This window comes from Dietzia sp. WMMA184 (assembly GCF_002441635.1).
Classification (GTDB): domain Bacteria; phylum Actinomycetota; class Actinomycetes; order Mycobacteriales; family Mycobacteriaceae; genus Dietzia; species Dietzia kunjamensis.
Map to the genome: position 1 here is coordinate 3318951 of NZ_NXEI01000001.1, position 55290 is coordinate 3374240.

Consider the following 55290-nt stretch of genomic DNA (forward strand, 5'->3'; position numbering starts at 1 on the left):
GTCCCCATCTCGGGAGCGTTCGAAGATCGCCCACAAGGTGAGGTCGTCCCCGTGTCGGGAGGTGAATTCGATTCCGTCGAGTGGGACGTCGTCTACGTCCGTGACCCCGTGGAGCCAGGAGGCGATTCTGGAGCCTCCGGGGTCGTCCCACCGTCCATCGAATCGGCCGTCCTCGGCGTAAGCCCAATCGGTCCACTGCCACGGTGTGGCAGCGAATCCCACGCGGTGAACTGTTATGGCGGTGTGTCTCCGGACGACTATGTCGCCGGCGTCGGTACGGACTACCGTCTCGCGGCTCATCCGACCGATACGAATTGACGCGCGGCGGCGAGCACCATCGGGCCGGTTTCTCCGACGTCACCATCGCGGAGCAGCAGAGCCGGGGCCCTGTCATCGAGAAGCGGATTGAGTCCTTGCATCCACGCCTGGGCGACCGCCGGGGAATCGCGCTCGCAGATCATTCGAGCGATCCGGTAGGCGATTCGAAGCCGTTCCACGGTTTCCGGCCCGGCGATCTGTCGGGTGCCGTCGGCCCATCCCCGTACCGCACGGGTTTCTTTGACCTGCCCCAAGTAGGCGACCAACCGATCACCTAGGAGTGGCCGGAGTGCACCGACGAGCTCGGCGTTCGTCATCCGGTTCGCCTCTTCGAACGCGGCGAGATCCGGCCGCCGATGAAGTATCGCCATCGTGATGCTCCCTGACGTGTGGGCTGTCACTGCTGAATCCCACCTTGTTTCCCACATCGTATCCCCAGCAGGTCCCAGTGACCATCCCCATTCTGGCGTCGGGCACCCCGCACTGGCCGGTGGTTCGACCGGGAGCGCGGGCGTACCGTGCGGGCATGACCAACCCGGACGCGACCACCCCGATGCCCGACGAGAACCAGAACCGCGCGGAGGAGACCCTCGGTTCGCCCGTCCCCGAGGGCCGGACCGCCGACGGCAGCTCGGTGCAGCGTGACCCCGACGACTGGGTCACCGGCGACGAGCCCATGACGGAGGCGCAGAAGAGCTACCTCGATACCCTCGCCCGCGAGGCCGGCGAGGAACTCCCGGCGACGCTGACCAAGGCCGAGGCCTCCGAGCACATCGACCGCCTGCAGAAGAACAGCCCGCGCACCGGCCACGCCTAGACGCACCGATGCCATGACCGCCCCCGACCTCCGGACGCTGACGCCGCAGGTCATCGGCATCCTCATCCGCCGCGGCGCCGACTTCGCCACGGCCGAGGACGCCGTCCAGGAGGCGCTCATCGAGGCACTGCGCGTCTGGCCTGACGACCCACCGCGCGACCCCTGCGCCTGGCTGACGGCCGTGGCCTGGCGCAGGTTCCTCGACATCGTCCGTTCCGAGGGCGCCCGTCGTCGCCGGGAGCAGCGGGCGGCCGAGGAACAGGGGCTGGGCTCGTCGTCGCTGTCGTCGTCGTTGCTCGTGCCTCCGGGCCCCGGTGACCGGACCACGGCCCCGGGGCCCGCGACAGCACCCACCGACGACACCCTCTGGCTCTACTTCCTGTGCGCCCACCCGTCGCTGCCGATGCCGTCGGCGATCGCGCTGACCCTCCGCGCGGTGGGTGGGCTGACCACCCGCCAGATCGCGCGGGCGTTCCTCGTGCCCGAGGCGACCATGGCGCAGCGAATCAGCCGCGCCAAACGCACCATCGCCGGCGAGCGCCTCGACCGGCCCGGCGACGTGGCCACCGTGCTGCGGGTGCTGTACCTGGTGTTCAACGAGGGCTACACCGGCGAGGTCGACCTGGCCGCCGAGGCCCTGCGCCTGACCCGGCAGCTGTCGGCGGCCATCGACCACCCCGAGGTGCGGGGTCTGCTCGCGTTGATGCTGCTGCACCACGCGCGCCGCGCCGCGCGGTTCAGGAGCGGCGGGGCCGGGGGTGACGCCGGTGCTGGCGAGGACGCCGACGACGGCGACGACGACGAGCTGATCCCCCTCGCCGAGCAGGACCGCACCCGATGGGACGCGCGGGCGATCGCGGACGGTGTCGCGATCCTGCAGGCAGCGCTCGCACGCGACCAGCTGGGGGAGTACCAGGCGCAGGCCGCGATCGCCGCTCTGCACGCCGACGCCGCGCGCACCGCCGAGACCGACTGGGTCCAGATCGTCGAGTGGTACGACGAGCTACTCGCCCTGCGCGACAACCCCGTGGCGCGGCTCGGGCGGGCCGTCGCGGTGGGCCACGCCGTCGGCCCGCACGCCGGCCTGGCGGCGCTGGTCGACCTGCCGGAGTCGCTGCCCCGGCGCACCGCCGCGCAGGCGTACCTCCACGAACTGGCGGGGGACACCGGCGGGGCCGCCGGGCTGTACGGCCGCGCCGCCACCGAGGCGACGTCGGTGGCCGAGCGCCGGTACCTGGCCCGCAAGGCAGCCAAGCTGCGGCGGGCGGAGTCCTGAGAGTCGTACCGGCGGCCACGTTTCCAGCATGTTTCGAGTCGGCCCAGCCCCTCGCTGCGGGCGACCGCGCGGCCTAGAATTCGCTGGAGAAGGCGAGGTGCCCGCGATGACTCTTCAGAACCGGACGGCGTCACGGAGAAGCGTGTCCGAGGACACCGCGGAGCGTGCGCTGCGGGACCTCGACGACCGCCACTTCACCGAGGTCATGCTGCGCGAACTCCGGCGACGCCGGACGTTCCTCAGGGTGGCCGACCAGGTCGACGGCGCCCTGCGGACAGCGCGGTTCCCGATCGGGGATCCGTTCCGCCCGCCCGCGGACCCCGCCGCCGCTGCCCGTCGCGCGATGATCGCCTCCGCCGTCCACAGCGCTGTCCTGCAGGTGCCCCACGCCTGCTCGTCCGAGGCGTGCGAGATCCTCGTCCAGCGGGGCGTGGTGTCCAGCTCCACGCCTGCCGATGCGCTGCGGACGTTCGCGCGGGACGGCCGACTCATCGTGCTCCGCGGCGACCGACGGTGGGTGTACCCGCGCTTCCAGCTCGGCCACTTCGACCCGCGCGACCCGGACAACATCGTCGCCGTGATCAACCGGATGCTCGACGCCGGCCACTACCCGGAGGCCGCCACCGCATGGTGGACCGCGCCGGCCGACTCCCTGCCCGATCGTCGCTCGCCAATGGGGTTGCTCGGACGCGACCACGACACACTCCGCCAGCTCGCCGGGGCGTACGCGGCCGCGGCCGACCTCTGAGCGGTTCGACCGAGCGTGGAGTAGTCCGCGGCGGGGGTGACTCCGAATCCCTTCCGGCCGCCCCGACCGGGCGCCACGACCCCGACATCGCCCGCTGCCGCGGCGTACGTTGGGCCACACCTGCACGCCCCCCACCCGAGGAGATCCTGAATGTCCGATGCGCTGTACACCGTCGAAGCCCTCTCCACCGGCGGCGGCCGGGACGGGCACGTCGCCACCGCCGACAAGGCCGTGGACCTGGAGATGGCCCCGCCCAAGGAGCTCGGCGGCTCGGGCGAGGGAAACAACCCCGAGCAGCTGTTCGCCGCCGGGTACGCCGCCTGCTTCCACTCCGCCCTGCAGAGCGCGGCGCGGGCGAAGAAGGTCACGATCAACGGCTCGTCCGTGGGCGCGCGGGTGTCACTGGTGCGCTCGGGCGAGGAGAGCATCGACATCGCCGTGGACCTCGAGGTCATCATCCCCGGCGTCGAGGCCGAGAAGGCCGACGAACTCGCGAAGCTGGCCCACGAGCTGTGCCCGTACTCCCGGGCCACGCGGGGCAACATCGAGGTCACCGTCTCGGTCGGCGAGGACTGAGGCCCGGCCCCGTCAGTGGGCCGCTCGGGGCGTGGGCTAGGTGAACGGGCTACGAGAGCGTGCGATCCGTCAGCCACCAGGTCACGGCGCGGTTCACCGGCTCGCGCGTGGACCCGTCGCCCAGGCGGGGCACGTCGAACCACACCCGTAGGGGCGGCCCACCGATCGCGGGCACGTCCACGAACTCCAGCGAACGCTGCCTCGAGTCGAAGCCCCACCTGTTGATGGTCGAACACGAGATGACCGGCACGAAACCCGTCGCACAGATCACCTCGGCGCGCGGCTCGAGCGGGGTCAGGACCCTCGTCCCCGGGATCGCCGGGTTCCAGAACGCCGGGTCCTCCGGCCCGAGCACGTCGCTGACGACCTGCGGCATCCCGCGGGGCACCGGAGGCGCCGCGGCGGGCAGTCCCGCGGCGTCCGGATCGGCGGCAGCGGTGGCGGTGCCGAGCGCACTCACCGCGCCGGCCAGGGCGACCGCGAGGCCGAGACTCCGACACGCGAAATGGGGCAGGGGCACGGCAACTCCTGGGTGGGTGAGAGAGGCCCCACGCTAGCAGCGGGGTCGCGCGACCGGTTCGGCCTTCCGCGAGGCGGCGGCGCTTCGATGAGGGGTTGCCCTCGTCGTCGTCCCCGTCGTCGTCGTCCCTCCACAGGCCGGCATGGTCAGCGCCGCGCCGGACACACACGGCAGAAGAACGATGGAGCGCCGAATCTCGATGCCGTTCGCTGATAACGTTCAGGTAGCCGACCGGAGCCCCCTTCGGTCCGAGCAGACTCAGGGATCAGTAGGTATGCCCCACAGACTGACCAGATCGTCCATCTCGGTACTCGCCGGTGTCTGCGTCCTCGCCACGGCCGCGTGCAGTCCCGACGACCCGACGGCGGAGACGCCCGAGGTGAGGACCGTGAACCCGACCGAGCCGCTCCCGCCCGCCTCGACGATCGCGGGGTCGCAGCCCTTCCTGGCCGTCGACATCGTGCAGGGCCGACAGGCCCGCCCCGTCGACCTACAGGTCGACGGCGGCGAGGACGGCGTCTCGGTGACCTTCCGCGAGATCACGATCGAGCCCGGGGCGAGCACCGGCGAACACTGCCACCACGGATCCCTGATCGCCGTCGTCAAGCAAGGCGAACTCACGCACTACTCCGATCGCCACCCCGGCGGCTCCCGCATCTACCGCGTCGGGGACTCGAACATCGAGGAAGCGGGCTCGATCTATGAAAGCCGGAATCACGGTACGGAGGACGTGGTTCTGATGGCGACCTACGTGACCCCGGTCGGCAAGGAGCTCCTCGAGACGGACCTGACGAAGTGTGAGGCGTGAGCGGCCTGCTCGTCGGCTGAGGGGTCAGCGGGGGTCAGCGGGGGAGCTGCCCGTCGTCGATCGACTCAGGGATCAGTAGGTATGCCCCACAGACTGACCAGATCGTCCATCTCGGTACTCGCCGGTGTCTGCGTCCTCGCCACGGCCGCGTGCAGTCCCGACGACCCGACGGCGGAGACGCCCGAGGTGAGGACCGTGAACCCGACCGAGCCGCTCCCGCCCGCCTCGACGATCGCGGGGTCGCAGCCCTTCCTGGCCGTCGACATCGTGCAGGGCCGACAGGCCCGCCCCGTCGACCTACAGGTCGACGGCGGCGAGGACGGCGTCTCGGTGACCTTCCGCGAGATCACGATCGAGCCCGGGGCGAGCACCGGCGAACACTGCCACCACGGATCCCTGATCGCCGTCGTCAAGCAAGGCGAACTCACGCACTACTCCGATCGCCACCCCGGCGGCTCCCGCATCTACCGCGTCGGGGACTCGAACATCGAGGAAGCGGGCTCGATCTATGAAAGCCGGAATCACGGTACGGAGGACGTGGTTCTGATGGCGACCTACGTGACCCCGGTCGGCAAGGAGCTCCTCGAGACGGACCTGACGAAGTGTGAGGCGTGAGCGGCCTGCTCGTCGGCTGAGGGGTCAGCGGGGTCAGCGGGGGAGCTGCCCGTCGTCGATCTTGATGACGGTCCCGGTGACCGCCTCCGACGCGTCGGACACCAGGTAGAGCAGCGTCGAATCGATCTGCTCGGGCTGGCCGAGGCGCTGACGGGGGAGCCCGGGCGCGATGTCGCCGACGCGGGCGAGCATGCCGTCGGTCATCTCCGAGGCGAAGACCCCCGGGGCGATCGCGTTGACGTTGATGAACTTGCGCGACCACTCCACGGCCAGGGCCTCCGTCATCCGACTGACCGCGGCCTTGGTGGTGGAGTAGAGCGCTGCTCCGTTGCCGTCGTACTGGTAGGCGCTCATCGACGTGATGTTGACGATCCGCCCCGGCACCCCGGCCTCGATCAGGCGGCGGGCGACGCCGGTCGCCATGAGCCACGGGCCGCGGACATTGGTGTCCAGCACGGCGTCCACCAGCTCCAACGTCATCTTGTGCGCACGCTGCGCGTCCGGAATGCCGGCGTTGTTGACGAGGATCTGCGGGAGGCCGATCTGCTCGGTGACTTCGGTGAGGCAGTCCTCGATGGAGGCGGGGTCGGTGACGTCGAGCCGGACGCCGTGCGCCTTGCCGCCGCTCCGGCCGATGGACTCGACGACCTCCCGGATCCGCTCGGTGCGCCGCCCGGTGACGACGACAGTCGCGCCCGCGCCTGCGAGCACGTGGGCGAACCTGGCGCCCAGTCCGGCGGTCGATCCGGTGACGATCGCGACGCGACCCGTGAGGTCATCAGCAGGCATGGGGGGTCCTATCGGTTGTGGGGCCCGAGAGCGGCCGGGGTCAGGAGAAGAGGTCGGGCAGGCCGTCGGACACGCGGTCCGGGAACTCCGGCTCCTTCTTGGCGAGGAACGCGGTGACGCCGGCGCGCACGTCCGCCGACTTACCACGGGTGTAGATGCCGATCGACTCGGCGCGGTGGGCCACCTCGGGATCGGACGCGCCGAGCATGCGCCACAGCAGCTGGCGGGTCAGCGCGGTCGACACGGGCGACGTCCCCCGTGTCATCTCGCGTGCGACCTCGATGGCGCGCGGTAGAACCTCATCGGCCGGGAGCACCTCGCTCACCAGCCCTCGCTCCAGGGCCTCGGCGGCGAGGATCGTCTTGCCGCCCACAGCCCATTCGATCGCGGTGGAGATGCCCACGATGCGGGGCAGAAACCACGTCGAGCACGCCTCCGGCACCAGACCCCGGCGCGTGAACACGAACCCGAACTTGGCGGTGTCCGCGGCGATGCGCACGTCCGTCGGCAGGGTCATGGTCACCCCGACCCCCGCGGCCGACCCGTTGATCGCCGAGATGACCGGCTTGGTCATGCGGAAGATGCGCAGCGCGACCTGACCGCCGGTGTCCGGCGGGGCCTCGCCGGTGTCGACATCGGGGTCAGCCGCGAACGTGTCGCCCCCGCCCGAGATATCGGCCCCCGCGCAGAACGCCCGGCCCGTGCCGGTGAGGACCACAGCACGCACATCGTCGTCCGCATCGCAGTTGTCCAACGCGGTGATGATGTCCGTCAGGTTCTCGTAGGTCGCCGCGTTGAGCCTGGCCGGGCGGTTGAGTCGGATCACGGCGATCTCGCCGTGGCGATCGAGGATGACCTCGGGCTGGTCGGGCGGGTTCTCGGAAGCCTGATCCGGCGAGGGCTGCATGGTGTCGGACGTTACCTGCCTTGCCGGGGGGTCTGCGACGTTCCGTCGAACCCGCACTTGAGTCCAGCCGAGCAGAGATCACACCTGTGGGAAGGCGACCATCTTTCTCGTCCTCATAATGTGAGATGTACCCGTGTAAATACTGAGCAATTCGAAGTGATCGGGTGTAAGATCCTTCGAGTACGTTCCAGCGCCGCGTCGAACTGCACTAACGGCGACCCGAGCTCGGCCCCTATTCCAAAGGTTCTCTCATGTCTGACCCGTCATCCCTTACTTCCGCCGGTTCGGAAGGCCTCGACGACGCGGGCGTGCGCGAGAGCTCACCTCGTCGTCGTCGACACCTCGCGAGCCAACTCGCGCCTCATCGACAAGACAGTTCAGCGCACCCACCACTCGCGGAACGTGTGCGGAACGCTCTTCTCGATAAGAAGCGTGGGGCGCGGCGTCAGAGCATCTGCCGGAGCATGTACGGCAGGATGCCGCCGTGCTCGTAGTACGCCTCCTCCGCCGGGGTGTCGATGCGGACCTTCGCCGTGAACTCGACCGCCGAGTCACCCTCCCCGGCGCGGACCGTCACCTCCTCCGGAACGCTGTCCCGGCCCTCGAGCCCTGTGATGGAGAACAATTCGTCGCCCTTGAGACCGAGACTCTCGGCGGACTCGCCCTCGGGGAACTGCAAGGGCAGGACGCCCATCCCGATGAGGTTGGAGCGGTGGATCCGCTCGTACGACTGCGCGATCACCGCCCGGACCCCGAGCAGCGACGTGCCCTTGGCCGCCCAGTCCCGCGACGACCCGGACCCGTACTCGGCGCCGGCGATCACCACAACGGCACTCCCTCCTCGGCGTAGCGGTTCGAGGCGTCATAGATGCTGGTCTGCTCACCACTCGGGAAGTGGGTGGTGACCCCGCCCTCGGTGCCGGGCGCCAACAGATTCCGGAGCCGGACGTTGGCGAACGTGCCACGGATCATCACCTCGTGATTGCCGCGCCTCGACCCGTACGAATTGAAGTCCGCCGGCTCGACCCCCTGCTGCTGCAGGTACTCGCCCGCGGGCGAACTGGGCTTGATCGCCCCGGCTGGTGAGATGTGGTCCGTGGTCACGGAATCGCCCAGCAGCGCCAGGACGCGGGCGTCGGTGATGTCCCGCATCGGCTCGGGCTCGACCGCCATTCCGTCGAAGTACGGCGGCCGGCGGATGTAGGTGGAGTCCCCGGTCCAGTCGAACTTGTCACCCCCCGGCACGTCCATGCCGCGCCAGTTGTCGTCCCCGTCGAAGACGTCGGCGTAACCCTTGGTGAACATGTCGGCCTCGAGATTGGCGTCCACGACCTCCTTGATCTCCGCCGAGCTGGGCCACACATCACGGAGGTAGACCGGCTCGCCGTCCGAGCCCGTTCCGAGCGGGTCCTCGAGCAGGTTCTTGCGCATCGTCCCGGCCAGTGCGTAGGCGATGACCAGCGGCGGAGACGCCAGGAAGTTCATCTTGACCTCCGGGTGGATGCGGCCCTCGAAGTTGCGGTTGCCCGACAGGACTGCGGCGACGTTGAGGTCCTTGTCATTGACCGCCTTGCTCACCGCCGGGGTCAGCGGCCCGGAGTTGCCGATACACGTCGTGCAGCCGTAGCCGACCAGATCGAACCCGAGCTCCTCCAGGTACGGGGTGAGGCCGGACCGGTCGTAGTAGTCCGTCACGACCCTCGACCCGGGGGCCAATGTCGTCTTGACCCACGGCTTGGGCTTCAGACCCCGCTCGACGGCCTTCTTGGCCAGCAGCGCCGCACCGATCATCACCGAGGGGTTGGACGTGTTGGTGCACGAGGTGATCGCCGCGATGACCACGTCCCCGTGGTCGAAGATCACAGGCGACTCGTCGCCGTCGATCATGATCTCCGCCGGATCGCTCGGCCACCCGAGCTCGGCGTTGGCGGTCAGCTGCTCCTCGGAATAGTGGCGGGGAGGCTCGTTCTTCGCCGTAGTGGAACCGGGGGAGACCGGGTCGCTGGCGGGGAAGGAGTCCGCCGAGGCGTCATCCAGACTCCCGTCGTCCTTCTCCGACCGGTTCTTCTCCTCGTCGAGATTGCCGAGCACCACGGCCGGCGCATCGCCCAGCGCGATGCGGTCCTGCGGCCGCTTGGGCCCGGCGATCGACGGAACCACCGTCCCCAGGTCCAGCTCGATGACCTCGCTGTACTCGGCCGGGTTGTCCGGGTCGTGCCACAGGCCCTGCTCCTTGGCGTAGACCTCGACCAGCTCGATCTGCTGCTCCGATCGACCGGTCAGCCGCAGGTAGTCCAGCGTCTCGTCGTCGACGGGGAAGATGGCGCAGGTCGAACCGAATTCGGGGCTCATGTTGCCCAGCGTGGCCCTGTTGGCCAGCGGGACCGCGGCGACGCCCGGGCCGAAGAACTCCACGAACTTGCCCACCACGCCGGTCTGGCGCAACAGTTCCGCCACGGTGAGGACGAGATCGGTGGCAGTGGTGCCCTCCCGCAACTCGCCGGTCAGCTTGAGCCCGATGACCTGCGGGATCAGCATGCTCATCGGCTGGCCGAGCAACGCGGCCTCCGCCTCGATTCCGCCGACGCCCCAGCCCAGCACGCCGAGGCCGTTGACCATAGGCGTGTGGGAGTCGGTACCGACGAGGGTGTCCGGGTAGGCCTGGATCATACCGTCGGCCCCCTCGCGGGTGAAGACGACCCGCGACAGGTATTCGAGGTTGACCTGGTGGCAGATGCCGGTGTTCGGCGGGACCACCACGAAGTCGGCGAACGACTCCTGCGCCCACCTGAGCAGCTGATAGCGCTCCTGGTTACGGCCGAACTCCAGCTCGGCATTGACCTCGAACGCATCCGGGCGACCGAAGACGTCCGCGATGATCGAGTGGTCGATCACGAGCTCGCCGGGGATGAGCGGATTGATTTTCTTGGGGTCGCCGCCGAGGTCGGTGATCGCATCGCGCATCGCGACCAGATCGACCACGCACGGCACCCCGGTGAAGTCCTGCATCAGCACCCGGGCGGGCGTGTACTGGATCTCCCGCTCCGGCGGGGACTGGGGAGTCCACTCCCGCAGTGCCTCGACCTGCTCGGCCGTCACCACGCGACCGTCCTCGTTGCGCAGGAGATTCTCCAGCAGGACCTTGAGGCTGTAGGGGAGCGGGACCGCGGTGGAGACCTGATCGAGTCGGTAGACCTCGTAGTCCACGCCCCCGACTGCCAGCGAATCCCTCGAACCGAAACTGTTGACACTCATGACCGGCCCTTTCGTAGAGGTGCCGGTGTGGCCCGTGCTAGTGACGAGGATCACCGGCGTTGTTGCCGACCCTACTCCCGAAAACCGGAAGTTATAAGGCGTCACGCGTACCCGGGCTGGGGCTCGAGAGGGTCCCGGGCGGAAACGATCTGGAGGGCTCATCCGCTGACGAGGGCCGGTTCGGAATTCCCTGTTCAGGCAATCCGAACTCAGACGCTGTCTTCGTCGTCGTCGGATCCAACTGGCCCACTCGCATGGGAGGCTCGCTGATCGCGCGGGGTCAGACGCCCTGGTCGTCGTCACCCTCCGCGTCGCTGTCGCCGTCGTCGGCGGGCAGTTCGATGGCCTGCTCGGCGACGTCGGCCGGATTCGCCTCACGGAAGGGGTCCTCGACGGTCACCTCGGGCTCGTACTCCTCAGGTGCGGAGACTGAATCCGGGCCCGGGGTGTACTCGTCCGGGTCGATACGGTCCTCGGCGATCATCTCGTCCTCCTCCTGGCGCAGGGGCGTCTGTCTCCACCTCTAGCAGCCTCCCGCGGGCGGCGCCAGTGGCGGAACACACAGCGACGACCAGCCCAGCTATGTGTCGCAGCCGATCCCGTCGCCGTCCTTGTCCAGGTGGGTCGCGTAGCCCGGCTCGCCTTGGTGGATCGGATCGGCGCCTGCGGCCCGAACCTCGGTGCAGTTCTTGTAATAAGTATCGACCACCGGGGGTACGTACTCCTCGACCGGCTGCGCAGCAGGGGCCGGGGCGGGTGCGGGGACGGGCTCGGCAACCGGGGCGGTAGCCGGCGCAGGCGCGAAGTCGGCGGGCGGCGGGGGAGCTGGCTGGACGAATGGCGCCTGCGGTGGTCCGGGCTCGCCGGGCACTGGGGCCACAGGCTCGGCAAACGGGCCGGGGATAGGCTCTAACGCTGGCGGCAGGGCGTCCGCAGACTCGCCCACCGGGAATTGTGCGGCCGGCTGAGGCGGAGGGGCGGCCTCTCGAAGATCAGGGCCCTTTTCCGGCGCGCTGATCGCGGCGACCGGGGCCGAGTTCGCCTCCTCGAAACCGCCAGCGACCGCGGCTCCCGCGAGGCCGATACCCGCCACCACGGCAGCACCGATGGTCGCCGCGATCACGCGATCCCGCGTGAACGCGGACCTCAACTGACCGGCGGACGGGAACGCTGGCGACGGCGGGGCCGACTCTGTCAACTCGGTCGGGTAATCCGACGGAGCGGGGTATGGAACCGGCGGGAACGCGGGATCGGGCTTCCTCCGGAACTGGTTGCTGAACAGGGACGTGATCTCGCGCAGGGGCTGAACGGGAGCGGAGTCAGGTGTCTTATCGCGGGGGTCGTCCTTCTTGAACGGGTTGCGAAAACGGTCGAAAGTGCCCACGGATCTCCTTGACCAGCACGTCTTGCATGAGGGGGACGTCTGCCTCGGGTCCACTTCGCGTGTCTGGCTTCGGCAGCTCAGGAGAAACGTTAACTTATCTGCCGGCGTGTGGAATGGGATTCAGCCATCGGAAGAAGTTTGCTTTGCTGGTCGACCGGCCATTCCGCCCTGTGTGTCGGACCAAGCTGCTTGGATTCTGGTAGTCGACTCGAACCAGGAGGGGACATGACCCGTTTCCGAAAGATCGTTGCCGCGGCGGTCGGGGTACTCGCCCTTGGCGCTGGCGCTGTACCTATCGCGCAGGCGCAGCCGCTCCCGGGTGGTTCCGTGGAGTTGCCGCCGATCGAACCGATCGCCATCGCAGTCCCGCCCGGCTCCGTGTCACAGCAACTGCCCGCACTGCCCTTCCCGTTCTTCTGGGTGGACGGCCAACCGGCGCCCCCGCGGTATGTGGCGTCGAACTGGGTCGAGCCATTCAGCGGTTGCCCGGCCGCGAATCAGCGGGCGTATGCGCAGGATGGGACTCAGCTGTGGTGCACCTACCTTGACCGGACCGATGCACGGGTGTGGGCGCCCTACACCTCTGATGTGCCCTGGACGCCGGACTTCAAACACAAGCCCGTGACCCGTGTCGCCAATTCACTCGCCGGTGAGCCCTGCGGTCCAGTGGGCGCAACGGCGATTGATCCCTCGAACGGACAGGAAGCGTTCTGCGACTGGCGGCGCATTGATTCGGACGTCCCGGTGTGGCAGTTCAAGCCGGGGTCCTGACCGACCCATTGTCGGCGACGAGATCGGAGAGACGCGCTGGCCCTCACCCCTCCAGTCGAGTCACCACGCCGCGGTCGCCGTCCACTCGGACGCGGTCGCCGGTGCGCAGCGTTCGGGTGGCGTCGATGGTGTTGACCACGCATGGCAGGCCGTACTCGCGGGCGACCACCGCGCCGTGCGAGACGGAACTGCCGATATCGGTGACCAGCGCCGCGATCACCGTGAAAAACGGCGTCCAGCCCACATCTGTCACGGGCGCGACCAGGATCTCACCGGGCTGCACCTCCCGGGCATCGACGATCGACCGGGCCACCCGCACCACGCCCGCCACCGTTCCGCGGCTCGCCGGACGGCCCACGATCTCGCCGCCCGCAGCCTCGCGGGGCGGCCGGGCGATCAGCGGGACCGGCCGGCCCACGGACACGTCCGCGAACTCCAACGCTTCCTGGAACGACAGTGCCTTCCGGCGTTCGACGGCCCGCGCGACCAGCGTCTCCGCCGAAACCGGCGCGTCTCCGTCAGAGCCGTGGTCGCCGAGCCCGCCGGTCACCGGACCCGGCGCGCCGACGATCCGCGCCAGCTCGGGCCGGTCGAAGAAATTCACCAGATCCGCATCCGGCAGCCGGCCGGACGCCGCGAGCACCTCACCCAGATGTCGATAACCACGCTTCAGCGAATGCGCCATCAGCGCCATCTTCGACTTGGTCTCCTCGCGGCCCCGCGCCCCGCCCCGGGCCCACCGCGCAAGCTGGCGGATCACGGGTGACTCCGGCTCCGGGACCTCCGCGGTCTCGGACGCCCGCCCACCCCGCTCGAGCGTGGACCGCACCATGACCTGCATGATCGCGCCCAGCCCCTCGGGATCGTCGGCCCACGACGCGTCTCGCATACACAGCTCGCGATACCCGCGATGGCCATGGCGCAACAGGAACCGCCGCAGCGCGACGCCCCACCCGTCAGCCGAGGCGAGCACCGCCTCCACTGCCGCGCCGGGATCCGCTCCGAGAAACCGCTCGGTAGCGGCGGAGTCAGCAGCCAACGCCCGCACCACCGACTCGAGCTCGGCCAGCATGAGCGCGCTCTCCACATCCGCGGCGCCGGCCATCAACCGCGAGGCCTCGGTGCGACCGTCGTCCTCGCTGCCACCCGCGGCCACGGCCTGCCGTACGAGCGTGCTCTCGAGCACGTTCGCCGCGACGGCCGCGCGCGACGAGGACCGCACGTGCGTCAACGTCACCTCGCAGTACAGCCGCATCCCGTCCTCGAGCTGCCGCCACAACCGTAGAGGGTCACAGCCGGTGGGGACCTCGAACGCGCCGATCTGCTCGCCCAGACCCCGCACGGCCGGGCCCGCGGTGAGGGCGAACGTCGACAGTCGAACCGTATTACCGAGTCGCCGCGGGAACGGCTGCGGCGGCTTGGGCACGAGCTCGTCGACCACCCGCCCGCAGATCGACGCGGAGAACTGCTCCAGCGAATTGCCCAGCAGTCCCGAGCTCAGCGCGGTGCCCTCGGTGAGGTTGAGGAACATGTGCCCGGAGAAGTAGCCCACCTGCAGCCACGGTTGCTCATAACTCGGCTGCGCGCGGGCGACCACCTGGATCAACTGCATGGCGTGGTCGATCGCGTACCCCGACACCGACGCGGTGAGCGGGCAGTACGCCCCCGGCATCATCTCGCCGATGTTGCAGCGCGTGTACACGTGGTCGCTGCCGGCGAGTGTCGAATCCATCCCGCCGAGGTCCGCGGGCAGCGTCGTGATGGGCCGCGCCTGCAGCCACCACAGCCGCCCCTGCCGGTCGATCGCCCACTCGAGATCCATCGGCCGGTCCCAGTGCCGCTCGGCGGTCAGGGCGCCAGAGCGGATCGCCGCGATGTCCTCGGCGAGGAGCACCGGGCGCTCGCCGACGTCGCGCACCGCCACGGTGCCGGCGGCGTCGAGGACCAGGTGGTCGGGGGAGGCTGTGCCGTCGACCAGCGACTCGCCCAACCCGGCGACGGCGTCGATCACCATGAGGTCGCGCCGCCCCGTGGTGGGGTCGGCGGTGAACACCACGCCGGCCGCGCGGGCGTCCACCATCTGCTGGACCACCAGGTGCATGGTGGCGGGGGAGTCGGTGGCGGGGGAGTCGGCGGCGGGGGAGTCGGGCCCGGCGCCGCGGTAGGCCGTCGCGCGCCCCGATGCAGCCGACGCCACGCACGTCCGCACCGCCTCGGCCAGCGCCTCGGCCGAGTCCACGCCCAGCACGGTGTCGTACTGCCCGGCGAAGGACTGTTGCGCGCCGTCCTCCCCGGCCGCCGAGGACCGCACCGCGACGGGGGTCGCGCCCGCCTCGGCCATGCGGCGGTACCACCGGGCGGCGGTGTGGGCTGGGACGGTGGTGTGGGCGACGGTGGTGTGGGCTGGGACGGTGGTGTCGGACTGAGTGTCGACGACGACGAGGTCGGCTCCCGCGTCCGCGATGACGAACCCCGGCGGTACCTCCAGGCCCAGTCGGATGAGCTCGGCCAGGCCTGCGGCTTTGCCGCCGTAGCTGTCGTCGGTGACCTGTTCGAACTCGACGGTGTTCACGGCCGGCCCGCCAAATCGTCGACGATCTGCGCGAGGGCGTCGGTGGCGATCGGTCCGGTCTGGTACAGGCACACGCGGTCGCCGACGCCGTCCACGCGGTCGCGGACGTGGGCGGCGACCTCGGCCGGGGTGCCGCACGCGGCGATCGTGTGCAGGATCTCGTCGCTGATGAGCGAGGTCATCTCCTGCCACCGCCCCTGCTTGCTCATGGCGTTCAGCTCGGGCTGCAGATCGCCCCAGCCGTGGGCGTCCAACACCGGTTTGTAGGCAGGCGTCGAGCCGTAGAACGCCAACAATCTGCGGGTGGACATGTGGTCGTCGTCGTCGTTCTGTCCGTCCGCCACCGACACGATCACCTCGGGCACCACCTCGAACTCCTCCTCGCGCCGACCGGCGGCCGTGAGGCCCGCCCGAACCCTTGGCATCGTGTGTTCGTGGAGGAACCGGGTGGTGCCGAACGGCATCACGAGCAGCCCGTCGGCGACCTCGGCCGCCGCGCGCGTCAGTCGCGGGCCGAGCGCACCGAGGTAGATGGGCGGCGGGCCGTACGGGGTGGGCGGCGGCACGAACGTGGGGGTCATGAGGGTGTGGCGGTAGAACTCGCCGCGGAAGTCCAGTCGCTCGCCCGTGGCCCATGTATGGAAGATCGCCCGCAGGGCGCCCACGAGGTCCTTCATCCGCTCGACGGGCAGGTCGAATTCGGTGCCGTAGCGCTTCTCGATCTGCGCCCGGATCTGCGTGCCCAGGCCCAGGACGAACCGTCCCTCGCTGAGCGTCTGCAGGTCGTGCGCCTGGTGCGCGAGCTGGATGGGGTTGCGGGGGAAGGCGATCGCCACGTTGGACATCAGGTCCAGGCCGCCGACCTGCGAGGCCAACACGAGCGGGGCGAACACGTCGTGCGGGCCCTCGAAGGTGAACACCCCGGACGCGCCCGCCTCCCTGAGCTCCTCGGCGCGCCGGACCGCGTCGGTGGGGGAGAACAGTGCCGTCATGACCTTCACTTCGCCACATCCGTCCAGTCCGAGAACCCCGACGGGTGATGCGGGCCGATCACCCCGTGCTCGAACAGGCCCGCGCCCTCGCGTCGGGTGCCGTCGGCCTCGGTGCACACGGCGTGGCCCACGTGGTCGATGAGGCTGAACGCCGCCCCGGCCATGACCTGCGGATCCGTCAGATCGAAGGTCACGCGGTCGGTGAAGCCCTCGCCCTTCCAGCTGCCGTGGGCCCACGTGGAGTCGCCGCCATAGCCGGAGCCGAACGCGATCGGGGCGTACAGCCGGGACTCCACCTCGAGCCGGATCTGCTCGCCCGCGCGGTTCATGAACTCCACCCGCACGCCCGTCGGGATGCGGGTGCCGGGGGTGTACTCGACCGCCACGCGCACGCCGTCGAGCTGCTCGACCCGGCCGTCGGCCCAGCGGCGGGTGCAGTCGTAGAGGCTGCGGTGGCCGTCCGGGTCCTCCTGCAGGATGAGGAACAGCTGGAAATCATCGAACGCCAGCGGGAGATACAGCCACCACATGCCCCGGAACGCCGTGTCGGGCCTGCCGGCCGGTTCGGCCTCGCCCACCGGGCGGATACCCCACGAGCGGTCCCGGGCGGCGACCGACGAGGAGTGGGTGACCTCCATCTTGTCGTCGTCGACCTCGATCCACCCCTCCCACGAGCCGACCTGCGCGAACCGGCTGGCCTGGAGCGTCACCCGCCGGTCGGTGAGCATGGAGTGCGGGTCCTCCAGTGCGGCGGGGAACAGGCCGCGCCACGTGAGGTCCGCGGCGATGCCCTCCGTGCGCTCGAGGGTCAGCCGGATCTCCCGCAGCGGCTCGATCACCTCCAGCCGGTACCCGCCGACGTGGGGGTTGAGGCGGTCATCGTCGATGGCGTCGCTCATCCGCACCGCGGTCTGCGTGTCGCCGCGGCGGACCACGAAGTACGCGTCCTTCACGCCCAGGTGCGGGTAGTAGCCGATTCCGGTGAGCACCATGAAGCGGCCCTCGCGGTCCAGCACGTTGAAGTAGGAGCGGTCGTAGAAGTTGCGGTCCGAGGTGGCCGGCCACGTCAGCGGCGCGGGCGTCTGGTGGATGGGGAACTCGTCGAGCGGGCTCAGGTGCACGGGGCTCTCCCTGGGGTGCTGGGTGGCGGCGTCTCGCGGTCTCGCGTCGGCGGCGGGAATACGATGTTCGGCGTATCGGAACTAGGGTGAGACCATGACAGTAGACGGCGACACCGCGCGCGGCGGATCAGCGAAGTCCGCGCCCGGGCGGCCGCGCGACGGCCGGATCGACGCCGCGATCATCACCGCCACCCGCGAGCTCGTCCTCGAGACCGGCTACCCGGCGCTGACGCTGTCCGCCATCGCGGCGCGCGCCGGCACGACCACCGCCGCGCTGTATCGCCGCTGGTCGAGCAAGGCGCAGCTCGTCCACGAGGCGGTGCTCGAGGCGGAGGTGATCCCGGCGTTCGAGTTACCCGATGGCGTAGACGGCGGGGCGAGCAGCGCCGGCGGGGCTGGTGCCGCTGTCGGGGATCCGCAGGCCGACATCCGCGCGCTGGTCGAGACGGTCCGCGTGCTGTTCGACCGACCCGAGGTGCGCGTCGCGCTGCCCGGCCTCATCGCCGATACCGTGGCCGACGCCGACCTGCACGCCCGGATGATCGCCCGGCTCGCCGGCAACCTGCCCGCGTTCGAATCGCGCTTCGGTCGGGCTCGCCGGAGCGACGACCACCTGCCCGTGCTGGCGGAGGTCGTCGCGGGTGCGGCGATCTTCCGGCTGCTGGTGAGCCCTGCCGCCGCCCTGGACGACGAGTGGGTCGAGGAGCTGACCGCGCTCATCATCGGGCGGTGGCAGGCCGGCGGCTGAGGCGGGAGCCGGTCAGGAACCCGCGATCGCCAGGATGATCCAGACCGGTAGCCACAACCCGAAGGTCAGCAGCGTGAGGATCAGGTGCAGGGCGTGGTTGACGCGCCTGACCTGCCCGCCGTGCACGTACACCGTCTGCTGCATGGGCGGGTAGCCGAACTGCGGCGGGTAGGGGCCCTGCGGGAACTGGTGCGGCGCCACGTGCAGGTGCTGCGGGATGAATTGATCGGCGTACCCGAACTGCTGGCCGGGGCCATACGGGGCGGTCGGACCGTAGGGCGCGGCGGGCGGCATGCCGTACGGGAACCCACCCTCGTGGGCCAGCGGCTCGGGCGGTCGCGCGTACGGCTGGGCCGGCTGGTGCGGGTGGGCGAAGCGCGGGGGATCGTAGCGCTGGGGCTCATGCTGCTCGGCGGGCGGGAACTGCGCCGTGGGGAACTGCTCGGTGGGGAACTGCTCGGTGGGGTTGGCCTGCCCCGGCGTCTCGGACCGGTCGAGCCAGTCCTCGGACCACGGCCCGTCCGGTCGCCGCGCGTGCTGCTCGTTCATGCTGGCTCGATTCGAGGGGTCGCTGGCGGGATGGGACGCCCTCCAACATAACCCCCGACACCGGTCCGTTGACACCGGTCAGGGCCGATCTCAGGGTCGAATCCGGGTCACCCTGAGGGGCCGCGGTGCGGATCCGGGGGGCGGCAGTGTGAATCTCGGGAACATTCCGGTCCGCCACCCATCCGGAATGCGGGGGCCTCCGAATCCTGTGTAGACGCCCAGACAGGAGATCCATCATGAGCACGGTCCCCGTACGTCGCCGCAGCACGATCACGACGGTCGCCCTCGTCGGCCTCGGCCTCACCGCCGCGACCCTCGCGTTGGGGACGGGACTGCTGACGATCGGGTCGTCGTTGAACGCCACCGTCGCATCCGCCGAACTCGCCGCCGGAGCCGCACTGATGTCCCGCACCACCTGGATGCTGCCCGCCCTGTTCACCGTCATGGTGTTCGCGGGAATGGGCGTCGCCGTTCACCTGATCGGCGGTCGCAGACGCCCGCAGACCACCGAGGCCCGGATGCGCACCCGCGACAGCGAGCCCCACCCCGCCATCCCGTTCGAACTCCGTGCTCCGGACCGGGCCGTCGCCGAGGCCACCCGCGGACTGTTCCGCCACATCGACTCCTGAATCGGATCCCGGGGCGGGGTGACCTCGTCGTCGTCGTACCTTTGTCCGGCACACCCCGCCGGTGCCACGATGGGCGCATGGCGAAAAAGGACAAGCGGTTCGAGAAGATCCACTCCGAGTCGATGGGGTTCGGCGGGACCGCGGAGATCCTGCGCGACACCCGCACCGGCGTCTGCTACCTGTGGCGCTCGGCCGGTGGGAGCGGGGGCGGGTTCACCGTGCTCGTCGACGCCCAGGGCAAGCCGCTGATCGAGTACGGGCTCTAGTTCTCCGCAGCCGGGGGTGACGCTGCAGGTCAGCCCGCGCACGCCCCGCCGGTGCCGCCGCCGGTGCCGGAGGTCGAACCGAGATCCGCACCCAGCTTCTCCGCGAGCCTCGGCGCGAGCCCGGTCGGGGCGGGCTGTGGACACGTCGACATCGTCGGCACGGTCGCGGACGTCAGCGAGGACCCGCCCGACGGCGCGGCGGAATGCGCCGTGGTGGTCGCCGAGACGGCCCCGGGTTCAGGGGTCGGGCCGGCGGCGGGGACCCGGATGATCACGGACGCCGAATCGTCGCCGTCGCCGTCGCCGTCGCCGCCCCTGTCGTCTCCGGTGGCGCGGGCGCCCTTCGGGTCGCGATCGGCCTCGGAGTCACCGGTGTTCGGGCCCGGAACGGCGACGGTCGACGACAGGACCCAGGTCTGTGGACCGGGAGTCTGCGGGACGGGGTCGGCGGATGTGGTCGGGACGACCGCAGCCGATCGCTCCAGGCCCAGCGGCACCAGGAAGAACAGGCCGAGGAGGAGCGCCACACCCAGGACGGCCCAGCCGAGCCCCGGAGGGGAGGCCGGGCCCGGAGCGCCTTTTGTGGTGCCGTGAGCCGGGGACGGGGCCTGTCGGGTGGCGGCGTCGTCTCCGACTGGGCGGCGATCTGTGTGTCTGGGCCGCCTGAAGCCGACCATCGTGTCTCCCTCGGCAAGGCGCCGCCGCGGATCGGCTCTGTGCGACTGCGGGAGACACTCACCACCCCTTCTCCCAGCAGTATCATCGCCGGGAGTTTGGTAAGCGTTACTTCATGCGCCTCGGTGAGGTGGGCCGTGGACTGGCGGAACGGAAGTGACTGCCGGTCCAGACGGCTCGCGCGGCCGCCACCGGGGGCGCTGTTGATCGTGAGCCCGGCCGCCGCCGGAGGCTCAGCCGATCGCGGCGAGCAGGTCGGCGCAGGCCTTCTCGCAGCGGCGGCAGGCCCGGGCGCAGTGCTTGCAGTGCTCGTGCATCTCGGCGTGCTGCTCGCAGTCGTCGGCGCAGGCGGCGCAGGCCGTCCGGCACGCCGTCAGCTGCGCCTTGACGACCTCGAGGTTGCTGCCGGTGCGGCGGCTCAGCAGGGCGGCGGTGGCGGCGCAGACATCCGCGCAGTCGAGGTCGGTGCGGATGCAGTCGCGCAGGTCGGCGACGGACTCCTCGGCGAGGCACGCGTCGGCGCACGACGTGCAGGTGGTGGCGCAGGACGCGGCCGCGTCGATTGCCTCGGCGAGCAGGTGCACGTCGAGGCCGTCGGTCGGATTCGGATGGGACGTGATCATCTCGGAAGTGCTCATACCTCCACGCTACTAGTGCCGCCCGGTGGCGCAAGGCCTGAGATCAAGACGATATAACGCCTGGTGGGGGGGCTCGGAGGTGTCCTTCAGGGGCGGGGCGCAGGCCGCGCGAGCCCTCGCGCGAACCCGTCGATCAGGTCCGCCACATAGGTGCCGTGCGGGGGGCCGACCTCCGGCGGATCGCAGGCCCGCGCCGCGAGTTCGGCGGTGAGCATGACGATGAACTGGCGGACCCGGTGGCGGGCCAGGTCCGGGCCGCACGCCGCCGTCGCGGCCGCGACCAGCATCTCCAGCTGATCCTGCAGTGCGGTGTCCGCGACCGGTCCGGTGTTGACCGTCCGGCCCACCTCCGCGAGTGCTCCCAGCTGGCCGATCACCCGGAGCGTCCAGCGGCCCTCGTCGTCGTCCAACAGGTCCGCCAACGGGGACACCACCGCCCGCACGATCTCGGCGAGGTCGGGCGGCGACGACACCCACGTTCGCAGGTCCGCGCGTCGCTCGGCCTCCATCCGCAGGACGCCGCGGTCCAGGACCTCCCGGAGCAGTCCCGCGCGGCCGCCGAAGTGGTAGTTGATCGCGGAGTCGTTGCCCTGGCCGGCATCGGCGACGATGTCGCGGACCCGTGCCGTCCGCCAGCCGTCCGAGGCGAAGCGGCGCAGTCCGGCTAGGTAGAGAGCGTCGCGGGTGGCCGTGGCGCGGGGTGTGGTGGGGCGGGGGGTAGTGGAGCGCGGGGTGGTGGGGCGGGGCACGCGCTCGAGTCTAGAGGGGCCCTTCCCCTTGTTTAACAGTCCGTGTTAAATGGCGCCATGACCCAGCCCGCCATGACCCAGCAGCCGGCGACGGCCCCCACGTTCAACCCGTTCGACCCCGCGCACCTCGCCGACCCCTACCCGGGCTACCGGCTGCTGCGCGAGACCGATCCGGTGCACCATCACCGCGGCGACGGCACCACCGCCCACCCCGACTTCTGGGCGCTGTCCCGCTACGCCGACGTCGACGCCGCCGTGTGCGATCCCGGGACGTTCTCCTCCGCCAGCGGGCTGACCTTCTACCGCGACGAGATCGAGAAGCTGGGGCTGGCCCCGACCATCGTCATGATGGACCCGCCCGAGCACTCCGGGAAGCGGCGGCTGCTGGCCAAGGCGTTCTCCCCGAAGCGCGTCGCCGCCACCGAGCCGCGGATCCGCGACTTCGTCCGTGGGCGGCTGGCGGAGATGGCCGAGAGGTACGACGACGACGAGGTGGTCGATCTCCACCGCGACTTCAGTGCGCAGATCCCGACATTCGTGCTGGCCCACCTGTTCGACCTGCCGACAGCGGACCGCCCGCTGTTCGGCCCGTGGGTCAGCGCGCTGACGACCCTGCAGGAGGAGGGATTCCGCCCGGCCGGCCTCGAGGGCGGGGCGGTGGATGCGGTGGCGGAGATGTTCGCCTACTTCGGTGAACTCATCGCCGAGCGGAGAGCCCACCCGGGTGACGATCTCATCTCCGCTCTGGCTCAGGCCGAGATCGAGGGCGAGCGGCTGGACGACTGGGACATCCTCGGCTTCTGCTTCGTCATCGTCGCCGGCGGCAACGACACCACCGGCAACCTCATCTCGCACACCGTCGCGCTTCTCGACTCCCATCCGCGGCAGCGCGAGATGCTCGCGGCCGACCCCGGGCTGATCCCCGGCGCGCTCTCGGAGTGCCTGCGCTTCGAGTCGAGCGTGCAGGCGCTCGCGCGGACGACCACCCGCGAGGTGACCGTCGGCGGGACGACGATCCCGGCGGGGGAGAAGGTGATGATGCTCTACGGCTCGGCCAACCGCGACGAGCGCGAGTTCGGTCCGACCGCCGGGCAGCTCGACATCACGCGCGAGATCAGCGGGCACCTCGGGTTCGCCCGCGGCCCGCACTTCTGCATCGGCTCGCACTTCGCGCGGCTCCAGGCACGCATCGCGGTGGAGGAGCTCTACGCCGCGCACCCGACGGTCGGGGTCGACCGGGACTCGGCGGTTCGGGCGCTCTCGCCGTTCACCCGGGGGTTCGTCTCGCTCCCCGCGACGGGCCTGGCCTGACCTGCGACCGGGCATCAGTCGTGGTCGGGGCGTCTGCGGTTGCGCTTGATCTCGGCCCGGCGGCGTTCATGCTGGACACGTCGCCGCTGCGAACCGCGGGTGGGTCGGGTCGCACGCCTGGCGACCGGCGGCGCCACCGCGTCACGCAACAGCTCTCCGAGGCGCCGGCGTGCCGTCGCCCGGTTGCGCCGCTGCGACCTGTTCTCCTCGACGCTGACGGTGAGGACCGTGCCGGACAGTTTCGGGGCGAGGGTGCGCAGGGCCCGTTCGCGCTGGACCTCGTCCAACGCCGTCGTGGTGCCCAGGTCGATGCTCAGCTGCACGCGCGAATCGGCGGTATTGACGTGCTGGCCGCCGGGGCTCGACGACCTCGAGAAGCGCTCGACCAGGTCTCCCGCCGGCACCGTGAGGCCACGGGGCGCGCCGGGCCCCGGAGTCACGCGCAGGCCGTCCACGGAGCCAGTATCCCGCACCGACGAGCGCGGCCGGGAACCCGACAGCAGTCCGGACGTCAGTCGAGCTGCTCCTGCGGCAACTCGGCATCCGTGCCCGCCGCCCGGCGCTCGTCGACCAGACGGGGCTCGACCCGCTGTGAGGGATGGAACCCGGCCTTGTCCGCGTAGAAGGCACGGATCCTGTCCATGTCCGCGGCCACGTCGCCGGTCAGATCGATCGTCGGGCCGAGCCCGGTCGTCATGGTGCTGCGATCGACGTAGCCCAGCGTCACCGGCATGCCGGTTTCGCGGGCGATCCGGTAGAAACCCGACTTCCAGTGCGTGTGCCCGCCGCGGGTGCCGTCCGGGGCGACGACCAGGCCGAACGTCTCGCCCGCGTGGACCTGCCCGACCATGTCCTCGACGACCCGGGCGGGGTTCGCCCGATCGACCGGAACCCCACCGAGCGCCCGCATGATCGGCCGGCGCCACCCGGTGAAGAGGCTGGCCTTGCCGAGCCAGTGCATGTCGATGCCCAGTCGCCAGGCGATGCCGAGCATGAACACGAAATCCCAGTTGGACGTGTGCGGTGCGCCCAAGAGCACCGTGGGTCGATCCGGAGCCGGTCGGGTCGACAACTCCCAACGGCTGAAGAACCAGAAGGCGCGGGAGACGAGGCGGCGGATCACCCCGTCACCCTAGGCCACCGCCGGGTGCGGCGGAGGGGGTCGAGGCCGGACGGGAAATCGACACACAATCGACGCAGTTACACTGCGAATATAACGATATAGTCATCTTTACGACGGCATCGTCGATCCAGACGAGTGTCGTGACACCTACTCCTGAGGAACCGCTATGGGTGCTCCGCAACCCGCTCCGTCCCACTCCGATCCGAACCCCGGCTCGACGGCCCCGCCCAGATCCGGGCAGGGGACCCGTCCACTCAACTGGATCATGCTCGTCGCCGGGGTGCTGCTCACGGCGCTGGGCCTGACGCTGAGCGCTGCGGGCATCTTTCTCGCCGTCGCCGAGGCCTCGCAGCGGGACGGGCGGTATGCGTACACCGAGACCGAGCAGTTCCGCTCGGTCGGCAACGCGATCATCACGGCCCCGTTCACCCTCAACCTGGACGAGGACCAGGCTGCCTCCTCGGGTGCGTTCGATCTCGAGGACCTGATCAGCGTCCGGGTCCGCGCCACTCCTGTCGTCCCGGGACAACGGGTGTTCCTCGGCATGGCGCCCGCCGATGCCGTCGACGAGTATCTCCGGGATGTGCCCCACGCCGTGTTCGGCACCGACCCGTGGGCCGACGGCTATGGCATGGACGCCTCGGACTGGACCGGCCGATCAGGCTCGAATGACGACGTCGACGAGGTCCCCGGGACGCGAGTGCCGGGCCCTCCCGCCGACGAGCGGTTCTGGGAGCGCTCTGTTACCGGCTCCACCCAGCAGACCCTCAATGTGGATTTGCAGTCCGGGAACTGGGTGATCGTCGTGATGAACAGCGACGGCAACCGCCCGGTGTGGGTGGACGTGCAGGCGGGGGCCCACACCGAATTGTTCGGATTCGCGAACCCGGCCACGCTGATCGCCGGGATCGTCGGTCTGGTGCTGGGGATCCCGCTGATCCTGCTCGGCGCCGCCGGGCTGGGGCGCGACGTCGAACGCCGAACCGCGGGCGTCCCGGGCGCTGATGTCACGGGCCGGTTGACCGGCCCCGATCCGCTGCGGCTGACCGGCCATCTGGATCCGGGCGTCTCCCGCGCACTGTGGCTGATCAAGTGGGCGCTGGCCATTCCGCACTACATCGTGCTGGCGGTCCTGGGCTTCGCCGCGGTCGTGGTCACGGTGGCCGCGGGCCTGGCGATCCTGTTCACCGGCCGCTACCCGCGCTCGTGGTTCTCCTTCATCGTGGGCGCGATGCGGTGGCACTGGCGGGTCGGCTTCTACGCCTACGCCGCCCTGGGCACCGACCGGTACCCGCCCTTCGCGCTGGGCCGGGCGGACTACCCCGCCGATCTGGACGTCGTCTACCCCGAACGTCTGTCGCGGGGTCTCGTGCTGGTCAAGTGGTGGCTACTGGTGATCCCGCACCTGCTGATCGTCGGCATCATCACCGGCAGTGGCGCGGCGGCGGTCGACGCCTCGACCGACAACGACGGCATCAGCGTCGGCTTCACCCTGCTGGGACTCCTGGTGCTGATCGCCGCGATCGGCCTGCTGTTCACCGGGCGCTACCTGCCGGGCCTGTTCGTTCTGAACGTCGGCCTCAACCGCTGGGTCTACCGGGTCGCGTCGTACGTTCTGCTGCTGCGCGACGAGTACCCGCCGTTCCGCCTCGACCAGGGGCCGACCGAACCGGCACCCGCCGCCGAGCACGCCACACCCGCCGAGTACGCCACACCCGACGGGCCTGCCGACCGCTGAGGGGCCGGGCGGGGGCCTCAGCGGTCGCCGGTGATGACGCGGGCCAGCAGATCCGCCAGCCGCTCGTCGATGCCGTCGCGGTCGGCCTCGGGGATGTCGAGCGCGTCCAGCAGTGCCCCCCGCAGCACGGGCCAGGCGTACACGGCGGTGAAGACCAGCAGCAGCTCGACGTCGCCGGCGGGCGGGGGAGAGGTCATCCGCCGCAACGCGGCCGCCGGACGCTGCGACGGGTCGAGCATCGGCGGGAACGCCGCCTCCCGGTCCAGGGCCAGCCACGCGAGCAGTCGGCTGATCTCCGGGTGCGACGAGGCCCCGAGCAGCATCCCGCGCGCGGCCTCACCGGCGTCGTCGAGGTCCTCCAGGCGGGCGGCACCGTAACGCACCGCATCCTGCATCACCTCGGTGAGCAGCGCGTCCTTGCGCCCGATGTGCCGGTGGATCAGGCCGAGATTGACCTGCGCCGCGTCGGCGATATCGCGCAGCGGGACGTTCGGACCGCGCTCGGACAGCAACCGGCGGGCCTCCCGCATGACGGCCGAGCGGACCTCGTCGCGGCCGGTCGGGCGTGTGGGGGACGGGCTGCCCTCGTTGTCGTCGTCGCGGTTGTCGTCGTCGCGGCGGTTGTCGTCGCCGTTCCGGGCGCCCGACGCGCCTCCGACGGCATTCTTCCCGGTTTCCATTCCCGAACTGTACACAATTGACTACAGTCGCTGCTGTGCGCGCGACACGCGCGCCCCGACCCTCTGCGAAAGGCCAGCGATGAGCACTCCCGACCGCCGCGACGACATCGACGCCATCAAGTCACTCAAGTACCGCTACCTCCGCTGCGTCGACCTGCGGCTGTGGGACGAGCTCGCCCAGACGCTCGCGCCCGACGTCACCGCGTCCTACGGTAAGCGCCTGTCCTACACCGGCCGCGACGAGGTGGTCTCCGGACTGCAGGGTCAGATGACGAACGACGTCATCACCGAGCACCAGGCCCACCACCCGGAGATCGAGGTCGACGGCGACACCGCCACCGGCCGCTGGTACCTGCAGGACCGGGTGATCGTCCCCGCCTTCGACACGATGATCTTCGGCAGTGCGTTCTACTCCGACACCTACGCCCGCATCGACGGGCGCTGGATGATCACGAAGACCGGCTACAAGCGCACCTACGAGGCGATGATCAACCTCAAGGACGTGCCCAGCTTCCAGCTCAACGACAACCACCTCGCACCGTCGAGCGCCGACTAGCAGCACCGGGCACCGGTAGGAGGTCGGACGGACCGTCATGGAGTTGATCTGGGTCGCGGCCGTGTGCGTGGCAGTGGCCTCGGTCATAGGAGGGATGACCGGATTCGGCACGTCGCTCATGGCGACCCCGTTCATGCTCATGGCGGGCATCGGCCTGACCGAGACGGTCGTGGTCAATCTCGTGGTGGCGCTGGTGACGAGGGTGGGCGTCACCTACCAACTCCGCCAGCACATCGAGTGGCGACGCGTCGCCATCCTCGGCGGGGCGAGCCTCCCGGGTGCCTGGCTGGGCGTGCAGACCGTGAGCATGCTGCCCGAAGAGCACCTCAAACCGGCGGCGGGGGTCATCACCATCCTGTGTGGGCTGGCCATGGCACTTCCGACCGCACGCGTGGCGCGCCCGCCGTCGGCCCGGCTCACCGCGGTCACAGGCGCTATCGGCGGCTACTTCTCCACCACCACCTCACTCAACGGGCCGCCCGTGGTGCTGCTGCTCAGCCGCGCCAGGCTGCCCCCACTGAGCTTCATCGCCGACCTCGCCGGTTACTTCGTCGTCACCAGCATCGTGTCCCTGGCGCTGTTGTGGGCGGGCACGGACGTCGACCTGCGGGAACTGACGCCCATGCTCGCGGCCTCCGTCGTCGTCGGAGTGGCGTTCAACCAGCTCGGCATCGCGATCGCCACACGTCTGCCGACCCACGTGTTCCGCTCGTCGGTGATCGCCCTCGTGGTGGTCGCCGGCCTCGTCACCATCATCACCGCATGAACGAACACGACCGACATCCCGATCAACCACGGAGGACCCCATGACCGAGAACACCCAGAGCACGCCCGGGGCGGGCAGCGACCAGCCGGGCGCGGCCGCACAGTCCGGCGCCGACCGCGACAACCGCCTGGCCGGCAAGGCCGCGATCGTCACCGGCGGAGGACAGGGCGTCGGCCGCGGCATCTCGCTCGGCCTCGCCGAATCAGGCGCGGCGGTCCTGCTGGTCGGTCGCAGGATGCACAAGCTCGAACGCGTCGCCGAGGAGATCCGCTCCGCCGGCGGCACCGCCGAGTGCCTCGCCGCCGACATCGTCACCGACGGCGCACCGGAGCAGATCATCGCCACAGCCGTAGAGCGCCTCGGCGGGGTGGACATCCTCGTCAACAACGCCAACATGGCCATGCCCCTGCCGCTGTCCGACTACCCCGACGACGACTTCCGCAAGGCCTTCGAGGGCGGCCCCCGCGTCTCGCTGACCCTGATGAAGCTCGCCCGGCCGGAGATGGCACAGCGCGGCGGCGGCACGATCATCAACCTCGTCACCTCCGCCGCCGTGCGCTGGGACGCCGCCAACTACGGCGTCTATTCCGCAGTGAAGGAAGCCGTCCGCGCCCTCACCCGCGCCGCCGCCTACGAGTGGGCCGCCGAGGGGATCCGCGCGCTCAACGTGGCCCCGCACGCCCACAGCCCCGGGCTCGACTGGTGGATGGAGAACAACCCGGAGGAGGCCGCCGAGTTCGTCGCGGGCATACCCGCCGGCCGGGTGGGCGACCCCCTCGCCGACATCGGCCGCCCCGTCGCCTGGCTGTGCTCCGGCGAGGCCTCGTATCTGAGCGGTGCGACCATCCCGTTGGACGGCGGCCAGTCCCGCTGGGGCTGACCTCGTCGTCGTCGTCGTCGTCGCCGTCGTCGCCGTCGTCGTCCCCGTCGTCACCATCATCACCGTCGTCCCCCCCATCCCCACGCCCACGAGAGGCCACCCCGTGACCGACACCCCCACCCTGACCCGCGACGCGCTCGCCCTGGCCGCCGACATCCGCGCCGGTGCCACCAGCGCCGCCGAGGTGCTCGAGACCGCGATCGCCCGTATCGAGCGGCTCGACCCCGAGCTCAACGCGATGGTCTCCACCCGGTTCGACGCCGCGCGCGCCGAGGTCGAGGCCGGGTTGCCCGACGGCCCGCTGCGCGGCGTGCCGATCGTCATCAAAGCCCTCGGCACCGACGTGGCCGGCCTGCCCGCCGCCGACGGCTCACGGCTGTTCGCCGACGTCGTGGCCGACGTGGACAGCACCGTGGTCCAGCGCTACAAGGCCGCCGGGATGGTGGTGCTCGGCACGACCAACGTGCCCGAGATGGGCAAGTCCACCACCACCGAATCGCTCCTGCACGGGCCGTGCCGCAACCCGTGGGACACCGCGCACTCCACCGGCGGGTCGAGCGGCGGATCGGCGGCGGCCGTCGCCTCGGGCATGGTGCCGGTCGCGCACGGCACCGACGGCGGCGGGTCCATCCGAATCCCCGCCGCGATGTGCGGGCTCGTGGGACTCAAGCCCAGCCGCGGCCGCGTGCCCACGTGGCCGCACCCCGACGCGCTGTCGTCGCCCCTGTCCTACCACCACGCTCTGACGACGACCGTCCGCGACAGCGCCGCGCTGCTCGACGCCGTTGCCGGCCACCGCCCCGGCGACGCCTACGGGGCCCCCACGCCGCCGCGGCCCTTCCTCGACGAGGTCGGCGCCGACCCCGGCCGCCTGCGCGTGGGGATGCTGCGTGTCGCGCCCGGACCGTTCCCCACCGACCCCGCCTGCAGCGCCGCGGTCGATCACACCGCCGAGCTGCTCGCCGGGCTCGGCCACGACGTGCGCGAGGTGGAGTTGGACGTCGACGTGCTGGAGGGGATGTCGGCCGTCGGCGCCATCATGGGCGCCCAGCTGCGGGCGACCATCGACGCGCGCCTCGCCGCACTGGGAAGAGACCTCGACGACGACGACATCGAGCCCTGGACCCGGGTGATCCTCGACAACGCCATGACCCACTCGGCCCCCGACGTCGCGCGGGCCCTGCAGACCGCCACCCGGACCGGCTGGCGCGTGGCCGAACTGTTCGGGCCAGGTGGCGTGGACGTGCTGATGCTGCCGACGCTGCCCTCCACCACCCCGGAGCTGAGTTACCTCGACCCGACCGACCCGGAGGCGATGTGGACGCGGTCCTCGGCGTTCTCGGTGTGCACGAGCATGTTCAACCTCTCCGGGCAGCCGGCCATCTCCCTGCCGCTGGCCGCGGACGACCGCGGGTTGCCCGTCGGCCTGCAGCTGGTCGCCGACTACGGGCGCGAGGACCTGCTGCTGCGGCTGTCGGGGCAGCTCGAGGCGGCCGCGCCGTGGGCCACCGTGGCGCCGGGGTACGACGGGTGGTGACGGGCCCGGCCAGACGAGTGGCCTGAGCTGGCCCGCGTCCGGGCCTCCTGGGCTCCTGGGCTCCCGGCACGCTTGGCATCTGCTCCCGCGCCTGGCGTCTCGCGCTCGGTGTTGGCTTCCCGCGCTCGGGGTTGGCTTCCCGCGCTCGCCGGAGTGCGCCCATTTCGGCGCAGCCGCCCCCTGGCATGGCGTCTCGCTCCCGGAAATGCACGGGATCTCACCAGCCGCTCCTGGCCGTGGCGTCTCGCCCACCCCGCGGTGCGCGCGAGACGCCACGTTGGGGCGCGGCTGTGAGCGGCGCGGCTGTGAGCGGCGAGGCTGCTGTCCGCCTGGCCCGCCCGCCCCACCCCGCCTCGCGCCACCCCGGACAGCCGACGGCCCCGGATCCCGTGGAGATGTCTCCGGGATCCGGGGCCGTCGGTGTTCGAGAGGCGGGCGGGCCGCGCGATTACTCCTGGACGAACGCCCCGTCGAAGAACATCGTGGAGTACAGGCTCGGCGAGACGCCCTTGACGGAGTCGTCGACCACCACGTATTCCTGCGCATTGGCCATCACGGCGAACGGCACGACCCGGTTGTAGACCTCCTGCAGGTCGGTCGCCGCGGCCTTCTGCGCCTCGAGGTCGCCGGCGGCCTTGAACGCGGTCACGGCCTTCGTGAGCTCGGGGTCGTCGACGCCCGGGATGTTGAGTGAGCCACCGGGGGTCATGGCGCTGGCGAAGGTGGAGGCCGGGTCGGCGTCCGAGGGGGACAGCCCGCCGATGACGGCCTCGTAGTCGCCGGTGAACTGGCGGGCCACGACCTGCGCGACCGGCTGGCTCTGGATGGTGACGTTGAAGCCCGCCGCGTCGAGCAGCGCCTTCACCGCCACGCCGGACTCCATGTTCTCCGGGCTGTCCGCCACGAGCAGGGTGAGCTCGCCGTTCCAGTCCGGACGGTCGGCCTTGACCTCGTCGATGAGGGCGGTGGCCTGCTCGACGTCGAACTCGGGGCCCTGCTGCCCGTCGTAGAAGCGTGAGGACTCCGCGATGATGGCGGACGTGGGCTGGCCGAGACCGTCGGTGAGGCGCTGATCGATGAGCTCCCGGTCGAGCGCCATGGCGAACGCCTGACGGGCCCGCTCGTCGGTGAGGACGCCGTCGTATCCGGCGTTACCGGCGTTGAGGTTGACGATGGAGCCGGCGCTGGTGATGGTCTCGAAGCCCCGGTCGCCGGCGTCCTGGGCGGCGGTGACGGTCTTGGCGCCACGCAGGAACCCGACCTGGACCTCGCCGGTCTGGAACGCCTCGTAGGTGCCCTGGGAGCCGGGGATGCGGATGAACTCGAGGGTGGGGCAGACGGGACCGCCGTAGTAGTCCGGGTTGGGCTCCAGCACCAGCTCCTGGTCCGGGATGTACTCGGAGACCGTGAACGCGCCGGCACCGATCGGGTTGCGGGCCCACTGGGCGGGGTCCGCGGCCTCGTAGGCGTCCTTGGGGATCACCTCGCCCGCGGTCCCGGCCAGGAGGATCGGGAAGCCGGCCCACGGCTCGGTGAGCGTGAACTCGACGGTCAGCGGGTCCACCACGCGGGCCTGCTCGACCTGCATCGCGTCGGTCATCGCGTTGGAGACGGTCTTCGGGTCCTTGTGGAGGTCGATCGTGAACGCGACGTCCTCGGCGGTGAGCGGATCGCCGTTGGAGAAGGTGACGCCGTCGCGGAGCGTGAGCGTCCACACGGTGTTGTCGTCATTCGCCTCGAGCGACTCGGCCAGCTTGGGCTCGAACTCGGCGGCCTCGGGGTTCCACCGCATGAGGCGGTCGTAGACGGCCGCGGACTCGGTGGCCCCGCGGACACCGAACTGGCCCTGGCCGGGCGCGAACGAGGGGAGCATCGCGTACTCGCCCATGGTGATGGTGCCGCCGACGCGGTCGGCGGTGCAGCGCTCGGACTGGTCCGGGGCGGTGGCGCCGGAGGCCGAGGCGGTGGGATCGGCTCCGCCTCCTCCGCATGCGGTGAGCGCGAGGGTGGTCGCGGCGAGGACGGCCAGGGCGCTGGTGGCGCGGGTCATCTGTTCTCCTGATCGTGAGGGGCGGCGGGCCGGTCGGCTCACCGCTCATAGGTGTTTCCGGCACAGAGATGCCCCGGGCTCTCACCGGTGGGCGGGAGCCCGGGGCACGTCTGTGTGGTTCGGGCGCGGCCCGTCAGGACCGCGGGGGAGTGATCACTCCTTCACGAACGCCCCGTCGTACAGGACGGTCGAGGACAGGGTCGGGGTGAGTCCGCCGACCGTGTCGGAGACGGCCACGTACTGCTCGGCGTTGGCCATCACGGTGAACGGCTGCACCTCGTTGAAGACCTCCTGCAGTCGGGTCATCGCCTCCTTCTGGGCGTCGAGGTCCGCGGCGGCCTTGAGCTCGTTGACCGCGGCGGTGAGCTCGGGGTCGTCGATGCCCGTGAGGTTGGTCGCGCCGGTCGGGGTGAACGCGCTGGCGAACGTGGACGCCGGGTCGGCGTCCGAGGTGGCCAGGCCGCCGATCACGATCTCGTAGTCGCCGGTGAACTGACGCGCGGTGACCTGGGAGACCGGGGCGTTCTCGATCTGGACGTTGAACCCGGCCGCGTCCAGCAGCGCCTTGGCGACCACGCCGGCCTCGATGTTCTCGGGGCCGTCGGAGATGAGCATCCGCAGGGAGCCGTCCCAGTCGGGGCGGTCGGCCTTGAGCTCCTCCACGAGCGACTTCGCACGCTCGACGTCGTACGTCGGGCCCTCCTGGCCGTCGAACAGGCGGGAGGACTCGGCGACCAAGGCGGAGGTCGGCTGACCCTCGCCGTCGTACAGTCGCTGGTTCCACAGGTCGCGGTCCATGGCGGCGGCGACGGCCTGGCGGGCGCGGACATCGGTGAGGATGCCGTCGTAGCCGGCCTTGCCGGAGTTCATGTTGATGACCGAGCCGGAGCCGATGATCTCCTCGAAGCCGCGGACCTCGTCGGCCGTGGCCATGTTGACGAACTTGGCGCCGCGCAGGAATCCCACCTGGAGCTCACCGGTCTGGAACGCGTCGTAGGTGCCCTGGGAGCCGGGGATGCGGATGAACTTCAGGGTCGGGCAGACGGGGCCGCCGTAGTAGTCGGGGTTGGGCTCCAGGACGGTCTCCTGGTCGGGGATGTAGTTGGCGACCGTGAACGCGCCGGCGCCGATCGGATTGCGGGCCCAGTCCTGCGGGTCGGCGGCCTCGTAGGCCTTCTGGGGGATGACCTCACCGATGGTGCCGGCGAGCGCGACGGGGAACCCGGACCACGGCCGGGCGAGCGTGAACTCGACGGTGAGCGGGTCCACCACGCGGGTCTCGGTGATCTCCATCGCGTCGGTCATGGCGACCGAGCGGGTGGCGGGGTCCTTGTGCAGGCCGACGGTGAACGCGACGTCCTCCGCGGTGAGCGGGTCGCCGTTGGAGAAGGTGACGCCATCACGCAGGGTGAGGGTCCACACGGTGTTGTCGTCGTTGGCCTCGAGGGACTCGGCGAGCTTGGGCTCGAACTCCTCGGCCTCGGGGTTCCACACCATGAGCCGGTCGTAGACGGCCGCCGACTGCGCGCCGCCGCGGACACCGTACTGGCCCTGGCCGGGCGCGAAGGACGGGAGCATGGAGAACTCGCCCACGGTGATCTCGCCGCCGGCCCGGTCCTCGGTGCACCGCTCGGACTGGTCGGGGGCCTGGCCCTCGGCGCCGCCGGAGGCGGAGGTGGACTCCTCCCCGCCGCCGCAGGCGGACAGGGTCAGGGCGGCGGCCGCGAGGACGGCCATGGCGCTGGTGGTGCGCTTCATCGATTCTCCTGGAGAGGGTGGTGGCACGCGACCTGGTGGCCGGGTGCGATGTCGACCAACGGGGGGCGTTCGGTGGCGCAGATGTCGGTGGCCAGTGGGCACCGGGTTCGGAATCTGCATCCGGATGGGGGGTTCAGGGGCGAGGGCAGCTCGGAGCTGGTCGCGGTGATGGAGTCCTCGCCGAGCGTGTCGGCGAGCGTGCCGCCGAGCGTGGGCGCGGACGAGATGAGGAGCATCGTGTACGGGTGGGCCGGGGCCCGGTACAGCGACTCGGTGTCGGCGACCTCGCAGACGGTGCCGAGGTACATCACCGCCACGCGGTCGGCGATGTTGTGCACCACCGACAGGTCGTGGGAGATGAAGATCATCGTCAGGCGGTAGCGCTCCTTCATCTCCTCGAGGAGGTTGAGGATCTGTGCCTGCACGGAGACGTCGAGGGCCGAGACCGGCTCGTCGCACACCAGCACCTCGGGCTCCAGGACGAGTGCGCGGGCCAGGGCGATGCGCTGGCACTGCCCGCCGGAGAACTCCGACGGGCGGCGGCCGCCGGCGTGCTCGGGGTCGAGTCCGACGGCCTCGAGGGCGGCGTCGACGCGGCGACGGATCTCCTCGCGTCCACCGTCGACGCCCTGGATCTCGAGGCCCTCGGCCACGATGTCGCGGACCCTGCGGCGCGGGTTGAGGGAGGACACGGGGTCCTGGAAGACCATCTGGATCATCTTGCGGGCCCGGGTCAGGGCCGCTCCGGACAGCGAGCACAGGTCCGTGTCGTCGACCATCACGCGCCCGGAGTTCGGGCGGGGCAGCTGCAGCATCGCCCGGCCGAGGCTGGACTTTCCACAGCCGGACTCGCCGACCAGGGCCAGTGTGGAGCCGCGGGGGACCGTGAGGGAGACGTCCGAGACGGCGTGGACCGTGCCCTTGCGGGTGTGGTACTCGACGGTCACGTGGTCGACGACGAGTTTGTCGGCCCCGTGCTCGTCGACGACGACGTCGGCATCGGCCGGAGGGCCCGCGGCGTCCGGCTCGGCCGAACCGGTGAGGTGGGGGGAGGGGACGGTCATGATGCCTCGCTGGTGGTGCTGGAAGTGGCGGGGACGAGCGGGTGATGGCACGCGGCGCGGTGGATTTCAGCGATGGGGGCGGCGAACCGCGGTGTCACGTCGGGTGCCGTCGCCAGGTCCTCGAGCGGCGGATCCACGGCGAGGCAGTCGTCGGCCACACGCGGGCAGCGGGGTGCGAACCGGCAGCCGGCGGGCATCTCCCGCAGGTTCGGCGGGCGACCCTCGATCACGGTGAGCCGGGTGTGCGGCGGCAGGTCGGGACGCGGGATCGAGTCCAGCAGCGCCCCGGTGTACGGGTGTGCGGGCTCGTCGAGCAGGGCCCGGGTGTCGCCCACCTCGAGGAACCGTCCGGCGTACATGACCCCGATCCTGTCGGTGTGCTGCGAGACCACCGCGAGGTCGTGGCTGACGAGGATCATCGCCATGTCCGAATCGGCCTGCAGCCCGTGCAGCAGGTCGAGGATCTCGTGCTGCACCGTCACGTCGAGCGCGGTCGTGGGCTCGTCGGCGATGAGGAGCTTGGGCGAGCAGGACAGGGCGATCGCGATGCCGACCCGCTGGCGCATGCCGCCGGAGAGCTGGTGCGGGTACTCGGAAAGCCGGGCGCGCGGTGAGGGGATGCGCACCCGGGTCAGCAGTTCGACCGCGTGGTCGGTGGCCTCGCGGCGGCTCAGTCCCAGGTGGTGGCGCAGCGGGTCGGTGATCTGGCGCCCGATGGTCCGGATCGGGTTGAGCGAGGTCAACGGGTCCTGGAACACCATGGCGATCTCGCGGCCCCAGAACTTCTGCGCCTCGCGCTGGGACAGGGACAGGACGTCCCGGCCGTCGAAGCGGACCGTGGAGCCCTGATCGACGCGGGCGGTGGTTGGCGCGATGCCCATGATCGACCGCACGAGCATCGACTTGCCCGAGCCGGACTCGCCCACGATGCCGATCGTCTCGCCCCGGCGCAGGGAGATGTTCACCCCGTCGACGGGCGTGATGCGACCGTCGGGGGTGTCGATGTGGGTGCGCAGGTCCCGGACCTCGAGCAGCAGGTCGGGGTCCGAAGGCCCGTGTCCGCTGGGTGCTGCGGCGGCGATGGCTGCCTCCTGGGGTTGGTGTCTCGGACGGGGATCTAAGACAACTGCTTAGAACGTGTTGCTGTGATGAGTATCACGGCATAGGGTCTCCACGTCAAGGTGATTAAGAAGCCGCCTCAGGCGGTGACTCAAACGAAGGGGTCTCCCCACGTGCTCAGGTTCATTGGCGAACGCGCTCTGCACGCGGTCGTCGTCGTCGTACTCGCGACCATCGGCGCGTTCTTCCTGATGGAGGCCGTTCCCGGCGACTCCGCGGCATCCGCCGTGGGGCCGGGCGCGACCGCGGAGCAATACCAGGCAGCCCGGGAGGAGCTGGGTCTCGACGACCCGGTCACCACCCGGTTCGCGGAATGGGTCGGCAGTATGGCCTCGGCCGACCTGGGCAACTCGCTCATCCCGCCCAACCAGCCGGTCACCGAGATGATCGGCAACGCGCTGCCGGTCACCATCCAGCTGGCGTTCCTGTCGATCATCCTGTCGCTGGCGATCGCGGTCCCGGTGGCGGTGTGGTCGGCCTACCGCCGTGGTGGGGTGTTCGACCAGGTCGCCTCGGTCGTGTCGTTCGCGTTCATCTCGGTGCCCAGCTTCGTGGCCGGGCTGCTGCTGATCTACCTGCTGGTGTTCAACCACTCCTTCGCGCAGCAGCTCATCCTCGGCGCGGCGGTCGTGATCGGGCTGGTGGTGACGCTGTCGCCGCTGGGCCGTCGGGGCGGGCGCGGGGCACCCGGCGTCACCTGGGGCCGGTCCCTCATCGCCGGTCTCGCGGTGGGTGGGGTGATCGCCGTGATCGCGCTGTTCCTGCCCGAGTTCCCCCGCCAGGGCTACGCGCCGCTGGCCGAGGGGCTGGGGGAGAACCTGCGCAGCATCATGCTGCCCGCGCTCACCCTCGCGCTGATGGAGGTCGCGATCTTCACCCGCGTCCTGCGGACCGACATGATCTCGACCCTGCAACAGGACTTCGTCCTGTCCTCGCGCGCGAAGGGCATGCCGACCGGCCACGTCCTGGTCAAGGAGGCCCTGCGGCCGTCGACGGTCTCGATCATCACCCTCGCCGGCATCAGCCTCGGTCGCCTCATCGGCGGGACGGTGGTCGTCGAGCGGCTGTTCAACCTGCCCGGTATGGGCAGCATGATCGTCGACGCCGTCCAGAACGATAATCTGCCCGTGGTGCTCGGCGGCGTGATCGTCATCGCCGTCTTCTACGTCGTGGTCAACATGACCGTCGACGTCACCTATGCACTCATCGACCCGAGGATCCGCCGTGGCTGACAACGACCCCACCCGTTCCACCGTCGCCTCGACCGCGACCGCGACCATCGCCGCGGAGGCGCCCGCCCGGCGCAAGCTGCGCCTGCCGAAGCTCTCCGCGGTCGGCACCCTGCTCGCCCTCGGGTGGACCGCCCTCATCGTTCTCGGCGCGTTGATCGTCGACTTCCTGCCGCTGGCCGAGGCGCGCGACCCGCAGTTCGCGCTGACGACCCGGTCCCTGCTGCCGCCGGATCTGCTCACGGCGCATCCCCTGGGCACCGACCGTCAGGGCCTCGACATCCTCGGCGGCCTGCTCTACGGCGCCCGGGTCTCCATCGTGGTGGGCATCGGCGGTGTCGTCATCGGCGCCCTCATCGGCGGCGCGCTGGGCCTGGTGGCCGGCTACAAGGGCGGCTGGGCCGACCGGATCGTCTCCATCATCAGCGACGTCCTGCTGGCGTTCCCGTCGCTCATCCTGCTCATCGCGATCGTCACGGTCCTCGACCCGACCCTGCTCAACGTCACCCTGGCGCTGGGGATCATGGTGGTGCCGTCGTACGCACGGCTCGTCCGCGCCAACGCGATGAGCTTCGCCGGCCGCGAGTTCGTCACCGCCGCCCGGTCGCTCGGTGCCGGAGAGACCCGCATCATGCTGCGCGAGGTGGCCCCCAACATCGTGGCGCCGGTGCTGTCCTACAGTTTCATGCTCGTGGCGGTGCTGATCGTCGCGGAGGCCTCGCTGAGCTACCTGGGACTGAGCATTCCTCGGCCCGAACCGACGTGGGGCAACATGATCAGCGCCGGTCAGTCCGATTTCGAGAGGTACCCCGGACTGGTGGGGATTCCCGCCATCGTCCTGTTCCTCACGGTGTTGAGCTTCAACCAGCTGGGCGAGGCCGCCGGCCGCAAGTGGAGCCCCGGAGCGGCCAAGATCTGATCGACGCCGACCGGCCCGGTCCAGCGGCGGTATGGGCACTGTTCAATCAAGGCGGAGGAAGGGGCCCGATGGACCCGACGAATGAACCCTCGGTCGAGGGGGCCGCCCAGGCGAGGGACGCCAAGACGGCGATGCTCGAGATCGCCGAGCAACTGATCAGCGAGCGCGGTCTGGACCGTGTCTCGATGCGCGACGTCGCCACCGCCGCCGGGCAACGCAACAACTCCGCGGTGCAGTACCACTTCGGCAGCCGCGACGGTCTCATCCTGCAGGTGCTGCGGCGCCGGCTGACCGCCCTCGACGTCGATCGCCGGCAGCGGTTGGCGGAGATCGACGAGCAGGGCCTGGGCACCGACCTCGCGGCTCTCGTGCGGGTGCTGTTCGAGCCGATCGTCGAGCTGCTCCGGTCCCAGCCCGAGTCCACCTATTACGCACGGTTCCTGCAGCGGGTCGGACCTGTCATGGCCCCCGGGATCCCGGAGGCGCAGTTGCGCACCGCGACCGACGACGTGGTGGTGCGCCTCATCGATGTGCTCTCCCACCTGCCGCGGCGGGTGGCGTTCGAACGTATCGACCTGGCCACCCAGATGTTCACCGGTGCACTGGCCGTTTACGAGGACCGTCGGGACGCCCGGAACGCCGTGGTCAACGCCGACTTCGACAAGGTCGTCGCCCATCTCTACGACATGGTCGAGGCCGCGCTGCGTGCAGGGGTCGGACCAGGGGAGTCACACGTCGCGGACGCACCGGAAGCCGAGGTTGGCAGTAGCTGAACCGGCGGTGTTCGCGGATCGGGCCGCCACCCGGTATCGGTGGCAGTACGACTCGTGGCACAGGTAGGAACCTCCCCGCATCACGCGCCACGTCTCGTCGCCCGGGCTCCCGTCGGGGCGCGGACCGCGGGGATCCTCTCGGGGCGAGACCGCGTAGTAGCCGGGGTCGAACACGTCGGCGCACCATTCCCACACGTTGCCGACCATCTGGTGCAGGCCGTATCCGTTCGGCCGGAACGCGCGTACCGGGGCGGTCGTCAGGTGGCCGTCGTCGAGCGTGTTGTGGGAGGGGAACCGTCCCTGCCACACATTGAGACCCCACCGACCACGCGGGGTCAGCTCGTCGCCCCACGGGAAGCGGGCCCCGGCGAGGCCGCCCCGTGCCGCGTACTCCCACTCCGCCTCGGTGGGCAGGCGGGCCCCCGCCCATTCGCAGTAGGCCGTCGCGTCGTTCCAGGACACGTGCACGACCGGGTGGTTCTGCACAGCGGTGATCGAGGACCGGCGCCCGCCGGGGTGGCGCCAGTCGGCTCCCCGCACGGCCACCCACCACGGCGTGGAATCCAGGTGGTGGAGGACGTCGGCCGGGTCGGCCTCCACGGCGAGATGGAACACCGGCGAGACGCCGAGGTCCTCCGCGTCGGTCACGTACCCGGTGTCCTTGCAGAACCTGGCGAACTGGGCGTTGGTTACGGCGCACTCGTCCATCCGGAACGAGCGCAGGCTCACCTCGTGCAGGGGTAGCTCCCCGTCGTCGGGGTACCCCTCGTCGAAGTGGTCGCCCATCACCGACGTCCCGCCGGGAATCAGGACCTGCCGGCGGGGACGGTCGGCTCCACGGCCCGGGGACCGCGGGCCCCGCAGGTTCGGCCCGTCGGGAGGGGGCGGGGCGCCCGGTGCGCAGCAGGCCCTCGTCGTCGTCATCGTCCTTCCCCGGCTCCCCGGCCCGTGACCACCTCGGACAGGAGTTCCGCCATCCGCGTGTCGACGTCCTCACGGTCGGCGGCTGCGACGTCCAGGACGTCGAGGATCTGCTCGCGCAGAACCGGCCAGGCATAGATCACCGTGAGGGCGAGCGCGAGGTGCAGTTCGCCGGCCGGCGGGGGATCGGTCATGCGGGACACCGCGCCGGCGGGCCGGACCGAGGCGTCGATCAGCGGCCGCGACACGGCGCCCGGATCCAGGGCAAGCCACACCAGGAGGCGGCTGAAATCCGGGTTGTCGACGGCTCCGGTGAGCATGGAGTGGACGGCCCGGCCGGCATCGTCGTGGTCTCCCACCCGGGCGGTGCCGTGCCGCAGGCCGTCCTCGAGCACCGCCGACAGCAGGTCGTCCTTGTTCCCGATGTGTCGGTGGATGAGGCCGAGGTTCACCCCCGCGGCCTCGGCCACCAGGCGCAGGGGCGCCCGTGGCCCGCGGGCCGCGAAGATCCGGCGGGCGGTGCCGAGAACGGCGCGGCGTACTGCGTCTCGTCCGACGGGGCGATCCGATTCGGGGAGATCCATGGACGCCACTGTAGACGATCGTCTACAGTCACGGTTGAGCACGCTGTAGACAGATGTCTACGCCTCGCGCGTCGTCCCCTCGATCAGGCCCACCGGCCACGGAAGGAACCCCCATGCAGGTCACGATCGGCGATCACGACATCGAGTTCGGCCCCAAGCGGATGCGGCTGACGGCCGACGATGCCCCGCCCGCCACCTACCACCACATCGGCGTGCGGCCCGTCACCCCGTTCATCGGAGCGGACATCGAGGGCGTCGACCTCGCCGCCCCGTCACCCGAGCAGATCTCCGAACTCAGGACCGCGCTGCTCGAGAGGAAGGTGCTCTTCTTCCGGGACCAACAGCACGTCACCGCCCACCAGCACCGCGACTTCGCCGCCCACTGGGGCGACCTGGAGGTCCACCCGCTCCTCGACCAGGGGGAGATCCCCGAGGTCGTGAGGTTCGACCGCGGACAGGACAACCCGGGCATGGAGAACATCTGGCACGTGGACGTCACCTGGCAGGACCGGCCCCCCATGGGCTCGGTGCTGCGGGCGATCCGGGTCCCCGATGCCGGCGGCGACACCCTGTGGTCGGACATGGGCAACGCCTACGACGCGCTGCCGGACGAGATCAAGGAGCGGATCGACGGGCTGACGGCCACACACGACTTCACGCCGTCGTTCGGCCGGAGCATGTCCCCCGACAAGCTCGCCGAGATGCAGAAGCGCTACCCGCCGCAGCACCATCCGGTGGTCCGCACGCACCCCGAGACCGGCCGCAGACTCCTGTTCGTCAACAGCCTGTTCACCACCGGTATCGACGGCATGGACCCGGTCGAGGGCAGGGAGTTGTTGCGGCGCCTGCTCGACCAGGTCAAGATGCCCGACTTCCAGGCACGCCTGCGTTGGGCCCCGGGCACGGTGGCGTTCTGGGACAACCGGGCCACCCAGCACTACGCGTGCAGTGACTACTTCCCCCATCGTCGGGTCATGGAGCGCGTCGCCATCGTCGGGGACGTGCCGGCATGAGCCCGTCAGGCGACGCGTTCCCCGAGGCCGGTCTCGACCGTCACGTCCTGCCCGTGCGGCGGCTCGCCGGTCGGGTGCCCGCCGAGATGGACCGCCGCGACCAGCAGGACGGGTTCCCCGGCGTCGAGCAGATCCGCCCACCGCAGGGGGCGCCCAACGTCCTGCTGGTGATGCTCGACGACGTGGGGTTCGGCACGTCCTCGGCGTTCGGGGGCCCCTGCCGCACCCCGACCATCGAGCGCCTCAACCACAACGGGGCGGGGTACACGCGGTTCCACACCACCGCGCTGTGCTCGCCGACCCGCGCCGCGACCCTCACCGGGCGCAACCACCACAGCGTCGGCATGGGCGTGATCACCGAGATGAGCACCCGCGCACCCGGATACACGGGCATGCGGCCCGACTCCGCGGCCACCATCGCCCGGGTGCTGCGCGGCAACGGGTACGCCACCGGCGCGTTCGGCAAGATGCACCAGACCCCGCCGTGGGAGACCACGGCCGCCGGGCCGTTCGACCGCTGGCCCACCGAGGAGGGGTTCGACACCTTCTACGGGTTCCTGGGCGCCGAGGCGGACCACTTCACCCCGGTCCTCTACGACGGGCGTCGGCAGGTGGACCCGCCCCGGACGCCGGAGGAGGGATACCACCTCACCGAGGACCTGGTGGACCACGCCGTCCAGTGGGTCGAGAACGTCTCCACCGTGGCCCCCGACATGCCGTGGTTCTGTTACCTGCCGCTGGGCGCGGTCCACGCGCCGCTGCACGTCCCCGAGTCCTACCGTGACCGGTACGCCGGCGAGTTCGACGACGGCTGGGACGCCCTGCGCGAGCGGACCCTGGCGCGCCAGAAGGAACTGGGAGTGGTCCCCGAGGACACCGAGCTCGGACCGTGGGCGCCCGGTCTGCCGCACTGGGACGAGCTCGACGACGACGAGAAGAAGGTCGCCGCCCGACTCATGGAGCTGTACGCCGGGTTCCTCGAGCACACCGATGACCAGGTCGGGCGACTCATCGACCATCTCGACTCGACGGGTGCGCTGGAGAACACCCTGGTCCTGTACATGGTCGGGGACAACGGCGCCTCCACGGAGGGCGGCCGGCTGGGCGCGTTCAACTACCTCGCCGGACTCAACGGGCTGCCCTCGACCACCGAGGAACTGCTGGCCAAGTGGGACGATCTCGGCGGCCCCGACTCGTACCCGCACTTCCCGTCGTCCTGGGCGCTGGCGCTGAACACCCCCTACCAGTGGGCCAAACAGGTCGCCTCCCACTACGGCGGGACCCGGAACGCCCTCGTCGCGCACTGGCCGGGCCGGATCGCCGAGCCGGGCAGGTTGCGCCACCAGTGGCACCACTGCGTGGACATCGCCCCCACCATCCTCGAGGCCGCGGGTCTGCCGATGCCGCACACCGTGGACGGTGTGGCGCAGAAGCCCCTCGAGGGTATGGGCATGACCTACACCTTCGACCAGCCCGACGCCGCGGACCGGCACACCACCCAGTACTTCGAGATCTTCGGCAACCGCGGGATCTACGACCACGGGTGGACCGCCGTGACCGCGCAACGGGCGCCCTGGCTGATGGCCACCTCCGGCGTCGACCTCACGCCGCTGGCGGACAGTACATGGGAGCTCTACGACACCCGCGCGGACTGGTCGCAGTCCCGTGACCTGGCCGCCGAGCACCCCGAGATCCTCGAGCGGTTGACGATGAAGTTCATCGCCGAGGCCGCGCGGTACGACGTGCTGCCGCTGGACGACAGCACCGTGGGACGCCAGGCCGGCGTCGACAACCGCTCACCCCACCCCATGGGCGGCCGCTCGTCGATCACCCTGTACCCGCACATGGACGGGCTCAACGAGAAGGCCGCGCCCAAGCTGCTCAACCGTGCGTTCCGGCTCACGGCGTCGCTGGAGGTCCACGGCGGCGATTCCCCCGCGGCGGGGTCCTGCGAGGGTGTGCTGCTCAGCCTGGGTGGCCGCTTCGGAGGCATGACGCTGTACATCGTCGACGGGGTGCCCGTCTTCGAGTACAACTTCTTCGGTCGCCACCACGGCCGGGCAGCCGGCAGCGAACCGCTCGCCGCGGGTGCGCGCACCGTCGAGCTCGAGTTCGCCTACGACGGAGGGATCGCGGCGGGCGCGGACCTGCGCCTGCTCGTCGACGGTGAGCAGGTGGGGCACGGGCGGATCGCCGTGACGGCGCCCGCGATGTTCAGCATGAACGAGACCCTCGACATCGGGCGCAGTCGGGGGAGCGCGGTGAGCACCGCGTACGAGGGATCGTTCCCGGTCCGCGGCGCCACGCTCCACCACGTGCAGGTGGATCTCGGTCGCGGCAGTGAACTCCCGCAGGCGCGACGGGACGAGATCGAACTGGCCACCCACTGACCTCGGCGACGGACCGGTCGCCGGGTCAGACCCGGCCGCGCAGGAGCTTGCGGAAGTACACGACGGGCTGGACGAACCGGTCGAACGCGTACGTCATCCGTCGCGGGGCGAAGAGGTCGATCCCCGGCACCGACGGGGCCGGCCGGCCGTCCCGGTCGTGCTCGTCGAGCACCAGTCGGCCCCTGCTCACGGCCACGGGGATGACCGTGTAGCCGTCGTACTCCTTCAGCGGCCCACCGTCGCGGGCGGCGCGCAGGTTGTCGGCCACCACCGCGACCTGGTCGCGCAACGCGCCACCGGACGGGCGGGTGTCCACGGTCGCGGCGTCCCCCAGTCCCCACACCGTCTCGTGGCGCGTGTGGCGCAGGGTGCGGGGGTCCACCTCGACGAGCGTGGCGGCGTCGCCCGTCGCCAGGCCCGAGTCGGCGACGAATCGCGGTGCGCGGCTGTCCGGGGTGACGTAGGCGAGGTTGACGTGCTCGAGGGTCACCGGGGCGGGGCCGTCGAGCGAGACGGTCCGGGCGGCGTGGTCCACAGCGGTCACCCGAGTGTCGGCGTGCACCGTGATGCCGTAGTCCTCGATGAACGGCTGCAATCGGGAGTCGATCTTCTCCAGTCCGAGCAGTCCGCCGAACGGGGTCACCAGGTGCACGTCGATCCGGTCGAGCACCTCGGCCCGCCGCCACCGGTCGCACGCCAGGAACATCGCCTTGAGCACCGTCCCGCCGCAGGATGCCGGCTCGGGCGGAACCGAGAACACCACGGTGCCCTCACGTTCACGCACGAGGGCGGCACATGCCCGACCGGCGTACTCGGGCACGTGGGCGGACACCGCCCAGCCGTCGACGTAGGCCTCCTGCAGTCCCGGAATCTCCTCCCAGTGCGGGGTGAGACCGGGGCACAACACCAGGTCGCGGTAGCTGACGGACGCGCCGCTGTCGAGGGTGACGGTCCGGGCGTCGGGATCGACGCGGGTGGCCGCGTGCGGCACGAGTTCGACCCCGTCCGGGACCACGGTCGCCATGGCCCGCTCGTAGCGGGACATGCGTGCCTGCCCGGCCGCGGCGTAGTTCAGCATCGGCCGGTAGCGGTGCACCGGGCTGGGGTCGATGAGCGCGATGCCGCCCACGCCATCGCGCCTGAGGCGGGCCGCCAGGGAGACCCCGGCATTGCCTGCCCCGACGATCACGGTGTCGAACGCGGCGGGCATGGCTTTAGAACACCTCGAACGCGTAGCCGACGAGGCCGACCACCAGGAGGAGGACGACGATGGCGATGACCACGATCCACACGACGGGACTCGTGCGTCCCGGCTGAGGAGTCGGGCTCTGCCGCTCCGTGGGGGCCTGCTTCCTGGCCGCACTGTCCGACTGCAACGAGGTCGAGTCGGAGTCCGGCGTCACCCCGGCGGGGGCGGAACCGGTGTCATCCACGTCCGGGCTCTGGGCGGGATCCGGGTCTGACGGTCGGGCGTTGGTCATAGTCGCACCTCTCGTTGACTGGGACCCACACGCTAGGGGCTCGGCGGTCGAGCTTCCACCGGTCGGCCTGTCACCGGCCGGTCTTTCGCCTCTCGACGCGAACCGCGGCCCGGGTCCTGGCCGAGCACCACCACGCCCGGCCCCGCCCCGGCCGCGAGACCGGAGAGGACCTCCGCGACCGACCACGCGGTGATCGCCGAGGTGCGGCCGCCGGAGTCGGGGTCCACGGCGTTCTCGAACTGCAGCTCGTAGCGACCCATCGGCGAGACCCACTCCACGACGTGGCGGGTGCGACGGACCTCCGGGTCGGCGACGACGACCACCTCGGTCCGGTCCAATCCCAGCGTGGCCAGCGCGAGCGCGACCGAGGCGTTGGAGGTGAGCGGGAACGCCAGCGCCGCCTCGCGGGCCGACCCGCGGAACACCTCCCGTCGCTCGGTGAGCTGCTCGTCGACGTCCAGCGCGGCCGGGCTCTTGATGGTGTAGTGCCGCAGGAGTGCGTCGTCGGTGCCCGCGAGTGCGGCCGCCGAGAGGATGTCGAGTCCGCCCACCGCCCCGGCGGGGACGAGTACGCGACCGGAGACGGGCCCGCGGGCGAGGAGCTCGAGGGGGTCCGAGTGGCGGGCGAACACCCCGCAGGAGCACACGATCATGTCCGTGCCGGCGGCCGTCACTCGCGGGATGAACTCCTCGGCAGCGTCAACACTGCTGGCCTCAACCACCACGTCGGCCGCCTCGATGGCGTCGGTGATCTCCTCGTCCGTGCTGCGGGAGCGGAGCACATCGCCGAGCCCGGCCCCGGGGACGTCGCCCCGCTCGAGTGCTTCGATGACCGCGCCGCCGATCGCGCCGGCACCGATCACGGCGACCACCAGCGGCCGGGTGCGCGCGGCCTGATCGGCTGAGCCGGTCACATCGACCGGGCTCGCCGCGGAACCGGCCGGGTCGGGCGAGGGGGAGCGCGGAGGGGTCATGGTGAGGCCACCGTACCTACTTTGATCAGCCGGGACCTGTCGGTGTGGGACGTGCCGGCCACCTGTCCGGCCCGCCCGAATCCCCGTTGGCCTGTTGCGCACATCACACAGTGTATGTAATGCTCGTCACAACTTGACGGAGCGTCAAGTTTGATCGACACCCCGTCCACGGAACCCCTGCCCGCGGACGCACCCTTCGCCAAAGGACACCAGCATGGCCTTCACCCTCCCCGAATCGCAGATCCCCCTCGACATCGATTTCGACCCCGACCACCTCCGTCAGCGTTTCGAGGCGGACAAGCAGGCCCGCCTGCGCCGGGACCAACTGGCCCAGTTCCAGGGCCTGGAGGACCTCCTCGAGGTGGACGACGCCGATCCGTTCTCCGACCCGATCACCCGCGAGCCGGTCACCGAGGAGCTCGACACCCTGGTCCTGGGAGGCGGGTTCGGGGGGCTGACCGCCGGTGCCTACCTCACGCAGAACGGCGTCGAGGACTTCCGGATCGTCGAGTACGGCGGCGACTTCGGCGGTACCTGGTACTGGAACCGCTACCCGGGCGTCCAGTGCGACATCGAATCGCACATCTACATGCCGCTGCTCGAGGAGACCGGGTACATCCCCAGCCAGCGGTACGCCGACGGCTCCGAGATCTTCGAGCACGCCCAGCGCATCGGCCGGCACTACGACCTCTACGACAAGACCTACTTCCAGACCCGCGCCACCCACGCGCAGTGGGACGAGCAGGCCCAGCGATGGGAGGTCACCACCGACCGCGGCGACCGGTTCCGCACTCGCGTCCTCATGCGCTCCAACGGCGCACTGACCAAGCCGCAGTTGCCGAAGGTGCCCGGGATCGCGGACTTCGAGGGCAAGATCTTCCACACCAGCCGCTGGGACTACGACTACACCGGCGGATCGGCGGCCGGGAACCTGGAGAACCTGCGCGACAAGCGCGTCGCCGTGGTGGGCACCGGCGCCACCGGCGTGCAGGTGGTGCCCTACCTCGGTGAGGACGCCGAGGAGTTGATCGTGGTGCAGCGCACGCCGAGCGTCGTGCAGCCGCGCAACAACCGCAAGACCGACCCGCGGTGGGCCGAGTCGCTCCAGCCCGGTTGGCAGTACGAGCGGCACGACAACTTCAACGGGATCATCTCCGGGCACGAGGTGGACGGGAACCTGGTCGACGACGGCTGGACCCACCTGTTCCCGCAGTTGACGGGCCAGCCCCTGGTGGACACGCCCGTCGGTGAACTCCCGGAGGCGGACCAGGCGCTGGTCGCCGAGCTCGCGGACATGAAGCTGCTCATGGGCGCCCATCAGCGGGTCGACTCGATCGTCACGGATCCCGCGACCGCCGACGGTCTCAAGCCGTGGTTCGGCTACATGTGCAAGCGCCCCTGCTTCAACGACGAGTACCTGCAGACGTTCAACCGGCCCAATGTCACGCTGGCCGCGTCGCCGACCGGGATCGACGGGATCACCTCCACGGGGATCGTGGTGGCGGGCACGCACTACGAGGTCGACTGCATCATCTTCGCCACCGGCTTCGAGACCGGGTCCGGCCCGGCGGGCATCTACGGCTACGACGTGATCGGGCGCGAGGGTCACTCGATGCAGGAGTACTTTTCCGAGGGGGCCCGGACCTTCCACGGGTTCTTCACGCACGGTTTCCCGAACTTCGTCGAGCTGGGGATGTCGCAGACCGCCTACTACGTCAACTTCGTCTACATGCTCGACCGCAAGGCCCGGCACGCCGCTCGGCTGGTCAAGCACCTGCTGGACAACGATCTCGGCACTTTCGAGCCGACGGCCGAGGCCGAGGCCGACTGGGTCGCCGAGGTGCGCCGGTCCAACGAGCCGCGCGAGGCGTACTGGGGTGGGTGCACTCCGGGGTACTACAACGGGCAGGGCGAGGTGTCCAAGGCCGTGTTCCGCGACGTGTACAACTCGTCGGAGATCGACTTCTGGAACATGATCGAGGACTGGTGGAACTCGGGTCGCTTCGAGGGCCTGGTCTTCGAGTCGTCCCGCACCGCGGTCCCGGTCGCCTGAGCGACGGGCCGCACGCCTGACGGACCCCGCGCCCCGCGACCCTAGGATTGGCGATCATGGTTTCCGGCCCGTCACCGACACCGGCCTCCGACGCTGTCGACGGCCGTCGCAGGCGTATCCCTAAAGGCGAGGTCCAGCGGCAGGTCATCCTCGACGGGTTCGAGGGACTGCTCGAGCAGATGCCGGCATCGGACATCTCGGTCAAGGACATCACCGAGGCCGCGGGGATCAAGCGGCCGAACTTCTACTTCTACTTCGAGTCCAAGAACGAGGTGCTGGGGGAGCTGGTCGGGCGGGCCTGGGACGCCTGGATCGACACCGTCGGGAGCTACCACCGGCGGGCCGGGGAATCGCACTCCGACTACTTCGACCGGCTCTTCGGCCAGTCCTACGCCGCGTGGGTGGAACACGACCAGGTGATGGTGGCCGGAGTACAGGCGACCGGATACGACGACGAGGTGAGGTCCCGCTGGACCGAGTTGGTGACGGGGTTGAACGCCCACCTCTCGGAGCAGATGGGGCAGGACGCGGAGGCCGGGCTGATCGCCCCGTTGTCCGATGACCACGGGGCGATCGTCGACAGGCTGACGGACATGATCGTCATGGCCTTCTACCAGGACCGGTCGCTCAAGCCCGCCGAAGCCGAGTCCGCCCGGATGCTGGCGTCCATCAAGGCGATCTGGTTGGGGGCGTGGGGAGTGGCGGAGGTCCGGTGAGGCTGTGTCCCGGCGCTACCGACTACTCGGTGCTGCCGACGAGCATGGTCGGGGTGACGCCGAGGTTGGCGCCGTCCGCGGCCAGGGCCCGGCCCTCCTCGGTGGACATCGCGGCACCCATCGCCTCGGCGTCCGCGAAGAACAACTGGGCCATGAGATGGAACTCGGGTGCGGATCCGTCCGGGCCGGGCAGGAAGCGCGTGACCTTGGCGTCCTCGAGGCCGGGCACCTTGAGGGCGAGGGGAATGTGCGTCCCGGTGTAGTACTCGTCGAACTTCTCCAGGTCGTCGGGGGTGCCGTAGAGGACGGTGAGAGTGATCAAGGGGTTTCCTTTCGAGGGGCGCCCGGCACGATGGCCGGCCGTGGGGTGTCGTAGCGGTGATGATGCCCCAGTCCACGGCGCCCCGGGTCCGGTCCGTCAGGCGAGTCCGCACTGATCCGTTGATCCCGTCCCGGGCTGGTTCTAGCGTGGACCCATGAGGTCGCACGCGGCGGGACCGCTGGTCGGGTTGGGGCTCCTCTACGGGGCCGGGGTGGGCACCGTCCTCGGAGTCGTGATCGCCGGCGCCCCGAACCTGGCCACCTGGATGGTGATGGGCGCAGGCATCGGTGTGGTCGTGGGGAGTGTCGCCGAACTGTGGCGTGACGTGGCACGCCGAACAGCTCACGGACCCACGCCCACCGCGCACTGATCACAGACCACCGCGGTACCGGCCGCGGCCCTATCGTGGTGTGATCCGATCCCGAGAACTCCGGAAGGACCGATCTGCCATGACCGCCATCACCACCGTCGACCGCGGCCCCCGCGTCGTCGCCCGCAGTGTCACCGTCAACGCCCCCGCCGAGGAGCTGTTCGGGCTCGTCACCGACCCGCGCAAGCACGGGCTCGTCGACGGTTCGGGGACCGTCAAGAGCAACGTCAAGGGGCCGTCGACCCTGTCCGAGGGCGCCAAGTTCACCACCTCGATGCGCATGTACGGCGTCCCGTACCGCATCACCAGCACGGTCACCGAGTACATCGACACGCCCGACCAGAAGGTCATCGAGTGGGCGCACCCCGCGGGCCACCGCTGGCGCTGGGAGTTCACCCCGACCGCGGATGGGCGTACCGAGGTCACCGAGTGCTTCGATCCCCGGCCCTCGAAGATCGGCAAGGTCTTCGAGAAGATCGGCGTCGCCGACCAGAACGCGTCCGGCATCACCGAGACGCTCTCCCGCCTGGCCGCGAAGTACGAGACCGCGGGTTAACCGCGGTCCGCCGCCCGGTCACGGCCGCGTGCGGCCCGGTAGCGGGCGATGAGGGCCGCTGTGGAGGAATCCGTGTCGGCACCACTGGATTCGGCACCACTGGATTCGGGACCGCCGGGTTCGTCGGAGGCGAGTGCCGGGTAGAGGTCGCGGGCCTGCTTCTTCCCCAGTTCGACTCCCCACTGGTCGAAGGCGTTGATGTTCCAGATCGCCCCCTGGACAAAGACGACGTGTTCGTACAGGGCGATGAGCTGCCCGAGGACGCCGGGGGACAGCGAGGGCGCGAGGAGCGTCGTCGAGGGACGGTTTCCGGGCATCACCCGGTGAGGGCGGAGAGCGGCCTCGATGCCGTCGGCGCGCGGCTCGGCGTCGGTCCGGCCGAAAGCCAGCACCCGGGACTGGGCGAACATGTTACTCACGAGCAGGTCGTGCATGGCCACGCGGTCGTCGGCCGCCATCGTTCCGTCCGAGGGGCGGGCGATGCCGATGAAGTCGACGGGGACGAGGTGAGTGCCCTGGTGCAGGAGTTGGAAGAACGCGTGCTGGCCGTTCGTCCCCGGCTCACCCCAGTAGATCTCCCCGGTGGGGTGAGCCACCGGGGAGCCGTCGAGCCGGACCGATTTGCCCAACGATTCCATGGTCAACTGCTGGAGGTACGCGGGGAAGCGGGCGAGATCGTGCGCGTAGGGGATGACGGCCTTGGACTGGGCCCCCAGGAAACTCGTGTACCAGACGCCGAGCAGCCCCATGAGCAGGGGCGCGTTGCGGTCATCCGCCGCGGTGGCGAAGTGCTCGTCCATCGAGTTCATGCCTTCCAGGAACTCGGTGAAGACCCCGGGCCCGAGGGTGATCATGCAGCTGAGCCCGATCGCGGACCCCACGGAGAAACGGCCACCGACCCAGTCCCAGAAGCCGAACACCGCCTCCTCGGCGATGCCGAACGCGGCCACCTCGTCGGAGGCTGTCGAGACCGCGACGAAGTGAGCGGCCACGGCGTCCTCCGCGCCGAGGCGATCGAGAAACCATCGACGGGCGGCGTGGGCGTTCGCGAGGGTCTCCTGGGTGGTGAACGTCTTGGAGGCGACGATCACCAGGGTGGTCTCGGGGTCGATCCCGGCCAGGGTGGAGTCGAGGTCGCGGGGGTCGACGTTCGACACGTAGTGGGCGGTGATCCCGCCGGTCTGCAGGGGGCGTAGGGCCCGGTCGACCATCGCGGGCCCGAGATCCGATCCGCCGATGCCGATGTTGAGGACGGTGGTGATCTTCTTGCCGGTGTACCCGGTCCATTCCCCGCTCCGGACCCGCTCGGCGAAGGCGGTCATCATCCGGAGGGTCTCGTGGACGTCGACGACCACGTCGCAACCATCCAGGGTCAGCGTGTCATCGGCATCTCGTCGGAGGGCCGTGTGCAGGACGGCACGGTCCTCCGTGGTGTTGATGCGGTCGCCGCGGAACATGGCTGCTCGGCGGACCGGCAGGTCCGCGACGCGAGCGAGGCCGAGGAGCGCGGAGACGACCTCATCGGTGACCAGGTTCTTGGACAGGTCGATGTAGAGATCGCCTGCCGTCACGCCCAGTCGGCTCCCGCGGTCGGGGTCTCGGTCGAACAACTCACGCAGGGTGGTCTCACCCGTCGAGGCGGCCAGCCCCTCGACCGCTCGCCACTCATCGGTGGTGCTGATGTCCATGTCGATGCTGTTCACGGGCAGTCCTTCGGTGTGGTGGCGGAGGGGGGCGAGGCTGACGATACCGTGGTGTACACAGTTGACTACAGTTTCCGTACACAGGTGACTACAGTGGCGGTGGCGGGTCGACGCACCCGCCCGGCTGCACCGACGTGAAAGGCCTCGATGACCACCACGAGCACGACGATGATCCCCGCCCGTGCTGCGGCCCGCCTGTCCGGCAAGGTGGCCGTCGTGACCGGCGCCGGTCAGGGGGTGGGCCGGGGCATAGCCCTCGCGCTGGCCGAATCCGGAGCCGCGGTGGTGCTGCTCGCGGAACCGATGCCGCTGGACGAGTACTCGGACGCCGCGTTCCGCACGGCAAAGGAGGCGATCCGATCGCTCCCCCGGGCGGCAGCCTGTGAACGGGGTCCTGACGGGATCCGAGCGCTCGCTGTCGCCCCCCATGCCCACAGCCCCGGACTCGACTGGTGGATGCGTCACAACCCGGAGGAGGCCGAGCGGTTCATCGCCCGCATACCCGCCGGGCGGGTGGGCGACCCCGTGGCAGACATCGGCCGGCCCGTGGCGTGGCTGTGCACGGCGGAGGCGTCCTACCTCACCGGCGTGACCATTCCGCTCGACGGCGGTCAGTCCCGGTGGGGTTGATCACCACATCCACATTTCTCCGACAGAAGAGGTCACATCATGCAGTTCTCCGTTCCGGTCGCGTTCAGCCCGATCGACCAACTCCTCGGCCTGGCCCGCGCGGCCGAGGACGCGGGCTTCGCCCGCGTCACGCTTCCCGATTCGCTGTTCCTGCCCCACCGGCAGGACACCGACTACCCGTACACGCCCGACGGGGCGCGGATGTGGGACGAGCACACCCCGTGGGTCGAACCCCTGACCGCGATCGCCGCGATGGGCGTCGCCACCTCGACCATCAGGTTCTGCCCGCAGGTCCTCAAACTCGGACCCCGTCAGCCCCTGCTGCTGGCGCGGCAGTTGTCCACGGTCTCCCACCTGACCGGCGGACGCATCGACCTGGGGGTGGGGATCGGATGGGACCCCAATGAGTTCGCGTGGTGCGGAGTCCCCTACCCGGGGCGTGGCAAGAGGGTCGACGAGATGCTCGAGATCATCCGCCTGGCCGGTGACGGCGGGTGGTTCGAGTACCACGGTGAGCACTTTGACTTCGACCGCCTCACACTGGACCCGCCGCCCGTGGCCCAGGTGCCGTTCTACGTGGGCGGCCACACCGCTCCGGCGCTCCGCCGAGCCGTCCGGATCGGCCAGGGGTGGACCTCGGCGATGATGGGATTCGACGAGATCGCCGCCACCATCACCCGCCTCGGAGAACTGCTCGAGGCCGACGGCCGCTCCCTCGCCGACCGCGGGGACGGCCGGCCGTTCGAGATTCAGGTGGCCTGTACCGACCGGTACGGCAGCCGCGGTTTCGCCCAACTCGAGGACGCGGGCGTCACCGATGTCATCGTCATCCCGTGGCTGATCGAGGGCCACGGATACGACGCCCCGCTGGACGCCAAGCGCGAGTCGATCGCCCGGTTCGGCGAGAAGTACATCAGCGCATGACCGCGACACACATCAATCACACCGCTACGACCCCAAGGAGCCCCACATGCCCGACACCCCGTCCCTGAAGCTCGGTTACAAGGCGTCGGCCGAGCAGTTCGGTCCGCGTGATCTGGTGGAGTTCGCCGTGATGGCGGAGCAGGCGGGGATGGATTCGGCCACGGTGTCGGATCATTTCCAGCCGTGGCGTCACGACGGTGGTCATGCGCCGTTCTCGTTGGCGTGGATGACGGCGGTGGGCGAGCGCACCGAGAGGCTGCAGCTGGGCACCTCGGTGCTCACCCCGACGTTCCGCTACAACCCGGCGGTGCTCGCCCAGGCGTTCGCGACGATGGCGTGCCTGTACCCGGGCCGCATCTTCCTCGGTGTGGGTACGGGTGAGGCGCTCAACGAGATCGCCACCGGGCACCAAGGCGAGTGGCCGGAGTTCAACGAGCGGTTCGCGCGCCTGCGTGAGTCGGTCCGGCTCATGCGCGAGCTGTGGACCGGTGAGACCACCAAATTCGAGGGTGACTACTACTCGACCAAGGACGCGTTCCTCTACGACGTGCCCGAGGGTGGCGTGCCTGTCTACGTCGCCGCGGGTGGTCCGGTTGTGGCCAAGTACGCGGGCCGGGTGGGCGATGGGTTCATCTGCACCTCGGGCAAGGGGATGGAGCTGTACACCGACAAGCTGCTGCCCGCGGTGGAGGAGGGCGCCGGGATCAACGAGCGGGACTCGGCGCGGATCGATCGGATGATCGAGATCAAGATCTCCTACGGCCCGGACCCGGAGGCGGCGTTGGAGAACTGCCGCTTCTGGGCCCCGCTGTCCCTGACCCCGGAGCAGAAGCACTCGGTGGATTCGCCGCGGGAGATGGAGCGCCTGGCCGACGAGCTGCCCATCGAGCAAGTCGCCAAGCGGTGGATCGTCGCCTCGGACCCCGACGACGCGGTCGAGCAGGTCCGCCAGTACGTCGACGCCGGCCTGAACCATCTGGTCTTCCACGCCCCGGGCCACGACCAGAAACGCTTCCTCGACCTGTTCACATCCGACCTCGAACCGCGTCTGCGTCGCCTCGCGTAGGCGCCGCGGGCGGGCCTGTGACGCGCCCGGCCGCCCGGCCGCCCGCCCGGCCGCCCACCCCGCGCTCAGGCCCGGGTGAGCAGCAGCGGAGCCGCCGCGACCCGCGACCAGGGCCCGCCCGCGAAGGTCAGGCCGATCAGGCGCCGGTCGTCGAGCGGCCGGAACTCGTCCCGCACCCAGCGCCACGGCACCGGGCTCGAGGCGCTGTACGAGCAGACGATCACCTGACCGCCGTCGAACCACGAGGATTCCAGCATCACCCGCATCGGCAGGGTCTCCCGTGGCGGGCGGCCCTCGTCGTCGTCGACCAGGTTCACCGCGCCGCCCCCGGGGGCGAAACGCTTGCCCTGCCAGCCCGGCA

General features: G+C 70.4%; 57 protein-coding genes and 1 pseudogene (2 of these 58 running past the window's edge). 28 read left to right on the forward strand and 30 right to left on the reverse strand.

Annotated elements, in window-relative coordinates; translation table 11 throughout:
- Positions 1 to 300, reverse strand: the 5' portion of a protein-coding gene (locus tag CK206_RS15280) for a hypothetical protein (RefSeq protein ID WP_143337758.1). 105 nt of this gene lie to the left of the window's left edge; only the first 300 of its 405 coding nucleotides appear in the window; the start codon lies at positions 298 to 300; the stop codon falls past the left edge of the window.
- Positions 297 to 689: a hypothetical protein gene (locus CK206_RS15285; RefSeq protein ID WP_067716113.1), complete on the reverse strand. Its 393-nt coding sequence runs from the start codon at positions 687 to 689 to the stop codon at positions 297 to 299. Before CK206_RS15285 ends, CK206_RS15280 begins: the two co-directional genes overlap by 4 nt.
- Before the next feature lie 155 nt (positions 690 to 844).
- Here CK206_RS15285 and CK206_RS15290 point away from each other — a divergent pair, with 155 nt between their 5' ends.
- From CK206_RS15290 to CK206_RS15305, 4 genes are all read left to right on the forward strand, one after another.
- On the forward strand, positions 845 to 1135 hold the full coding sequence (locus CK206_RS15290; RefSeq protein WP_096906919.1) for a DUF3072 domain-containing protein: 291 nt from the start codon (positions 845 to 847) through the stop codon (positions 1133 to 1135).
- Positions 1136 to 1148: 13 nt separating this feature from the next.
- Positions 1149 to 2411: an RNA polymerase sigma factor gene (locus CK206_RS15295; RefSeq protein ID WP_096906920.1), complete on the forward strand. Its 1263-nt coding sequence runs from the start codon at positions 1149 to 1151 to the stop codon at positions 2409 to 2411.
- A gap of 142 nt (positions 2412 to 2553) precedes the next feature.
- Entirely contained in the window at positions 2554 to 3159 is a 606-nt protein-coding gene (locus CK206_RS15300) for a hypothetical protein (RefSeq protein WP_096906921.1), read from the forward strand.
- Positions 3160 to 3309: 150 nt separating this feature from the next.
- A complete protein-coding gene (locus CK206_RS15305; protein WP_096906922.1) occupies positions 3310 to 3735 on the forward strand; it encodes an organic hydroperoxide resistance protein in 426 nt (141 codons plus the stop codon).
- Between the two features lie 49 nt (positions 3736 to 3784).
- On the opposite strand, the gene CK206_RS15310 is transcribed toward CK206_RS15305, so the two are convergent.
- Positions 3785 to 4255, reverse strand: coding sequence for a hypothetical protein (locus CK206_RS15310; RefSeq protein ID WP_096906923.1), 471 nt, complete (start codon positions 4253 to 4255; stop codon positions 3785 to 3787).
- A gap of 274 nt (positions 4256 to 4529) precedes the next feature.
- Here CK206_RS15310 and CK206_RS15315 point away from each other — a divergent pair, with 274 nt between their 5' ends.
- Together CK206_RS15315 and CK206_RS15320 are read left to right on the forward strand one after the other, a co-directional pair.
- Positions 4530 to 5063: a cupin domain-containing protein gene (locus CK206_RS15315; protein ID WP_096906925.1), complete on the forward strand. Its 534-nt coding sequence runs from the start codon at positions 4530 to 4532 to the stop codon at positions 5061 to 5063.
- An 81-nt stretch (positions 5064 to 5144) separates the two neighbouring features.
- A complete protein-coding gene (locus CK206_RS15320; protein ID WP_096906925.1) occupies positions 5145 to 5678 on the forward strand; it encodes a cupin domain-containing protein in 534 nt (177 codons plus the stop codon).
- 33 nt (positions 5679 to 5711) lie between these two features.
- On the opposite strand, the gene CK206_RS15325 is transcribed toward CK206_RS15320, so the two are convergent.
- From CK206_RS15325 to CK206_RS15345, 5 genes and pseudogenes are all read right to left on the reverse strand, one after another.
- On the reverse strand, positions 5712 to 6467 hold the full coding sequence (locus tag CK206_RS15325; protein ID WP_096906926.1) for an SDR family NAD(P)-dependent oxidoreductase: 756 nt from the start codon (positions 6465 to 6467) through the stop codon (positions 5712 to 5714).
- A 40-nt stretch (positions 6468 to 6507) separates the two neighbouring features.
- Positions 6508 to 7374: an enoyl-CoA hydratase-related protein gene (locus CK206_RS15330; protein ID WP_096906927.1), complete on the reverse strand. Its 867-nt coding sequence runs from the start codon at positions 7372 to 7374 to the stop codon at positions 6508 to 6510.
- Positions 7375 to 7819: 445 nt separating this feature from the next.
- Positions 7820 to 10629, reverse strand: a pseudogene (locus CK206_RS15335) (aconitate hydratase).
- Between the two features lie 280 nt (positions 10630 to 10909).
- Positions 10910 to 11113, reverse strand: a complete 204-nt coding sequence (locus CK206_RS15340) for a hypothetical protein (protein WP_096906928.1) — start codon at positions 11111 to 11113, stop codon at positions 10910 to 10912.
- Positions 11114 to 11209: 96 nt separating this feature from the next.
- Positions 11210 to 12013 carry an excalibur calcium-binding domain-containing protein gene (locus CK206_RS15345; protein WP_254050624.1) on the reverse strand — a complete coding sequence of 268 codons (804 nt, stop codon included), beginning with the start codon at positions 12011 to 12013 and terminating at the stop codon, positions 11210 to 11212.
- 225 nt (positions 12014 to 12238) lie between these two features.
- Here CK206_RS15345 and CK206_RS19700 point away from each other — a divergent pair, with 225 nt between their 5' ends.
- The gene (locus CK206_RS19700; protein ID WP_143337759.1) at positions 12239 to 12784 is read left to right on the forward strand and encodes a hypothetical protein; all 546 of its coding nucleotides are present in this window, start codon (positions 12239 to 12241) and stop codon (positions 12782 to 12784) included.
- A gap of 43 nt (positions 12785 to 12827) precedes the next feature.
- Here the strand turns inward: CK206_RS19700 and CK206_RS15350 are convergent, their stop codons facing one another.
- Genes CK206_RS15350 through CK206_RS15360 form a run of 3 tightly spaced genes read right to left on the reverse strand, consistent with a single transcriptional unit; the run spans position 12828 to position 17469 of the window.
- Positions 12828 to 15356, reverse strand: coding sequence for a PEP/pyruvate-binding domain-containing protein (locus CK206_RS15350; protein ID WP_096906929.1), 2529 nt, complete (start codon positions 15354 to 15356; stop codon positions 12828 to 12830).
- Entirely contained in the window at positions 15353 to 16357 is a 1005-nt protein-coding gene (locus CK206_RS15355; RefSeq protein WP_096906930.1) for a TIGR03617 family F420-dependent LLM class oxidoreductase, read from the reverse strand. Before CK206_RS15355 ends, CK206_RS15350 begins: the two co-directional genes overlap by 4 nt.
- Positions 16354 to 17469, reverse strand: a complete 1116-nt coding sequence (locus CK206_RS15360; protein WP_096906931.1) for a hypothetical protein — start codon at positions 17467 to 17469, stop codon at positions 16354 to 16356. Before CK206_RS15360 ends, CK206_RS15355 begins: the two co-directional genes overlap by 4 nt.
- A 94-nt stretch (positions 17470 to 17563) precedes the next feature.
- Here CK206_RS15360 and CK206_RS15365 point away from each other — a divergent pair, with 94 nt between their 5' ends.
- On the forward strand, positions 17564 to 18217 hold the full coding sequence (locus tag CK206_RS15365) for a TetR-like C-terminal domain-containing protein (protein ID WP_096906932.1): 654 nt from the start codon (positions 17564 to 17566) through the stop codon (positions 18215 to 18217).
- 12 nt (positions 18218 to 18229) lie between these two features.
- Here CK206_RS15365 and CK206_RS20475 read toward each other — a convergent pair whose 3' ends face one another.
- Positions 18230 to 18766, reverse strand: coding sequence for a hypothetical protein (locus CK206_RS20475; protein WP_096906933.1), 537 nt, complete (start codon positions 18764 to 18766; stop codon positions 18230 to 18232).
- 236 nt (positions 18767 to 19002) lie between these two features.
- On the opposite strand from CK206_RS20475, the gene CK206_RS15375 reads away from it, so the two are divergent.
- Complete coding sequence (locus CK206_RS15375; protein WP_096906934.1) at positions 19003 to 19395, forward strand: hypothetical protein; 393 nt, start codon at positions 19003 to 19005, stop codon at positions 19393 to 19395.
- 77 nt (positions 19396 to 19472) lie between these two features.
- Positions 19473 to 19661 carry a DUF6440 family protein gene (locus CK206_RS15380; protein WP_096906935.1) on the forward strand — a complete coding sequence of 63 codons (189 nt, stop codon included), beginning with the start codon at positions 19473 to 19475 and terminating at the stop codon, positions 19659 to 19661.
- A 29-nt stretch (positions 19662 to 19690) separates the two neighbouring features.
- Here CK206_RS15380 and CK206_RS15385 read toward each other — a convergent pair whose 3' ends face one another.
- The 3 genes from CK206_RS15385 to CK206_RS15395 all read right to left on the reverse strand — a co-directional run bounded on the left by CK206_RS15385 (position 19691) and on the right by CK206_RS15395 (position 21723).
- The gene (locus tag CK206_RS15385; RefSeq protein WP_096906936.1) at positions 19691 to 20188 is read right to left on the reverse strand and encodes a hypothetical protein; all 498 of its coding nucleotides are present in this window, start codon (positions 20186 to 20188) and stop codon (positions 19691 to 19693) included.
- 381 nt (positions 20189 to 20569) lie between these two features.
- Complete coding sequence (locus tag CK206_RS15390) at positions 20570 to 20974, reverse strand: four-helix bundle copper-binding protein (protein WP_096906937.1); 405 nt, start codon at positions 20972 to 20974, stop codon at positions 20570 to 20572.
- A gap of 86 nt (positions 20975 to 21060) precedes the next feature.
- The gene (locus CK206_RS15395) at positions 21061 to 21723 is read right to left on the reverse strand and encodes a TetR/AcrR family transcriptional regulator (RefSeq protein WP_096906938.1); all 663 of its coding nucleotides are present in this window, start codon (positions 21721 to 21723) and stop codon (positions 21061 to 21063) included.
- A 57-nt stretch (positions 21724 to 21780) separates the two neighbouring features.
- Between CK206_RS15395 and CK206_RS15400 the strand changes: the two genes are divergently transcribed.
- Positions 21781 to 23034: a cytochrome P450 gene (locus tag CK206_RS15400; RefSeq protein ID WP_227022231.1), complete on the forward strand. Its 1254-nt coding sequence runs from the start codon at positions 21781 to 21783 to the stop codon at positions 23032 to 23034.
- Between the two features lie 14 nt (positions 23035 to 23048).
- Here the strand turns inward: CK206_RS15400 and arfB are convergent, their stop codons facing one another.
- Both arfB and CK206_RS15410 read right to left on the reverse strand, forming a co-directional pair.
- The gene (gene arfB, locus CK206_RS15405; RefSeq protein ID WP_096906940.1) at positions 23049 to 23489 is read right to left on the reverse strand and encodes an alternative ribosome rescue aminoacyl-tRNA hydrolase ArfB; all 441 of its coding nucleotides are present in this window, start codon (positions 23487 to 23489) and stop codon (positions 23049 to 23051) included.
- A gap of 56 nt (positions 23490 to 23545) precedes the next feature.
- Positions 23546 to 24157 (reverse strand): 1-acyl-sn-glycerol-3-phosphate acyltransferase, encoded by a 612-nt coding sequence (locus CK206_RS15410; protein WP_096906941.1) that lies wholly within the window; start codon positions 24155 to 24157, stop codon positions 23546 to 23548.
- A 166-nt stretch (positions 24158 to 24323) separates the two neighbouring features.
- Between CK206_RS15410 and CK206_RS15415 the strand changes: the two genes are divergently transcribed.
- The gene (locus CK206_RS15415) at positions 24324 to 25895 is read left to right on the forward strand and encodes a DUF4389 domain-containing protein (RefSeq protein ID WP_254050625.1); all 1572 of its coding nucleotides are present in this window, start codon (positions 24324 to 24326) and stop codon (positions 25893 to 25895) included.
- Between the two features lie 17 nt (positions 25896 to 25912).
- Here CK206_RS15415 and CK206_RS15420 read toward each other — a convergent pair whose 3' ends face one another.
- Positions 25913 to 26575 carry a TetR/AcrR family transcriptional regulator gene (locus tag CK206_RS15420; RefSeq protein ID WP_254050626.1) on the reverse strand — a complete coding sequence of 221 codons (663 nt, stop codon included), beginning with the start codon at positions 26573 to 26575 and terminating at the stop codon, positions 25913 to 25915.
- A 79-nt stretch (positions 26576 to 26654) separates the two neighbouring features.
- Here CK206_RS15420 and CK206_RS15425 point away from each other — a divergent pair, with 79 nt between their 5' ends.
- The 4 genes from CK206_RS15425 to CK206_RS15440 are packed head-to-tail and all read left to right on the forward strand — an operon-like array spanning position 26655 to position 30314.
- On the forward strand, positions 26655 to 27131 hold the full coding sequence (locus CK206_RS15425) for a nuclear transport factor 2 family protein (protein WP_096906942.1): 477 nt from the start codon (positions 26655 to 26657) through the stop codon (positions 27129 to 27131).
- 37 nt (positions 27132 to 27168) lie between these two features.
- Positions 27169 to 27897: a sulfite exporter TauE/SafE family protein gene (locus CK206_RS15430; RefSeq protein WP_096906943.1), complete on the forward strand. Its 729-nt coding sequence runs from the start codon at positions 27169 to 27171 to the stop codon at positions 27895 to 27897.
- Positions 27898 to 27937: 40 nt separating this feature from the next.
- Entirely contained in the window at positions 27938 to 28777 is an 840-nt protein-coding gene (locus CK206_RS15435; RefSeq protein WP_254050627.1) for an SDR family NAD(P)-dependent oxidoreductase, read from the forward strand.
- Positions 28734 to 30314 (forward strand): amidase, encoded by a 1581-nt coding sequence (locus CK206_RS15440; RefSeq protein ID WP_371606968.1) that lies wholly within the window; start codon positions 28734 to 28736, stop codon positions 30312 to 30314. Before CK206_RS15435 ends, CK206_RS15440 begins: the two co-directional genes overlap by 44 nt.
- Positions 30315 to 30762: 448 nt before the next feature.
- Here the strand turns inward: CK206_RS15440 and CK206_RS15445 are convergent, their stop codons facing one another.
- The 4 genes from CK206_RS15445 to CK206_RS15460 all read right to left on the reverse strand — a co-directional run bounded on the left by CK206_RS15445 (position 30763) and on the right by CK206_RS15460 (position 36151).
- Positions 30763 to 32364, reverse strand: coding sequence for an ABC transporter substrate-binding protein (locus CK206_RS15445; protein WP_096906944.1), 1602 nt, complete (start codon positions 32362 to 32364; stop codon positions 30763 to 30765).
- 153 nt (positions 32365 to 32517) lie between these two features.
- A complete protein-coding gene (locus tag CK206_RS15450) occupies positions 32518 to 34122 on the reverse strand; it encodes an ABC transporter substrate-binding protein (RefSeq protein WP_096906945.1) in 1605 nt (534 codons plus the stop codon).
- Positions 34119 to 35186 (reverse strand): ABC transporter ATP-binding protein, encoded by a 1068-nt coding sequence (locus CK206_RS15455; protein WP_082923919.1) that lies wholly within the window; start codon positions 35184 to 35186, stop codon positions 34119 to 34121. The genes CK206_RS15450 and CK206_RS15455 overlap by 4 nt, the downstream gene beginning before the upstream one ends.
- The gene (locus CK206_RS15460; RefSeq protein ID WP_067716433.1) at positions 35183 to 36151 is read right to left on the reverse strand and encodes an ABC transporter ATP-binding protein; all 969 of its coding nucleotides are present in this window, start codon (positions 36149 to 36151) and stop codon (positions 35183 to 35185) included. Before CK206_RS15460 ends, CK206_RS15455 begins: the two co-directional genes overlap by 4 nt.
- 267 nt (positions 36152 to 36418) lie before the next feature.
- On the opposite strand from CK206_RS15460, the gene CK206_RS15465 reads away from it, so the two are divergent.
- The 3 genes from CK206_RS15465 to CK206_RS15475 all read left to right on the forward strand — a co-directional run bounded on the left by CK206_RS15465 (position 36419) and on the right by CK206_RS15475 (position 39226).
- A complete protein-coding gene (locus CK206_RS15465) occupies positions 36419 to 37537 on the forward strand; it encodes an ABC transporter permease (protein WP_067716436.1) in 1119 nt (372 codons plus the stop codon).
- The gene (locus CK206_RS15470; RefSeq protein WP_067716439.1) at positions 37530 to 38453 is read left to right on the forward strand and encodes an ABC transporter permease; all 924 of its coding nucleotides are present in this window, start codon (positions 37530 to 37532) and stop codon (positions 38451 to 38453) included. Before CK206_RS15465 ends, CK206_RS15470 begins: the two co-directional genes overlap by 8 nt.
- 68 nt (positions 38454 to 38521) lie before the next feature.
- Positions 38522 to 39226 (forward strand): TetR/AcrR family transcriptional regulator, encoded by a 705-nt coding sequence (locus CK206_RS15475; RefSeq protein ID WP_067716442.1) that lies wholly within the window; start codon positions 38522 to 38524, stop codon positions 39224 to 39226.
- Here CK206_RS15475 and CK206_RS15480 read toward each other — a convergent pair.
- Positions 39182 to 40012 (reverse strand): formylglycine-generating enzyme family protein, encoded by an 831-nt coding sequence (locus CK206_RS15480; protein ID WP_067716444.1) that lies wholly within the window; start codon positions 40010 to 40012, stop codon positions 39182 to 39184. The two genes, CK206_RS15475 and CK206_RS15480, sit on opposite strands and share 45 nt — an antisense overlap.
- Before the next feature lie 134 nt (positions 40013 to 40146).
- Entirely contained in the window at positions 40147 to 40731 is a 585-nt protein-coding gene (locus tag CK206_RS15485; protein ID WP_067716469.1) for a TetR/AcrR family transcriptional regulator, read from the reverse strand.
- A 113-nt stretch (positions 40732 to 40844) separates the two neighbouring features.
- Here CK206_RS15485 and CK206_RS15490 point away from each other — a divergent pair, with 113 nt between their 5' ends.
- Together CK206_RS15490 and CK206_RS15495 are read left to right on the forward strand one after the other, a co-directional pair.
- Positions 40845 to 41744 (forward strand): TauD/TfdA family dioxygenase, encoded by a 900-nt coding sequence (locus CK206_RS15490; RefSeq protein ID WP_096906947.1) that lies wholly within the window; start codon positions 40845 to 40847, stop codon positions 41742 to 41744.
- Entirely contained in the window at positions 41741 to 44134 is a 2394-nt protein-coding gene (locus CK206_RS15495; RefSeq protein WP_096906948.1) for an arylsulfatase, read from the forward strand. Before CK206_RS15490 ends, CK206_RS15495 begins: the two co-directional genes overlap by 4 nt.
- 25 nt (positions 44135 to 44159) lie before the next feature.
- Here CK206_RS15495 and CK206_RS15500 read toward each other — a convergent pair whose 3' ends face one another.
- The 3 genes from CK206_RS15500 to CK206_RS15510 are packed head-to-tail and all read right to left on the reverse strand — an operon-like array spanning position 44160 to position 46589.
- Positions 44160 to 45344, reverse strand: coding sequence for an NAD(P)/FAD-dependent oxidoreductase (locus tag CK206_RS15500; protein WP_096906949.1), 1185 nt, complete (start codon positions 45342 to 45344; stop codon positions 44160 to 44162).
- Positions 45345 to 45348: 4 nt separating this feature from the next.
- Positions 45349 to 45615, reverse strand: a complete 267-nt coding sequence (locus tag CK206_RS15505) for a hypothetical protein (RefSeq protein WP_067716453.1) — start codon at positions 45613 to 45615, stop codon at positions 45349 to 45351.
- A 32-nt stretch (positions 45616 to 45647) separates the two neighbouring features.
- The gene (locus CK206_RS15510) at positions 45648 to 46589 is read right to left on the reverse strand and encodes an aspartate dehydrogenase domain-containing protein (RefSeq protein WP_096906950.1); all 942 of its coding nucleotides are present in this window, start codon (positions 46587 to 46589) and stop codon (positions 45648 to 45650) included.
- Positions 46590 to 46803: 214 nt separating this feature from the next.
- Here CK206_RS15510 and CK206_RS15515 point away from each other — a divergent pair, with 214 nt between their 5' ends.
- Complete coding sequence (locus CK206_RS15515) at positions 46804 to 48642, forward strand: NAD(P)/FAD-dependent oxidoreductase (RefSeq protein WP_096906951.1); 1839 nt, start codon at positions 46804 to 46806, stop codon at positions 48640 to 48642.
- A gap of 56 nt (positions 48643 to 48698) precedes the next feature.
- Complete coding sequence (locus tag CK206_RS15520; RefSeq protein ID WP_096906952.1) at positions 48699 to 49358, forward strand: TetR/AcrR family transcriptional regulator; 660 nt, start codon at positions 48699 to 48701, stop codon at positions 49356 to 49358.
- A 22-nt stretch (positions 49359 to 49380) separates the two neighbouring features.
- Here CK206_RS15520 and CK206_RS15525 read toward each other — a convergent pair whose 3' ends face one another.
- Positions 49381 to 49680, reverse strand: coding sequence for an EthD family reductase (locus tag CK206_RS15525; protein ID WP_096906953.1), 300 nt, complete (start codon positions 49678 to 49680; stop codon positions 49381 to 49383).
- A gap of 154 nt (positions 49681 to 49834) precedes the next feature.
- Between CK206_RS15525 and CK206_RS15530 the strand changes: the two genes are divergently transcribed.
- Positions 49835 to 50050 carry a hypothetical protein gene (locus CK206_RS15530; RefSeq protein WP_096906954.1) on the forward strand — a complete coding sequence of 72 codons (216 nt, stop codon included), beginning with the start codon at positions 49835 to 49837 and terminating at the stop codon, positions 50048 to 50050.
- 79 nt (positions 50051 to 50129) lie between these two features.
- On the forward strand, positions 50130 to 50606 hold the full coding sequence (locus CK206_RS15535) for an SRPBCC family protein (protein WP_096906955.1): 477 nt from the start codon (positions 50130 to 50132) through the stop codon (positions 50604 to 50606).
- On the opposite strand, the gene pgi is transcribed toward CK206_RS15535, so the two are convergent.
- Positions 50603 to 52300, reverse strand: coding sequence for a glucose-6-phosphate isomerase (gene pgi, locus CK206_RS15540; RefSeq protein ID WP_371607110.1), 1698 nt, complete (start codon positions 52298 to 52300; stop codon positions 50603 to 50605). The two genes, CK206_RS15535 and pgi, sit on opposite strands and share 4 nt — an antisense overlap.
- Before the next feature lie 156 nt (positions 52301 to 52456).
- On the opposite strand from pgi, the gene CK206_RS15545 reads away from it, so the two are divergent.
- Genes CK206_RS15545 through fgd form a run of 3 tightly spaced genes read left to right on the forward strand, consistent with a single transcriptional unit; the run spans position 52457 to position 54929 of the window.
- Positions 52457 to 52939: an SDR family NAD(P)-dependent oxidoreductase gene (locus CK206_RS15545; RefSeq protein ID WP_096906956.1), complete on the forward strand. Its 483-nt coding sequence runs from the start codon at positions 52457 to 52459 to the stop codon at positions 52937 to 52939.
- A 39-nt stretch (positions 52940 to 52978) separates the two neighbouring features.
- Positions 52979 to 53863, forward strand: a complete 885-nt coding sequence (locus CK206_RS15550) for a TIGR03619 family F420-dependent LLM class oxidoreductase (RefSeq protein ID WP_096906957.1) — start codon at positions 52979 to 52981, stop codon at positions 53861 to 53863.
- Between the two features lie 46 nt (positions 53864 to 53909).
- On the forward strand, positions 53910 to 54929 hold the full coding sequence (gene fgd / locus CK206_RS15555; RefSeq protein WP_096906958.1) for a glucose-6-phosphate dehydrogenase (coenzyme-F420): 1020 nt from the start codon (positions 53910 to 53912) through the stop codon (positions 54927 to 54929).
- 65 nt (positions 54930 to 54994) lie between these two features.
- Here the strand turns inward: fgd and CK206_RS15560 are convergent, their stop codons facing one another.
- Positions 54995 to 55290, reverse strand: the 3' portion of a protein-coding gene (locus CK206_RS15560) for a hypothetical protein (RefSeq protein ID WP_096906959.1). It continues 160 nt past the right edge of the window; 296 of the gene's 456 nt are visible here — the last part of the coding sequence; the start codon falls outside the window, past its right edge; the stop codon is at positions 54995 to 54997.

Coding starts and splice junctions, on each gene's coding strand:
- CK206_RS15285 (WP_067716113.1), bottom strand. CDS start 689: ATGGCGATACTTCATCGGCGGCCGGATCTCGCCGCGTTCGAAGAGGCG.
- CK206_RS15290 (WP_096906919.1), top strand. CDS start 845: ATGACCAACCCGGACGCGACCACCCCGATGCCCGACGAGAACCAGAAC.
- CK206_RS15295 (WP_096906920.1), top strand. CDS start 1,149: ATGACCGCCCCCGACCTCCGGACGCTGACGCCGCAGGTCATCGGCATC.
- CK206_RS15305 (WP_096906922.1), top strand. CDS start 3,310: ATGTCCGATGCGCTGTACACCGTCGAAGCCCTCTCCACCGGCGGCGGC.
- CK206_RS15315 (WP_096906925.1), top strand. CDS start 4,530: ATGCCCCACAGACTGACCAGATCGTCCATCTCGGTACTCGCCGGTGTC.
- CK206_RS15320 (WP_096906925.1), top strand. CDS start 5,145: ATGCCCCACAGACTGACCAGATCGTCCATCTCGGTACTCGCCGGTGTC.
- CK206_RS15325 (WP_096906926.1), bottom strand. CDS start 6,467: ATGCCTGCTGATGACCTCACGGGTCGCGTCGCGATCGTCACCGGATCG.
- CK206_RS15330 (WP_096906927.1), bottom strand. CDS start 7,374: ATGCAGCCCTCGCCGGATCAGGCTTCCGAGAACCCGCCCGACCAGCCC.
- CK206_RS15340 (WP_096906928.1), bottom strand. CDS start 11,113: ATGATCGCCGAGGACCGTATCGACCCGGACGAGTACACCCCGGGCCCG.
- CK206_RS19700 (WP_143337759.1), top strand. CDS start 12,239: ATGACCCGTTTCCGAAAGATCGTTGCCGCGGCGGTCGGGGTACTCGCC.
- CK206_RS15365 (WP_096906932.1), top strand. CDS start 17,564: ATGACAGTAGACGGCGACACCGCGCGCGGCGGATCAGCGAAGTCCGCG.
- CK206_RS20475 (WP_096906933.1), bottom strand. CDS start 18,766: ATGAACGAGCAGCACGCGCGGCGACCGGACGGGCCGTGGTCCGAGGAC.
- CK206_RS15375 (WP_096906934.1), top strand. CDS start 19,003: ATGAGCACGGTCCCCGTACGTCGCCGCAGCACGATCACGACGGTCGCC.
- CK206_RS15380 (WP_096906935.1), top strand. CDS start 19,473: ATGGCGAAAAAGGACAAGCGGTTCGAGAAGATCCACTCCGAGTCGATG.
- CK206_RS15390 (WP_096906937.1), bottom strand. CDS start 20,974: ATGAGCACTTCCGAGATGATCACGTCCCATCCGAATCCGACCGACGGC.
- CK206_RS15400 (WP_227022231.1), top strand. CDS start 21,781: ATGACCCAGCCCGCCATGACCCAGCAGCCGGCGACGGCCCCCACGTTC.
- CK206_RS15415 (WP_254050625.1), top strand. CDS start 24,324: ATGGGTGCTCCGCAACCCGCTCCGTCCCACTCCGATCCGAACCCCGGC.
- CK206_RS15420 (WP_254050626.1), bottom strand. CDS start 26,575: ATGGAAACCGGGAAGAATGCCGTCGGAGGCGCGTCGGGCGCCCGGAAC.
- CK206_RS15425 (WP_096906942.1), top strand. CDS start 26,655: ATGAGCACTCCCGACCGCCGCGACGACATCGACGCCATCAAGTCACTC.
- CK206_RS15430 (WP_096906943.1), top strand. CDS start 27,169: ATGGAGTTGATCTGGGTCGCGGCCGTGTGCGTGGCAGTGGCCTCGGTC.
- CK206_RS15435 (WP_254050627.1), top strand. CDS start 27,938: ATGACCGAGAACACCCAGAGCACGCCCGGGGCGGGCAGCGACCAGCCG.
- CK206_RS15445 (WP_096906944.1), bottom strand. CDS start 32,364: ATGACCCGCGCCACCAGCGCCCTGGCCGTCCTCGCCGCGACCACCCTC.
- CK206_RS15450 (WP_096906945.1), bottom strand. CDS start 34,122: ATGAAGCGCACCACCAGCGCCATGGCCGTCCTCGCGGCCGCCGCCCTG.
- CK206_RS15455 (WP_082923919.1), bottom strand. CDS start 35,186: ATGACCGTCCCCTCCCCCCACCTCACCGGTTCGGCCGAGCCGGACGCC.
- CK206_RS15475 (WP_067716442.1), top strand. CDS start 38,522: ATGGACCCGACGAATGAACCCTCGGTCGAGGGGGCCGCCCAGGCGAGG.
- CK206_RS15480 (WP_067716444.1), bottom strand. CDS start 40,012: ATGGGCGACCACTTCGACGAGGGGTACCCCGACGACGGGGAGCTACCC.
- CK206_RS15485 (WP_067716469.1), bottom strand. CDS start 40,731: ATGGATCTCCCCGAATCGGATCGCCCCGTCGGACGAGACGCAGTACGC.
- CK206_RS15490 (WP_096906947.1), top strand. CDS start 40,845: ATGCAGGTCACGATCGGCGATCACGACATCGAGTTCGGCCCCAAGCGG.
- CK206_RS15495 (WP_096906948.1), top strand. CDS start 41,741: ATGAGCCCGTCAGGCGACGCGTTCCCCGAGGCCGGTCTCGACCGTCAC.
- CK206_RS15500 (WP_096906949.1), bottom strand. CDS start 45,344: ATGCCCGCCGCGTTCGACACCGTGATCGTCGGGGCAGGCAATGCCGGG.
- CK206_RS15505 (WP_067716453.1), bottom strand. CDS start 45,615: ATGACCAACGCCCGACCGTCAGACCCGGATCCCGCCCAGAGCCCGGAC.
- CK206_RS15510 (WP_096906950.1), bottom strand. CDS start 46,589: ATGACCCCTCCGCGCTCCCCCTCGCCCGACCCGGCCGGTTCCGCGGCG.
- CK206_RS15515 (WP_096906951.1), top strand. CDS start 46,804: ATGGCCTTCACCCTCCCCGAATCGCAGATCCCCCTCGACATCGATTTC.
- CK206_RS15520 (WP_096906952.1), top strand. CDS start 48,699: ATGGTTTCCGGCCCGTCACCGACACCGGCCTCCGACGCTGTCGACGGC.
- CK206_RS15530 (WP_096906954.1), top strand. CDS start 49,835: ATGAGGTCGCACGCGGCGGGACCGCTGGTCGGGTTGGGGCTCCTCTAC.
- CK206_RS15535 (WP_096906955.1), top strand. CDS start 50,130: ATGACCGCCATCACCACCGTCGACCGCGGCCCCCGCGTCGTCGCCCGC.
- CK206_RS15545 (WP_096906956.1), top strand. CDS start 52,457: ATGACCACCACGAGCACGACGATGATCCCCGCCCGTGCTGCGGCCCGC.
- CK206_RS15550 (WP_096906957.1), top strand. CDS start 52,979: ATGCAGTTCTCCGTTCCGGTCGCGTTCAGCCCGATCGACCAACTCCTC.
- fgd (WP_096906958.1), top strand. CDS start 53,910: ATGCCCGACACCCCGTCCCTGAAGCTCGGTTACAAGGCGTCGGCCGAG.